We start from the raw sequence: 56,297 nt of genomic DNA, 5'->3' as shown, positions 1-56,297 counted from the left end.
CGAGGGGCAGGATCTCGCCGCCCCCGCCTTCTACATGGAGGCCACCACCGGCGACGCCCGGACGCTGCCGCCCGCCGCCGTCCGCTCGCTGGCCTTCACCCGGCTCGAGGACGAGGCGGTGTGGACCCGGGACTGGGTCTGCGTCGGCGCCCATGAGGCGATCCCGAACGTGGGCGACCTGCTGCCCTTCACCGTCGGCACCCACGGCGTCCATGTGCAGCGGACCGCGACCGGGCTGGCGGCGCGCTTCAACAAGGCCCAGCACGGCGGCTGCCGCGCGGTGCCGCTGCAGTGCCAGACCGGCGCCAAGACCAAGTGCTCCTTCACCTCCTGCGGCTACAGCCGCGACCGGGCCGCGATCCCCGCGAGCGAGCTCGGCGACGGCACGCCGGAGATGCACCAGTACCTCGGCCTCAGGCCCGAGCGCCTGCTCACCGCCCAGGCCCGAAGCTGGGGCCCGCTGATCTTCGTCAATCTCGACATCGCCCCCAACTGGACCGAGGCGGGCCTGCAGCGGCTGAACCGCGAGAGCGGCGCCTTCGGCAACCACAAGCCCAACCGCTCCGACGAGATCTGGCTCGAATTCAAGGCGAACTGGAAGCTGACCGCCGCGGCGCTCGCCGCTGGCCGCCTCGCCGCCTCCGACCCGGAGGGCGGCTGGACCGTCTCCGACGCCGAGACCCGCGACGGACGCCCCCTGCGCGCCGCCGTTCTGTTCCCCAATCTCGTGCTGCTGTCGGACGAGCGGGACACCGCCGTCGTCATCCTGCAGCCGACCGCGATCGGCCGGACGCTCTGCCGCGTGTCGGTCTACGGCGCCGAGCCCGCCGCGACGCTGGAGCGCTGGCGCGCCGAGATCGAAGCCCGCGCCGCGGAGGCCGAAGCCGAGCATCTCGCGCTGTCCCGCTTCGGCACCACCCACCGCCCCGAGACCATCGGCCAGCCGCTGCCGCGCCAGACCTCCGACGTCGCCGCGTGGCTGCAGGCCGTTCTGGCCGCGCGCGTCGCCCGGGCGCCGCTCGGCCCGGTCGAGCAACCCCTCTACCAGAACCCGAAAGGCTGACCCCATGCTCTCCGCCAAGGTTGACGCCGAGCGCGGCTCGCCGCTCGAACAGGCCATCGCCGCCTACAACCGCGAGGACTTCGAGCTCGCGTTCGAGCTGTTTCAGAGCCTCGCAAACGCCGGCCACGCCGAGGCCAAGACCTGGCTCGGCGTGATGTACGCCCACGGCGAAGGCTGCGCGGCCTCGCCCCAGATGGCCTTCGCGCTCTATCTCGCGGCGGCCGAGGCCGGGAACGCGCTGGCCCAGACCAACGTGGGCGCGATGCTCGCCATGGGCCAGGGCGTGGAGCGCGACGAGCGGCAGGCGGTGGTCTGGCTCACCCGCGCGGCCGAGCAGGGCGACCTCTACGCCCAGTACAATCTGGCCACACTGCTGTCCAAGCCCACGGCGCAGGACAACTCCGCGACCGCCGCCGCCGGCTGGTACCGCAAGGCTGCCGAGGGCGGCCACTACCCGTCCCAGGCCCGGCTCGGCTTCCTCTACGCCAACGGCGTCGGCGTCGAGAAGGACCGCGTGGAGGCTTACGTGTGGCTGTCGCTCGCGGCCCAGCACGGCGTGGGCACGGCCCTGAGCGCGCTGGAGGGCGTGGTGGGCCAGATGTCCGCGGACGAGAAGCGCGCGGGCGCCGCGGGCGTGGCGCGCTGGCGCGCGGCGACCCCGGACGTGTCGATCCACGCCCGTCTCACCCCCGTGCCGGGGTGAGCGCCATGGTGTTCAGCCCGCAACAGGTGAAGTTTGAGTTCCTGAGCTACATCAAGGAGTTCGGGACCGAGCCCTCCGGCTGGCGCATCGGCTCCGGCGTGAACGCCGAGACGGCGCTGTTCGAGGAGAACGGCGTCGACCGGGAGCGGGACATCTGGCTGTGGAAGCCGCTGCTCTCGCCCGCCGCCGCCGCCATCGTGCTGCGCTACATGACCGAGCAGCTGAAGATCCCGCTGGCCGAGACCTCGGTCAAAGGTCCGATGCTGTACCTCTTCCGGCGCAACCCAGACGAAGCGCCCGTCGGCGCGCCGTAACCGGAGATGTTCGGCGGCTCACGGCCCCCACATGCTGTGGGCTGCGCCTCATAAGGGCGCCGTCGTCGAACTTCTATCCAAGATTATTGCGTTGCAGCATAAATGTCACAGGCGCTCTGCTTCGATCTAAACGACAAAAATTAAGCTAGATGATATTGCTAGAGTCAGAAAGTATCAGTCGTCTAGTTGTTTTGACGGGGTTGATCGAAATGTCCTACCTGAAACACGCATGCGGCGCGCTGATGATTGCGGCCGCCGGCTTCGCCGCAGCGCCCGCCGCAGCGGCCGACCTCGCCACGCCCATGACCGCCGAGCCGATCCTGCCGATCGACATCGCCTTCGGCGTCAAGCTCGCGAGCGAATACAACCTGCGCAGCGTCAGCCAGACCAAGGGCGACCCGGCGATCCAGGGCTACGCCGAGCTTTCGGCGTTCGACTGGGTCTATGCGGGCGTCTGGGCGTCGAACGTCGACTTCGACGGCACCAATCCGAGCGCCGAAATCGACATCTACGGCGGCGTCCGCCACACCTTCGACCGGCTGTCGCTGGACGTGGGCTATGTCTGGATCGATTACTCCGGCGAAGACAGCGGCGTCCGCGAGCTCGACTTCTACAAGGTGTACGGCATCGCCAAATACGCCCTCACCGACGAGTTCACCATCGGCGCCAACCTGTTCTGGACCGGCAAGTTCATCGGCGTGAAGGATGTCGACGGCACCCACGCCTCGCTGTTCGGCAAATACGCCCTGGCCTCGCTGCCGCAGTTCCCGGTCCTCGGCGCCTATGTGTCGGGCGAAATCGGCAAGCAGTGGATCTCGGACAACTTCGCGCCCGAGTACACGTTCTGGAACGTGGGCGGCGGCCTCACCTACAAGGCGATGACGCTCGACCTGCGCTACACCGACAGCGGCCTGTCCAGGAGCGAATGCGCTCAGTTCATCGGACAGCGCAGCTCCTGCGGCGCGCGCTTCCTGGCCAGCCTGTCGTTCGACACCTCGCTCAGCAAGCTGAAGTAACACCCCGGCGCCCCCCGCCGGGTTGCAGGCCGCGTCTCTTCTCGTTCCCCGGGAGAGGCGCGGCCTTTTTCATGGCGGGTCGCCCGGCCGAGGCTTCCCGCCATCCGAGCGAACCGTCCTGCGCCAATCGGACCAGCAGACCGCGCAGCGGCGCCCTGCGGCGCGCAAGCGCGATCGCCGTCGGCCTTGCCGCCTATTCCGCCGGCAGAGACAGCCCGAGTTCGGTCGCCTTGGCGCGCACGTCCTGCTGCGAGCGGCGCAGGCGCAGCGCGATCACGCTCGCCGGCACCTTCTCGCGGGCGAGATTCTGCAAGTCCTGAACGTTCTCGACGCTCCAGGCGCGCGTCTGTTCGATGGTGTCGTTCATATCGGCCTCCCTTGACGTGACGTCCCGCAGGAGCATCACGTGGGCCGGCCGCGACCCGCCGTCGACCGGCGGGCACGCACAAAAATGCGGCAGACGCCGGGCTGTCAGAACTGCCGTTCGACCATCATGCCCTTGATGGCGGCGATGGCCTTGGCCGGATTGAGGCCCTTGGGGCAGGCCTTGGCGCAGTTCATGATGGTGTGGCAGCGGTAGAGCTTGAACGGGTCCTCCAGCCCGTCCAGCCGCTCGCCCGTGCGCTCGTCGCGGCTGTCGATCAGCCAGCGGTAGGCCTGCAGCAGCGCGGCGGGGCCGAGATAGCGGTCGCCGTTCCACCAGTAGCTCGGGCAGGAGGTGGAGCAGCAGGCGCAGAGGATGCACTCGTAGAGCCCGTCCAGCTTCTCGCGGTCCTCGCGGCTCTGGCGCCATTCCGTGCCCGGCGCGCGGGTGTCGGTCTTGAGCCACGGCTCCACCGAGGCGTGCTGGGCGTAGAAGCGGGTGAGGTCCGGCACCAGATCCTTCACCACCGGCATGTGCGGCAGCGGGTAGATCTTCACCGTGCCGCCGGAGGCGCACTCGTCCATGCCTCTGGTGCAGGCGAGCGTGTTGGTGCCGTCGATGTTCATGGCGCAGGAGCCGCAGATGCCTTCGCGGCAGGAGCGGCGGAAGGTCAGCGTCGAGTCGATCTTGGACTTGATGTAGATCAGCCCGTCCAGGACCATCGGCCCGCAGTCGTCGCGGTCGACGTAATAGGTGTCGATGTGCGGGTTCAGCCCGTCGTCGCCGTTCCAGCGGTAGACCCGGAACTCGGTGAGCGTCTTCGCCCCCGCCGGCTTCGGCCAGGTGCGCCCTTCCGTGACGCGCGAATTCTTGGGAAGGCTCAGCTCGACCATTGTGGCTGTTCTCCGCCGGACGAAACAGGTTCGGGAACCGCGCGCGCCGGGGCGGGCGCGAGCGGGCTGCGCCGCAGGCCGAGGCTGCGGTCGTGATGGGCGCGCATGCGCGCCAGAATGTCGTCGCGGCCGGCGAGCGCCGCCTGCGCCAGCGCGCCGTCGATCGCGGCGAGATCGTCCGCATGGCGCTCGAGCGCCGCGTCCTCCACGAAGGAGCGCACCTTGGTGCGGTTGGCGACCGGCAGCAGCGTCGCCTCCGCCAGCACGCCGAGGATCACGCCGTGCAGCCGGTTGGTGACCACCAGCCGGCTGGCCTTGAACTCCGCCACCGTCTCCTGCCAGGTCAGCGGCGCGCGGCCGACGACGCCCAGCCGGTCGCTGAGGGCCGCGAGCGTGGCGGCGTCCTCCTCGGCGCAGGTGGTCAGCGCCTCCACGCGCAGACCGTCCGACATGAGCCGCTCGGCCGCCCCGAGAACGTGGTCCGCGTCGCCGGTCGCGGCGATGAGGACGCGCTCCGGATCGCGGTCGCGCGCGAGGGGTATGGCCGCGGCCTCCGCCGACAGCCCGAAGACGCTGTCGGCGCCCTTCTCCGCCGGCACGCCCGCGCCGCGCAGCAGATCGGCCGAGGCCTCGTCGCGGGTGACGAGCGGGCGCGACAACGCGGCGAACAGGCGCTTCAGCCCGGACGGCGAATGCAGCCGCAGCAGGCTGGGCTTGACCGAGAATGGAAACGCGGCCGCCACGGCCCCCTGCCGGCGGACCGCGCCCAGCGTCGCGAACATCGCGCCGCCGAGATCCCGGCCGCCCCACTGCTCGCCGCCGGCGAACAGCACGGCCTCGTATGATCCGAAACCGGCGAAGCGGCCGGTCCAGGACGCGGCGCGTTTGCGGATCGCCCCTCCGAGACTGACGGGCGTGAGCCGGAGTTTCAGCGCCAGCGTGCGGAAGCGGCCAAGCGGCGCGCTGTGCGTCGGGCCGCGATAGTCGAACGCCGGCGCTTGCGCGCGGAACGCCGTCATGCGGGCGTCGTCGACACCGTGCAGCGGATGCGAGTAGACATGGAGCGCCCGCCCCGGAAACGCCCGCCCCGCCTCCGCCAGCATGGCATGAAGGATCGCGAAATCCCCCAGATTGCCCTTCAGATTGGCGAACACGATCGCCACCGCGCCCCGCGGGCGAGGAAGGGAGAGCGCTCCGCTCATCGCGCGCCCTCCGCAGGAGCGATCTCATGAGCGCGCATGACGAGAGCCGCGCGCTGCGCATATGGGCGATCGATGCGCGGCTCCCGGGCGTCACCAACCAGTGCTTCGGCGTGGCCACGGCCATCTCCGCGCGGACGCCCGCGACCGTCGAGACCGCGCCGCTCCGGCTGCGCCGCAGCCTCGCCCGGCCGCTCGCCGCCCAGGCGCTGCGTCGCGGCCGGCTCGATCCCGGCGCCCTCGGCGCCGACGCGCTCGCCCGCGCGCTGTTCGCCGGAACCACGGAGGACATGAGCCCGGACGTGGCCGTCACCGCGCTCGGCCGCTCCGAATTCGCCGGCGCGCTGCTGCGCCGTCAGGGCGCCTTCGCGATCCACATCGGCGCGCCGATCCATCTGCCGGCGCGCATGTTCGACCTGCTGATCCTGTCCGAGGACGAGGCGGCGCCGGACGGCGCGCCGCATGTGCGCCTGCCCATCGCCCCGACGCCGGTCCTGCGCGCCGGCATGGGCGCGGCGGTCGACGAAGGGCTGTGGTGCGCGCTGATCGGCGGCGACACGGAAGGTTACGGCTATACGGACGACGACTGGGGCCGCATCGCCCACGGCCTCGACCGGCTCGCGGCGCGGTCCGGCGCCCGCCTGCTGCTCAGCACCTCGCGGCGCACCGGCGCACGCGGCGAGGCGCGGCTGAAGGCCGCGCTCGCAGGCTCCCCGACGCTGGCGGAGGCCGTGTGGCACGCGGAGGCGCCGCGTCCGGTGGTCGGCGACTGGCTCGGGCGGGCGGGCGTGGCGTTTTGCACCGCGGACAGCCGCTCCATGATCGCCGACGCCATCGCCGCGGGACGCCCGGTCTACGCGCTCGGGCCCGGGCGCGCCGCTCCGGAGCCCCGCCACGCCGCCTATCTCGCGCGCCAGGAGGCGGCGCGCCGGCTCAGGCGCGTCGCTCCGGGCGAACTCCACGGGGTCGATGTGGCGCGGGATGTTCAAGAGTGGTTTCGTCCTCTCACCGCCTGCTGGTCCGAACCGCTGCTCGACGCCCTGTTCGCGAACGGGGCGTTTCGGGCCCGGCTGGCGCAGGCGGACTGAAGCCCGCCGGCGCCCGCGTTCAGTACACGCGCGCCTTGGGCTCGATGTACTGGATGTCATTGGTCAGCGTGTAGGTGTGCACCGGCCGGTAATCGATCGCGACCGTGCGCGCCTCCGCATCCGCCCAGGACAGGGTGTGCTTCATCCACGTCTTGTCGTCGCGGTCGGGGAAGTCCTCGCGGGCGTGGGCGCCGCGGCTCTCCTGCCGGTTGACGGCGCTGTCCATGGTGACCACCGCCTGGGCGATCAGGTTCTCAAACTCCAGCGTCTCGATCAGGTCGGAGTTCCACACCAGCGACCGGTCGGTGACGCGCACGTCGTCGGCGCCGGCCCAGACCTGATGGATCAGGCCCTTGCCCTCCTCCAGCACCTCGCCGGTGCGGAACACGGCGCAGTTGGACTGCATCACCTTCTGCATCGAGAGCCGCAGCTCGGCGGTGGGCGTGCCGCCGGAGGCGTTGCGGGCCCGGTCGAGCCGGGCGACCGCCAGATCGGACGCGCCCTTGGGCAGCTCCCGATGGGGCGCGTTCGGCTCCATGGTCTCGGCGCAGCGCACCGCCGCGGCGCGGCCGAACACCACCAGATCGATCAGAGAGTTCGAGCCGAGCCGGTTGGCGCCGTGGACCGACACGCAGGCCGCCTCGCCCAGCGCCATCAGCCCGCGCACCACCGTGTCCGGATCGCCGTCCTTCTTGGTCAGCACCTCGCCGTGGAAGTTCGTGGGGATGCCGCCCATGTTGTAGTGCACGGTCGGCAGCACCGGGATCGGCTCCCGGGTCACGTCCACGCCCGCGAACACCTTGGCGCTTTCCGAGATGCCCGGCAGGCGCTCGTGCAGGATCTTCGGGTCCAGATGGTCGAGGTGCAGGAAGATGTGGTCCTTGTTGCGGCCCACGCCCCGCCCCTCGCGGATCTCCACCGTCATGGAGCGGGACACCACGTCGCGGGAGGCGAGGTCCTTGGCGGAAGGCGCGTAGCGCTCCATGAAGCGCTCGCCCTCGGAATTGGTGAGGTAGCCGCCTTCGCCGCGGGCGCCCTCCGTGATCAGGCAGCCGGCGCCGTAGATGCCGGTGGGGTGGAACTGCACGAACTCCATGTCCTGCAGCGGCAGGCCGGCGCGGAGCACCATGGCGTTGCCGTCGCCGGTGCAGGTGTGGGCGCTGGTCGCGGAGAAATAGGCGCGGCCATAGCCGCCGGTGGCGAGGATGGTCTTGTGGGCGCGGAAACGGTGCAGGGTGCCGTCGTCCATCTTCAGCGCCACGACGCCGACGCAGGCCCCCTCCTCGTCCATCATCAGGTCGATGGCGAAGTACTCGATGAAGAACTCGGCCTTGGCCTTCAGCGCCGCGCCATAGAGCGTGTGCAGGATGGCGTGGCCGGTGCGGTCGGCGGCGGCGCAGGTGCGCTGGGCGGTGCCCTTGCCGTAGTGGGTGGTCATGCCGCCGAAGGGCCGCTGGTAGATCTTGCCCTCCTCCGTGCGGGAGAACGGCACGCCCCAGTGCTCCAGCTCGTAGACGGCGGCCGGGGCGTTGCGCACCAGATACTCGATCGCGTCCTGGTCGCCGAGCCAGTCGGAGCCCTTGACGGTGTCGTACATGTGGAAGCGCCAGTCGTCCTCGCCCATGTTGCCGAGCGACGCCGAAATGCCGCCCTGCGCCGCCACGGTGTGGCTGCGGGTGGGAAACACCTTGGTGATGCAGGCGGTCTTGAGGCCAGCCTCGGAGCAGCCGACCACGGCGCGCAGCCCCGCGCCGCCCGCACCCACCACCACAACGTCGAAGGTGTGGTCGGTGAAGGGATAGGCGCGACCGTTCACGCCCGGCGCGGCTCCGTTGGACTTGGCGCCCTCGGCCATGGCGTTCAGACTCCGAAACTGATCTTGAGAAGCGCGAACGTCGCCGACAGGCCGATCACGATCGTGAAGAAGGTGTTCAGCATCAGCGCGGCGATCTTGAGCGCTTCGTGGTGGACGTAGTCCTCGATGATGACCTGCATGCCGAGACGCATGTGGACGGTCGCCGACAGCACGAACAGCAGCATCACGATCGTCACCAGCGGATGGGCGAGCGTCGCGGTGACGGAGGCGTGGCTCTCGCCGGCGAGCGAGATCAGCAGGCCGACGAAGAAGATCGACAGCACGAGGTTGGCCACCGCCGTCATGCGCTGCAGCCAGAAATGGCCGGTGCCGGAGCGGGCGGCGCCGAGGCCGCGCACCTGTCCGAGGGGAGTTCGCATCGCCGTCTCCCTCAGCCGCCGGCGCCGAGCGTGGCGTAGGCCACGAGCCAGACCAGCACGGTGAGCGCGATCGAGCCGACCAGCCCGGCCTTGATCAGCTTCTCACGGCTGTCATGGTCGAAGCCGTAGCCCAGATCCCAGATGAAGTGGCGCACGCCGCCGAGCGCGTGGTGGATCAGCGCCCACGTGTAGCCGAACAGCACGAGCTGGCCGAGGATCGAGCCGTAGACCGCTTGTGCGGTTGCGAAGGCGGACGGCCCCGACGCGGCGGCGATCAGCCAGATCACGAGCAGGACCGTGCCGAAATAAAGCGCGCCGCCGGTGATGCGATGCACGATCGACATCATCATCGACAGCATCGGCCTGTAGATCTGCAGATGCGGAGAGAGCGGCCTGGCGGGACCCGCGTTCGGTGGCGCCATCGGTTTTCTGGACCTCTTCGAATGTCGCCACGCTGGGTTAGCGGACGCTGCGCTGCAGCGCAACGTCGCACCGGGCGTCGCCGTCCTGACTTTCGTCATAGCGCCCCCGCTCCTCATTTCGAGCGGAACGGACCCGCGCCTGCGGCAGGGCGTCGCGGGCGAGCATGGCGCAAATCCTGCTTTCGCTCAATACGCAGCGGCTTCCCTGCTCGCCAAGACGTGAACCGCACGTCATCGCACCCCACGCGACCGTTATCCGGGCGCCGCGATCACCCGCCTCATGCGTCATATCGTCGCTACGGATTTTCCCGGTCTGTCCCGCGGCGGGAATAAAAGCGCATTGTTATCGCAGGCTCATTGCGCGGCTCCTCCGCGTGACACGTGAAAGCGATCGGTTCATGACCGTCACACATCTCGCCTCGGTCGCCCGCAAGCGCGCCCCGCGCCTCGCCGGCGACGCACGCCGCGCCCAGATCGTGACCGCGGCCTGCTCCTTCTTCGCGGACAACGGTTTCAGCGGCCCGACGCGGGACCTCGCCGCCTCGATCGGCGTCACCCAGGCGTTGCTCTACCGCTATTTCGACAGCAAGACCGACCTGATCGAGGCCGTGTTCGCCGAAGCGTTCCGGACCCACTGGAGCGAAGGCGCGCTCGAGGCCTTCGCCGCCTCCGCCGGCCAGCCCATGGTCGACAGGGTCGCCGACGTCTACGCCGGAATGATCGGCCGCATGACCGCCACCACCACCCGGCTGCTGTTCCGCGCCGGGCTTGATTCCTACGCCGAGCCCGTGGCGCGCAACCTCGCCCGCAGCTGGCCGGTGTGGATGGCGCTGCTCGACCAGTGGCGGGCGGAGGAAGGCGTGCCGTCGCTGGCGGAGCGTCCGCTCCTGGAGGGCGAACGCACGCTCATGCACGCCTTCCACAACGCCATGATGACCATCCGGGTGCGCGCCTTCGTGTTCGGCTTCGCGCCCACCCTCGACGACGCCGAGGAGATCCGCCAGGTCGCAGAGACCCACGACGCCGGCGTGCGCTCCGTGCTGCGCCTCCTGCATTCCGGCGCGGTGACCACGCCCCGCGCCCTGCCGGCGAGCGCAGGCGCGCTGGTGGCGGCCTGAGCGCCGCCGCCGGTCAGCCCTCCCGTTCGGGAACGCGCGTCTCCGCGCCCGGCGCAAGCGCGGCCGGGGCGGCGGACAGCGCATCGGCGGACATCCGCGGACGCAGCATGCGCGCGGCCTTCGGACGAATCTCGTAGACGATCGGCGTCGGCTCGCGGCTGAGTTCGCCGTCGGTCGCCACCCACACCCGCGGCCGGCGGGACTTGCGCACCTCCACGCGGCGCGCCCGGAACACCTCGATCAGCGGATTGGCGCGCCAGCCGCCCGCCACCACGTCCACGCCGAGCCTGAGGCGCTCGCGCATCGAGCCCGAATGGGCGACGATCACCTCAAGCTCGCCCGTGTCGAGCCGCGGCCGCCGCCAGGCGCCGTCGCCGAAGGGGTTGTTGGTCACGAGCACCGCCGTGGCCTCCACCACCAGCGGCGCGCCGTCGATCTCGAGCTGGTAGCGGGAGCGGCCGGAGCGGAAGAACGCCCGGAGCGCCGCCACCGTGAAGCCGGCGTAGCGGCCAAGCCCCTTCAGCCCCCGCGCCGCCTCCCGCGCCCGCGCCATCTGGGCGAAGAAGCCGAGGCCGGAGATGGAGTGGAACGGCCGGCCGTTGATGGAGCCGAGGTCCACCTCCGCCGGCTCCGAGCGGGCGAGCGCCGCGATCGCCTCGTCGATCTCCTGCGGCACGCCGAGGTCCCGCGCCAGCAGGTTCATGGTGCCGAAGGGCAGCACGCCGAAGGTCTTGCCGGAAGCGAGCAGCTTGTCGAGCGAGCGGGACAGCGAGCCGTCGCCGCCGCCGACGATGATCTCGTCATGGTCGTCGCTCCGGGCGAGTTCGTCCAGCACCGAGCGGAGATCGCGCGGCGGCGCCATGCGCACGTCCACGTCCTTGCCGGCCGCGGCGAAGGCCTGCCGCACCTTCTCCGCAGGCTCCCCGCCGCTTGCGGCGGCGAGGTCCTTCAGGGTTCCGGCGCGGGGGTTGAGCAGCACGAGGCAGCGGGCCATGGGCGTCCGTCCGTGAGGCTGTTCCGGCGCGGGCGCGCCGTCAGGCGGGGGCATATAGGGCGGCTTCATCCTCGTCCACGCGCCAGCCCATCGCCGCGAAGGTCTCGGCCATGTGCGGCGGCGGCGGCGCGGTCACCTGCACCGGCGGCTGGTTCTCCCGCATCGGCACGCGGATGGACCGGGCGTGAAGATGCAGCCGCGCCCCGCCCGCCGGCTCCGCGCCGTAGATGGGATCGCCCAGCAGCGGCATGCCGAGATGGGCGGCGTGGACGCGGATCTGGTGCGTGCGGCCGGTCAGCGGCGTGAACTCCACGAAGGCGAGGCCCGCGCCCCGCGCCAGCACCCGCCATTCGGTGGCGGAGGGCGCGCCCGCGGGATCGACCGCCATCCACCAGCCCCGATCGGGGCTGCGCTTGGCGAGGGGGGCGTCGATGCGGCCCTGGTCCGCGTCGGGCGCGCCCCGCGTCACCGCCCAGTAGGTCTTGCCCACCCGCCCGTTGGCGAAAAGCTTGCCGAGCCGGGCGAGCGCCTTGCGGTGTCGCCCCAGCACCAGGCAGCCGCTGGTGTCCTTGTCGAGCCGGTGCGCCAGCGCCGGATCGCGCGGCAGGCCGAAGCGCAGCGCGTGGAACATGCTCTCCAGATTGAGCCCGCCCTTGGGACCGGCGTGGACCGGCACGCCGGCGGGCTTGTCCACCACCAGCATCAGGCCGTCCCGGTGCAGCACGCGGGCGGTCAGGTCGTCGGGCGCGAAGGCGGGCGCGGTCATCTCGGCTCAAGGACCCTTTTGTGTGTTGGCGGGCGTCGCGCCCGCACTATGTCGCGCTCATGAAGCTTGTCGCCACCGTCTTCGAGGTCGAGCCCCAGAACATCGCCGCCTTCCGGGCGGCGGCGTTCGCGAGCGCGCGGGAGATGGAGCGCAGCGATCCCGAATGCCGGGGCGTCGCCATCGCCGAGGACCCCGAGGCGCCGGGCTTCTTCCTCACCTCGACGCTCTACGCCAGCGACGCCGCGGCGGAGGCCGACGACGCGCCCGCGCGCCTCGCCTTTGAGGAGGCTGTCCGGCCGTTCGTCAAGGTGCGACGTGTGCGGCTGTTCGATCTCGGTTGACCGGCGCCGTCGAATGCCGCCCTGTGACCCGCGTCTCCCGCCCCGCCTGATCCCGTGAGTCTTCAGCCTTGACCCTCCTCGTCGGCGACATCGGCGGCACGAACGGCCGCTTCGGTCTGGTGGACGGGGACGCCGTGCGTCCCCGCGCCGTGCGAACGCTCGCCAACGACGGCTTCGCCACGTTCGAGGACGAGGTCGCCGCCTATCTGGACGCCGCGCCCGAGCGGCCGGACCGCGCCGTGCTCGCGGTCGCCGGGCCGGTGTTCGGCGACGCCATGCGCCTCACCAACCGGGACTGGCTGATCGACGGCCACGCGCTGGAGCGCCGCTTCGGCCTGACGCGCGTGGCGCTGGTGAACGACTTCGTGGCCCAGGCCGCCGCCCTGCCCCATTACAGCGCCGACGAACTGACCCCCATCGGCGAGGCGACCCCGATCCATGCGCCCAAGGCGGCGCTCGGCCCCGGCACCGGGCTCGGCGTCGCCGGGTTGCGGCCGGCGGGCGGCGGCTGGATTCCGGCGCCGAGCGAGGGCGGCCACATCGAACTCGCCGCGATCGACTCTGAGGAGTTTGCGATCCTGCAGGCGCTCCGGCGCGACTTCGGGCGGGTGTCGGCGGAATGGGCTCTGTCCGGGCCCGGCCTCGCCCGGCTGCACGCGGCGGCCGGCGCGGTCGCAGGCCGGGGGGACGCGGCGATCGACACGGCCGAGGTGCGCACGCGGGCGGAGGCCGGCGACGTCCACGCCCTCGCCTCGGTCGCGCTCTATCTCCGGTTGCTGGCGCGCTTCGCCGGCGACATGGCGCTGACGCTGGGCGCCCAGGGCGGCGTCTACCTCTGCGGCGGCGTGGTTCCGCGCCTCAGCGCGCTGATCGACCCGGCGGCGTTCCGCGCCGCCTTCGAGGCCAAGCGCCCCCATGACGATCTGATGCGCCGCACCGCCACCGTGATCGTGACGTCGGACGTGGCGGGCCTGATCGGCTGCGCCGCGCTTGCGGGACCTGCCCCAGAACGGGACGGCGCCTCACGCTGAGGCATGATCCGTCTCATAATGGACATCAATACTTGGACTTCCGAGCACATCTCTTAGGCTGTTAACCCTGTTTTCAGTTCAGACAGGGGTTCCACGCGATTTAAATCCAATTTTACTCGCTTTTTCCGGATTTCCTCGCCATTCTGAGGTCGCAGCGTCGATCTTCGGGGCGCCCTCCGCGCCTCGCCGACGTCGGTCCGGCCACGCCATTCCCGGCCGGAGCGAAGCGGGGAGGCGGCTTCGGCCGCCTCCCCGCAAGCGCCGCGACTCTTGGGACTCCCGCTCGGGGAACGGCATGTTAAGCTTGTCGTAGCAGGAGTTTGTTCCGAGTGGCGGGCGTGATCCGTCGAAGGTCGCGAACGAGGCGGAGAACGGCAGGACGATGACCCAGCAGCCAGCCGCCGCCCCGGAGCCGCAGACGTTCACGCGAGATTCGGCGCAGACTTCGGCGCAGACCTGGCCGCAGGCGTTCGACGCGTTCCTCTCGCACCTGCGGCGGGCCGTGTGGCTGGTGCTGGCGCTCGCCGTGGTCGGCGCCGTGCTCGGCCTCGCGGTCAAGGCAACTCTGCCGTCGAAGCATGTGGCGACCGCCCAGCTGCTGATCGATCCGCGCGCGCTGCAGGTGTTCCCGAACGAGATGGTCAACAGCCAGCTCGACGCCAACGCCGCCATCAATTTCGTCGAAAGCCAGATGCAGCTCATCACCTCCGAGCGCGTGCTGGCCCGGGCGATCCGGACCGAGAATCTGGCCGACGACCCCGCCTTCCGCAAAAGCCTGCGCGACGCGGCGGCCGCCGCGGAAAAAACCGGCGAGGACGATCTGCGGGGCAGCCTCGGGGCCGAGGAGCGGGCCGACCCCGGCATGGTCAACGCGCTCCGGCGCGCGCTCGTCATCAAGCGCGGCGAGCGGAGCTATCTGGTCGACGTGGCCGCCACCGCCGCCACGTCGGACCTCGCGGCGCGAATCGCCAACGGGGTGGTGCGCGCCTTCATCGCCGAGGACGCCGACACCCGCGCCGAATCCGGCCGCAAGCTGACGCAGGAGCTCACCGGACGGCTGGAGACGCTGCGCAACCGTCTGGCGGAGTCCGAGGCCAAGGCCGAGCGCTTCCGCCGCGAGCACGGCCTCGTCAAGGCCGGCGACCGGCTGGTGGTGGAGCAGAGGCTGGAGGAGGCCGTCACCGAGGCCACAGCGGCGCAGGGGCGCGCCGCCAAGGCCGCCGCCCGCGTGCGCCAGTTCGACGAGGCGCAGCGCAATCTGGGCTCGCTCGGCGCGCTGACCGCCACCGAGGACATGCGCACCGTGTCCTATCTGATCGAGCGGCTGAGCGCGGCGCGGGAGAATCTGGCCGAGGCCAGCCTCAACCTCGGCCCGCGCCATCCCGCGCTCACCAACGCGCGCTCGCGCGTCACCGAGATCGAGCAGGGCATCCGCTTCGAGCTGAACCGCATCCGCGACGCCGCCCGCGTCGATCTCGGCCGCGCGGAGAACGAGCAGCAGGAGCTGAACCGCCGCGTCTCCGACCTGACGGCGGAGGTCGGCCGCGCCCGCCAGAACCAGATCGAACTGAACGCGCTGGAGCAGGAGGCCGCCGCCAATCGCGGGCTCCTGACCTCGTTCGAGAACCGCTCCCGCGAGGCGGATGAGTTCGGCCGCATCTCCGCCGTCAACCTGCGGATCGCCTCCACCGCCGTGCCGGCGAGCGCAGGCTCCGGTCTGGTCGCGAGCGCCGCCTGGGCGATCGTCGGCGCGACGCTCGGCGTGATGCTGGCGCTGGGCGCCGTCGCGCTCTGGGCCATGGCGTCGTTCGGCCGCGCCCAGCGCCGCGGCGCCATCTACAGGTCCACCGGCCCCATCGGCCGCCGCCGGCCGGCGGCGGACCTCGCGCCGAAGCCGGACCTCGCGGCCCAGCCGGACGTCACGGTCCGGCCGGAGGTCGCGCCCGCCCCCTCCCCGACGCCGGCCTCGCCGGTCGCGCCCGTCGCCGCCGAGGACGCCTCGTCGCGCCTGTCGGAGGCCCTGCGCCGGGCCGCGGCCGCGGCGGGCCCCCGGCCTGCGGATGACCGGCGCCTGATCCGCTGACCGCGGGGCGGCGTAAGTCTCCCATGCCCGAAAGCGCGCGCCCACGCGGGACGAAGGTGATCGGCTGGATCGGCTGGGCCGGCGCGGACGCCATCGGCCGCATCCTTCTGCTCACCCTCAGCACCGCCGTGCTGTCGCGCCTGCTGGAGCCGCGCGACTTCGGCGTCACGGCGCTGGCGCTGACCGTGGTCGCCGTGCTCTCCGTGTTCGTGGGCGCGCCGTTCGAGGAAGCGCTGGCCCAGCGCAAGCGGCTGCGGCGCTCGCATCTGGAGGCGGCGCTCGCCGCCTCGTGGCTCGCGGGGCTTGCGCTGCTGCTGCTCACCATTCCCGGCGGCATGGCGCTCGGCGCCTTCTACGACGCGCCGGAGCTCGGGCTGCTGCTGCCGGTGGCGTCACTCGCCATGTTCTTCAGCGGCCACACCGACATCGCCACCGCGCTCGCCCGCCGCCGCCGCCGCTTCAACGACGTGGCCTACGCCAGCCTCATGGGCCATGTGATCGGCGTCTCGTTGAGCCTCGCCCTCGCCGTCGCCGGCGCGGGCGTCTGGGCGCTGATCGGGGTGCGGCTGTTCGTGATGATCGCCCGCGCCGTCCTGCTGCAGGCGCGGCTCGGCGCGCTCATCCGGCCGCGCTGGTCCACCGCGCGGCTGAAGGAGCTCAGCCGCTTCGCCGGCTTCTCGTTTCTGGAACGGCTCGCGGACAACCTGACCTACCTCGCCTTCAACACCGTGGTGGGCGCGGCCTACGGCGTCACCACGCTCGGCTACGTCAACATGGCCATGCGGCTGATCGAGCCGATCCGCGGCGCGATCGTGGCCACCGCCCACAACCTGTCGTTCTCGTTCTTCGCCCGGCCCGGCGCCACGCCGGGGCTGGTGGCGGGGCGGACCGCCTATCTGATCGCGCCGGTGTTCGTGGGGCTTGCGGCGGTGACGCCGGCGCTGCTGCCGCTGGTGGCGGGGCCGGGCTGGGAGTCGGCCGGCGAGATCGCCGTCTGCCTCGCGCTCGGCGGGGCGCTCGCCGTGCCCGCGCGGCTGGTGTTCACCGCGCTGTCGGCGGCGGGGCGGCCGGAGTTCGGGCTCGCCTCCAGCCTGCTCGGCTTCGCCGCCACCCTTGCGGTGCTGGTGCTCGCCATCCCGCTCGGGCCGCCGGCCGTCGGCTTCGCGCGCCTGATCGGCGACGGGGCGCAGGCCGCCATGGCGCTGCTGCTGCCGGCCGCCGTGCTCGGCTGGCCCCCCAGGCGGCGCGTGGTGGCGCTCGCGCCCGCCTGGGCGCTGTCGGCGGCCATGGGGCTCGCCGCGGCCGCGCTGGTCGCCGCGCTGCGGCCTTACGGGGATCTCGCGGCCGTGCTCGGCGCCGCGGCGGCAGGCGCCGCGCTCTATGTGGCGCTGCTCGCCGTCTTCGCCCGTCACACCCTGCGCGCCATGGCGCTGGAGCTGCGGCCCCGACGCGGCCGCCCGGCGGAGACCACCTCATGACGCCCCTCGCGCTCGTCACCGGCGCCGGCGGCTTCATCGGCGCCCGCGTCGCGGCCCGGCTGGCGGACGAGGGCTTCGCGGTGCGCGCGGGCCTGCGCCGGGCGCCGCTTGCGCATGATCTCGCCCCCGCGATCACGCCCACGCCCTGCGACCTCGACCGGCCGGAGCAGATCGCGGCGGCGACGAGCGGCGTGGACGTGGTGATCCACGCCGCCTATGGCGCCGACGCGGACATGGCGCCCCAGACCCGGCGGCTGCTGGAGGCCATGGCGGCGAACGGCGTCCCGAGCCTGATCCTGATGTCCTCGATCGCGGTTTATGGCGAGCGCGACGGCCCGATCCGGGAGGAGGACGAGGGCCTCGGCCCGCTCGGGCCTTACGGCGAGGCCAAGGTCGCCTGCGAAAGGGCCGCGCGCGACTGGGCGGCGCAGAACCCCGCGCGCCGGGCGCTGCTGCTGCGCCCCGGCGTTGTCTACGGGCCGGGCAGCCGGTTCTGGATCGACAAGCTGCGCCGGCGCCTCGCGACCGGGGCGGTGGGCGACATGGGCGCGGCCGGCGACGGAATCGCGCCGCTGATCCATGTGGAGGACGTGGCGGCCTTGACCGCCGCCGCCGCCCGGCGGCTCGCTGGGCCTGAGCGGCTGGAGTTGCCCCCCGCGGCGGCGCTTCATCTGGTCGGCCCGGACACCCCGAGCTGGAACGCCTATTTCGGCGCGCTCGCGGGGGCCTTCGGCGACGCTCCGCCCCGCCGCCTCTCGCCCGCCGCTCTCACGTGGAACGCGAGGCTCGCCACGCCCGCCAAACTCTGGCGCCGGCTCGGGCTGCCCGGTCTCGAAGGCGAGGCCTTGGCGCCCTCAGCCGGCGAACGCGCGCTGTTCGCGCGGAAGGCGATCTTCGACACGGAAGCCGCCGAGCGCCTGCTGGGCGCCCGCGCCGGAATCCGGCTGGACGAGGGTCTGACGCGCAGCCGGTAGCGCGTCTTACTCGACCACCGTCCCGATCCGGTCGGAGTCGCGGCTCCAGTAGATCAGGCCGACGCGCCGGGGGACGTTGGCCTCCGGCACAAAGCCGACCGCGCCCGGCGCCCGGCTGTCCAAGGAGTTGTCCCGGTTGTCGCCCATCAGGAACACGTGGCCGGCCGGAACCTCGACTTCATCGGCGTTGTCGAGGAAACCGTTCTCGTTCAGATCGAGCGTCAGGTAGGAACGGCCCTCGGCGTTGGTCTCGCGGAACGCCGGCAGCTCGCGGGCCGGCATCCCCTCGCCCGCCGGCGAGACGAACGGCGGCGCGGCCTCCCGCTTCAGTTCGACGCCGTTGAGGACCACCGCGCCGTTCCGCATCGCGATGCGGTCGCCGCCCAGCGCCATCACCCGGCCAACGCGGGCGTCGTTCGCCACGCGGTAAAGCACGAGATCGCCGCGCCGCAGCGGATCGCTCAGGCGCGTCGCGATGAAGGCCTCGCCGGTCCGCAGGGTCGGCAGCGAGGATGAGCTTGGGGCCCGGTAGCTGCGGACGGTCTTCAGATCGGCCTGTTTCAGCGCGTCGTCCGCAAAGCCGTATCCAAACCATCCCGCCACGACCGCCGCGTAGACCCACCAGCGCTGATACGGCAGGCCGCGCCGAGCCCGTCCCATGAGCAGGAGACGGACGGAGTCCGCCAAGAAAGCCAGAAGCGCGATGACGCCGAGCGCCACGTAAGCCGCGAGCCCGGCCGCGCTCTGGAACAGCGCCGCCGGCCCGAACGCGGGAAGCGCAATCAGCCCGAGCAGGACGGCCAGTTGCGCGAGGCCGCGACGGGCGTGACCAATGTAGAGGTAGCCGGCCGGCGGCAGCAGGAGCGACAGCAGAAAGGTCAGCGCGGCGGCCCCGAAGCCGGGCTTGCGGATCACCGCGTCAGCCATCGACATGCTCCCGGAAGTTGCATCCGGGCCGCCATAGCCTGAACGTGATCGGTTGCGCAAGCGGCGTCGCGGGACCTTACGCCGCGTCGTCGTCGCGGTCTTCGGTCGCGAGCAGGATCTCGCGCTTGCCGGCGTGGTTGGCGGGGCCGACCACGCCTTCCTTCTCCATGCGCTCCACCAGCGAGGCGGCGCGGTTGTAGCCGATCTGCAGCCGGCGCTGGATGTAGGAGGTGGAGCACTTCTTGTCGCGCAGCACCACCTGCACCGCCTGATCGTAAACGTCGCCGCCCTCGTCGCCGAAGGACCCCTTGTCGAGCACGGCGCCGTCCTCGCCCGTCTCGCCGTCCTCGTCCGCCAGCACCGCGTCGAGATAGTCGGGACGGCCCTGACGCTTCAGATGCGCCACGATGTCCTCCACCTCCTGATCCGAGCAGTATGGCCCGTGGACGCGGCTGATGCGGCCGCCGCCGGCCATGTGCAGCATGTCGCCCTGACCGAGAAGCTGCTCGGCGCCCATCTCGCCGAGGATGGTGCGGCTGTCGATCTTGGACGTCACCTGGAACGAGATGCGGGTCGGGAAGTTGGCCTTGATGGTGCCGGTGATCACGTCCACCGAGGGCCGCTGGGTCGCCATCACGATGTGGATGCCGGCGGCGCGCGCCATCTGGGCGAGACGCTGGATCGCGCCCTCGATCTCCTTGCCCGCCACCAGCATGAGATCGGCCATCTCGTCCACGATGACGACGATGTAGGGCAGCTTGCCGATCTCCATCACCTCCTGCTCGTAGACCGCCTCGCCGGTGTCCTTGTCGAAGCCGGTCTGCACCGTGCGGGTGATGGCCTCGCCCTTGGCGAGCGCCTGCTCGGCCCGGGCGTTGAAGCCGTCGATGTTGCGCACGCCGAGCTTGGACATCTTGCGGTAGCGGTCCTCCATCTCGCGCACCGCCCATTTCAGCGCCGTCACCGCCTTCTTCGGGTCGGTGACCACCGGCGTCAGCAGATGGGGGATGCCCTCGTAGATGGAGAGTTCGAGCATCTTGGGGTCGATCATGATCAGCCGGCACTCCTCCGGCTTCAGCCGGTAGAGCAGCGACATGATCATGGTGTTGATGGCGACCGACTTGCCCGAGCCGGTGGTGCCGGCGATCAGCAGGTGCGGCATGCGGGCGAGCTCCGCGATCACCGGCTCGCCGCCGATGGTCTTGCCGAGGCACAAGGGCAGCCGCATCTTGGCCTTCTCGAAGTCGGCCGAGGCCAGCAGCTCGCGCAGGTAGACGGTCTCGCGCCTTGCGTTGGGCAGCTCGATGCCGATGACGTTGCGGCCCGGGATCACCGCCACGCGCGCCGCCACCGCGCTCATGGAGCGGGCGATGTCGTCGGCGAGGCCGATCACGCGGCTCGACTTGATGCCGGGCGCGGGCTCCAGCTCGTAGAGCGTGACCACGGGACCGGGCTTCACGTTGATGATGGCGCCGCGGACGCCGTAGTCCTGCAGCACCTCCTCCAGCATGCGGGCGTTCTGCTCCAGCGACTCCGCGCTCGCCTGCGGGGCGACGCTCTTCTTCGGCTCGGCGAGCAGCGTCAGCGGCGGCAGCTCGTAGCCGTCGCGGTCGAGCAGGTCGGGCTGGGCCTCGCGCGCCATGCGGCGGCCCGGACGGGGCGCGGCGGGAACCGGCGCCACCCGGCCGGCCGGACGCTCGGCGCCCGCGAGCTGCTGCGGCGCGCCGCCGAGAACCGACGGCGCCAGCACCGGCTCGCGCCGGCCGCGCTCGTCCGGCGCGTCGCGGCGGTCGAAGCCGGGCTCCCGGCGCAGCGCCACGGGGCCTTCGGCGTCGCGGTCCTCGGCGGCGGCGGCGCGTTCCAGAATGCGCGACAGCGCGCGCTCGTCGTCGCTCGAGGCGGGCCCGCGGCGCGACACGGCCCGGCCGAGCGCCGCCCTGGCGGACAGGCCCCAATGCACCAGCAGGCCGAGCGAGACCAGACGGCGGTCGTCGTCCTCCCCGTCGTCGTAGTCGTCCTGCGCCTGCGGGGCGACCTGCGGCGCGGGACGGCGGGGGGCATGGGTCAGGACCGGCTCGGTCCGCCCGTCCCGGCGCGGCGCGGGCGCCAGGTCCTCCGCCGCGTCGTCCGGGCCGATGAGGCCGATCGCGACCGCGAAGGCGCCAAGGCCCGCCAGCCCCAGCATGGCGGCGGCGCCGATGCGCGCGACGCCGGAGGTGAAGCCGATTGCGTCCGCGGCCATGGTGAACAGGTCGCCCAGCACGCCGCCGAGCCCGGTGGGCAGCGGCCAGCCGGGCGAGGCCGGAAAGAAGCCGACGAACCCCGCCAGCAGCGCCGCGGAGATCGGCCAGGCCGCGAGCTTGAGCTTCTCGCGCTCGATGGCGCGGTGGGTGAGCAGACGCCAGCCCCAGATCGCCACCGGCAGCACGAAGAAGGCGGCGGCGAGCCCGAACAGCTGGGTGAGCAGGTCGGCCACCACCGCGCCGGCGGGGCCGACCATGTTGTGGATCGGCGCGTCGGTGGCGTGGCTGAGGCTCGGATCCTGCACCGACCAGGTGGCGAGCGCCACGGCGGCGAGCGCGCCAAGGCCGACCAGCGTCAGCCCGCCGAGCTCGACGGCGCGGCGCGCCAACGCCTCGCGCAGCGAGTCCGGCAGCATCGCGACGGGCTGGAAACCGCGGGAGCGCGTGGTCCTCAGCGTGCGCATGGTCACGCTCCCATCCGCGCGGGGGTCCGCGCGCCGCCGCAGCGACGGCCGCGTTTCGCCGCGGCCCTGTCCTCACACCACACCCGCATCAACGACGCCAACCTCATGAACGCTTGATCGACACTTCGGCCGGTTCTTCCCCGAAAGGTAAAGCGGGAGGGTTAAGAGGCGCTTACTTCTCGCCGCCGGAGCGGCCGCAGGCGTGGAATTCCCCAAGAGCGCCAAGGGGCGGCCGGCCCGCAAAAAGAAAGGCCCCGGAAACCGGGGCCTTTCGCGTCGCGTGAAGGAGCGGATCCGCTCAGCTGTGGTAGGCGCGCTCGCCGTGGGAGATGAGGTCGAGGCCCTCGCGCTCCTCCTCCACCGAGACGCGGAGGCCGACCAGCACGTCCACGATCTTGTAGAGAATGAAGCTGCCCACGCCGGTCCACACGATGGTGACGGCGACGGCCTTGATCTGGGTCACGACCTGGCTCGCCATGGCGTAGCCGTCGACGCCGACACCGCCCAGCGCCGGGCTGACGACGATGCCGGTGCCGATGGCGCCGACGATGCCGCCCACGCCGTGGATGCCGAACACGTCCAGGCTGTCGTCATAGCCGAGTGCGTTCTTCACCGTGGTGCAGAAGATGAAGCAGACCACCGCGGCGACCGCGCCGAGGACCAGAGCGCCCATCGGGCCGGAGACGCCGGCGGCCGGGGTGATGGCCACGAGGCCGGCCACGATGCCGGAGGCGAGGCCCAGCATGCTGGGCTTACCCTTGGCGGCCCATTCCACGAACATCCAGGCGAGGCCCGCGCCGGCGGTGGCGACGAAGGTGTTCAGCACCGCGAGCGTGGTGCCCGCGTTCGACTCGAGGTTGGAGCCGGCGTTGAAGCCGAACCAGCCGACCCACAGCATGCCGGCGCCGATCAGGGTCAGCGGCAGCGAGTGCGGAGCGATGATGTCCTTGCCGTAGCCCACGCGCTTGCCGATGACGAGCGCGCCCACGAGCGCCGCGACGCCCGAGTTGATGTGCACCACCGTGCCGCCGGCGAAGTCCAGCGCGCCCCAGTTGAAGATCATGCCGTTCGACGCCCACACCATGTGCGCGATCGGGTAGTAGCAGAAGGTGACCCAGAGCACCGAGAACAGCAGCACCGCCGAGAACTTGATGCGCTCGGCGAAGGCGCCGATGATCAGGGCCGGGGTGATGGCCGCGAAGGTCATCTGGAAGGCGATGAAGATGTATTCGGGGATCTTCACGCCGTCGGTGAACGTGTCGGCCAGCGACTCGGACGTCACGCCGGAGAGGAAGATCTTGCCGAAGTCGCCGATGAAGGCGTTGCCGCCGCTGAAGGCGAGGCTGTAGCCGTAAACGATCCAGACCACCATCATCAGGCAGGCGATGGCCGAGACCTGCATGAGCACCGACAGCATGTTCTTGGCGCGGACGAGGCCGCCGTAGAACAGCGCGAGGCCGGGGATGGTCATGAACAGGACGAGGACGCACGACACGATCATCCAGGCGACGTCGCCTTTGTCGACCGTGGGCGCGGCGGCGGCCGGCGCGGCGGCGTCCTGCGCGAAAGCCGCGGCGGACATCATCAATCCGGCGGCCAGCGCCGGGGCTCCCCAGCGGAGCACGGAACCGAGTTTCATCGAGCTAGACTCCCGAAGTCGTCGAAATATGTTGAGGAGGGCGCGGTTGAGGCGCTCAGAGCGCGTCGCCGTCGGTTTCGCCGGTACGGATGCGCACCGCCTGTTCGATCGAGTAGACGAAGATCTTGCCGTCGCCGATCTGGCCGGTCTTGGCGGCCGCCGCGATGGCCTCCACCACCTTGTCGACCGAGCCGGCCGCGACCGCGACCTCGATCTTCAGCTTCGGAAGGAAGCTCACCGCATATTCCGCGCCGCGGTAGATTTCGGTGTGCCCCTTCTGGCGTCCGTAGCCCTTCACCTCGGTGACGGTGAGGCCGTGGACGCCGATGCCGGTGAGGGCGTCGCGCACCTCGTCCAGCTTGAACGGCTTGATGATGGCCATCACGAGTTTCATGCGTCGCTTCCCCGTTGGCCCATCGACCTGTCCCGCCCCTGAGGCGGCCATGGGCCGATCGACTGTTGCGTGGTTCGAGACGCTCGACCGGCCGATCCTTCGGCCGCCGAGCCTCGCCGACGCCCTTAATTCAAGGGTCGTGCCAACTGCCCACGCGCGACGGGAAAGCTTGATTCCGAACACGCTTCGCGAGTCCCCGGCGCCGAAATCCGCCGGAACGATCCGAATATGCTCACGAAATGCACCATATGCTTATTTCGCGTGCAGCAAATTAAGGCGCCGATTGGGCTGCGCTCACGAAATAAGCATGACGCTGCCGCTCGGGGAATCAGCCGCGCCGGCGTCGCCGGATCAGCCCCTCCTGCGCCACGGAGGCCACCAGTTCGCCGCCTTCCGTGTAGATGCGTCCTCGGGTCAGACCGCGGGCGCCGCCGGCGAAGGGGCTGTCCTGGGTGTAGAGCAGCCATTCGTCGGCCCGGAACGGCCGGTGGAACCACAGCGCGTGGTCGAGGCTCGCGGCCATGATGTCGCCGGAGAACACCGTGTCGCCGTGGGCGACCAGCGCCGTGTCCAGCAGCGTCATGTCGGAGGCGTAGGCCAGCACGCACTGGTGGATGGCGGGATCGTCCGGCAGGGGCGCGGTGGCGCGGATCCAGACGCTCTGGAACGGCGGCCGGGGCTTGCCGTCGAGGAAGCGCATGGGGTCGGCGTGGCGCAGCTCGATCGGGCGTTCGCGCTCGAAATACAACCGGATCGCCTCCGGCATGGTGGGCATCAGCTGCTCCTTCAGCGCCTGTTCGCTGGGAAGCTGATCCGGCTTCGGCGTGTCGGGCATGTCCATCTGGTGGGAATAGCCCTCCTCGTCCCGGTGGTAGGAGGCGGCCATGGAGAAGATCGCCTGCCCGTGCTGGATCGCGTTCACCCGCCGCGTGACGAAGCTTCGGCCGTCGTGGATGCGGTCGACCTCGTAAATGATCGGGGCCTTGGGATCGCCGGGGAGCATGAAATAGCCGTGGAGCGAATGGGGCGGGCGGCCGTCCACGGTGCGGGTCGCGGCCACCAGCGCCTGCCCCACCACCTGGCCGCCGAACACGCGCTGCCAGTTGGTCTGGGGGCTCAGGCCCCGGAACAGGTTGCGCTCCAGCGGCTCCAGATCGAGGATCCTGAGCAGATCGGCGACGGCGGACATGGCGGCTCCTTCACGGTTCAGGTCTGGAGTGATGGCCGGCGCCGGGCGCGCGTCAACCCGAACCCGCGTCGAACCGTCGTCCCGAAGCGCGGCCGCCATGCTATGACAGGACCCATGACCGCGCCCGCCCGCTCCGCCGCCGCTCCCGTCCATGACATCGCCATCGCCGGCGCCGGCGCGGCGGGACTCGCCCTCGCCGTGGCGCTGAAGACGGAGCTGGGCGCGGGCGTCCGGGTCGCGGCGTTCGATCCGACGCTTGGCGCGGCGCGCGACGACGGCCGCGCCACCATGATCGCCGCGGACGGCCGCCGCCTGCTGGAGCGCGCCGGCGCCTGGCCGGCGGACGCCCATCCGGTGGCCGGCCTCAGGATCACCGACAGCCGGCTCGACGACGCCCTGCGCCCGACCTTTCTGGAGCTCGGGCGGGACCTGCCGGCGGACGAGCCTTTCGCCCACATGGTCTTCGACACGGACCTGCGCGCCGCGCTCGCCGCCCGGGCCGAAGCGTTGGGCGTGACCTTCGTCTCCCGCGCCATCCGGTCCCACGCCGCCTCCACGGGCGTCGTCACGCTCCGCCTCGACGGCGGGGACGAAACCCGCGCGCGCCTGCTGGTCGCGGCCGACGGCGCCCGCTCCGGCGTGCGCGCCCGGGAGAAGATCGCGGTCAGCGCCTTCCCCTACGACCAGACCGCGCTGGTGGCGACGCTCGCCCATGAGGCGCCCCATGGCGACGTGGCGGTGCAGCACTTCCTGCCGGGCGGCCCCTTCGCCATGCTGCCGCTCGCCGGAAACCGCTCGTCGCTGGTGTGGAGCGAGCGCCGCGCCACGGCCGCGGACATGGCCGCGCTCGACGACGACGCCTTTCTGGCCGAGGCCGCGAAGCGGGCCGGACCGGACTTCGGCCGGCTCGCCCTCGCCGGCCCCCGCGGGGCGTTTCCGCTGCGCTTCCTGCTGGCCCGCAGCTTCGTGGGGCGGCGGGTGGCGCTGATCGGCGACGCCGCCCATGTGGTGCATCCGCTGGCGGGCCAGGGCCTCAATCTCGGCCTGCGCGACGTGGCGGCGCTGACCCGCGTCCTGAGCGCCGCCGCCCGCGCGGGCGAGGATCTGGGCGCCCCCGCGACGCTCGGCGCCTATGAGAGCGCCCGCCGCTTCGAGGTGGCGGGCTTCGCCACCGCCATGGACGGGCTCTACCGCCTGTTCGCGACCAACCTCGCCCGGCCGCTGCGTGACGTGGGCATGGGGCTTGTGGACCGCGCGCCCGCCCTCAAGCGCCGCATCGTGGCGGCCGCCTCCGGACTGTGACCGCTCGGCCGAACCTGAAATCGCCACGAAGCTCCGTTCACGTCCCGGCTCGACCTCAGCGCCCGCGGCGCTAGCTTCCTGCGCCGCGCCTTCATGCGCGTCCCTGTCTCACGAGGCCGCCGTCACGATGTCCCGTCTCCGCCTGTCCGCCGCTGTCCTGTTCGGCCTCGCCGCCGCCTCCCCCGCGCTGGCGCAGCAGACCAACATGACGGACGTGCCGCCGCCGCCCGCGAGCCTGATCCAGCCCGCGGCCGCCAACCGCGGCGTGCCGGTGGCGAAGCTCAACGCCGCCCAGCGCGCCACGCTCGGCCGCATCAGCGACTATGTGAACTCGATCCAGACCATGGTGGCGAACTTCACCCAGGTCGGCCCGGACGGGCGGCGCACCAATGGGACGCTCTATCTCGACAAGCCGGGCAAGATACGGTTCCAGTACGCGGCCCCGAGCCAGCTCGAAATCATCTCGGACGGCGACTCGGTCGCGGTGCGCAACCGCAAGCTCAACACCCAGGACCTCTATCCGCTCAGCCAGACGCCGCTGCGCTTCCTGCTGCAGAAGCGCATCGACCTTCTGCAGGACGCCAACGTGATCGGGGTGTTTCAGGACCCGGAGATCGTGTCCGTGATCCTGGAGGAGAAGCGCGCCATCGGCGGCAAGTCCCAGCTCCAGCTCATGTTCGGCGGAGCCGACTACAAGCTGCAGTCCTGGACCGTCACCGACGCCCGCGGCGGCGAGACCACCGTGGCCCTCGACAGCATCGACACCGCCCGCAAGCCAGACCCGCGGGTGTTCCGCATCAACCGGCAGGGCGTGGTGCGCGGCGGCCCCCGGTGAGGCCGAATTTTTCTCAGGGTCACGCCGTCGTGTCCTTGACGAAAGGCGGGGCCATGACCATCTCGCTGGTCGAGCGAGGCTGAACCGACGCTCTCCGCGTTTCCCCCGTCGCGGGGTGCGTAAGAGGCTTCGTGGCGCCGGCCATCACGCGCCGGCACAAAGCGCGTCAAGCGCGGGCGTCCGACCTTTCCCCCGGGGTCGGACGCCTTTTTTGTTTGGCCCCGGGCTGAACCTGCATCCCCCCCGCCCTCTGCCTGCGCGATCTCCCGCGAACCGTCGACGCGGGCCGTCTCGGGCGACGGCGCGACGCCGCGCACGAAAATGGCCCGCTCCATCGGGACCGGGCCATCGTGTTCAGGCGCGGCCCGAAGGCCGAGCGGCGGATCGGGCCCGCGGGCCTCAGCGCGGCAGCGCGCTGGAGCCCATCAGATAGGCGTCGATGGCGTGGGCGGCCTGACGGCCCTCGCGGATGGCCCACACCACCAGCGACTGGCCGCGGCGCATGTCGCCGGCCGCGAACACCTTCGGGTTGGAGGTGACGTAGCTCTGCTCGTCGGCCAGTACGTTGCCGCGCTTGTCCAGCGCCACGCCCGACTGCTCCACCAGCCCCTCATGCACCGGGCTGACGAAGCCGAGCGCGATGAACACCAGATCCGCCTTGATCACGAACTCGGTGCCGGGGATCGGCTGGCGCTTGGCGTCGGCGCGGGCGCAGCGGACGCCGGTCACCCTGCCGTTCTTGCCCTCGATGCCGAGCGTGACCGCGGCGAACTCGCGCTCCGCGCCCTCCGCTTGGGAGGAGGAGGTGCGGAACTTGGTCGGCCAGTAAGGCCAGGTCAGCAGCTTGTCCTCGACCTTCGGCGGCACGGGCCGGATGTCGAGCTGCGTCACCGCGATGGCGCCCTGGCGGAAGGCGGTGCCCACGCAGTCGGACGCGGTGTCGCCGCCGCCGATGACCACCACATGCCTGGCGGAGGCCTCGACGGTCTCTTCCGGGATGTGGTTCTCGAAGCCGTTGCGGCGGTTCTGCTGCACCAGATAGGGCATGGCGTTGTGCACGCCCTTCAGCTCCTGACCGGGAAGCTGCGGGTCGCGCGGCTTCTCGGCGCCGCCGGCGAACAGCACCGCGTCGTGCTTCTGGTTCAGCTCGGAGACCGGCAGGTCGCGGCCCACGTTCACGCCGTAGTGGAACGTGACGCCCTCGGCCTCCATCTGCGCCACCCGGCGGTCGATGTGGCTCTTCTCCATCTTGAAGTCCGGGATGCCGTAGCGCAGCAGGCCGCCGGCCTTGGGCTCGCGCTCATAGACATGGACGTCGTGGCCGGCGCGGGCGAGCTGCTGAGCGGCGGCGAGCCCGGCGGGACCCGAGCCCACGACCGCGACCGACTTGCCGGTCTTCACGTCCGCCGGCTCGGGCCTGATCCAGCCGCTGGCCCAGGCCTTGTCCGCGATCGCCTGCTCCACGGTCTTGATGGCGACCGGGATGTCCTCGAGGTTCAGCGTGCACGCCTCTTCGCAGGGGGCGGGGCAGATGCGACCGGTGAACTCGGGGAAGTTGTTGGTGGAGTGCAGGTTGCGCGCCGCCTCCTCCCAGTCGTCGTGGTAGACGAGGTCGTTCCAGTCCGGGATCTGGTTGTTCACCGGGCAGCCCTGCGGGCCGTGGCAGAACGGGATGCCGCAATCCATGCAGCGCGCGGCCTGCTTCTCCACCTCGCCGTCGGTCAGCGGCAGCGTGAACTCGCGGTAATGGCGGATGCGGTCCGACGCCGGCTGATAGCGCGGCTCCTGCCGGTCGATCTCAAGAAAACCTGTGACCTTGCCCATCGTCTGGTCTCCTCCCGCAGGAGGCCCTTGTCGCTAGCGCGCCCGCCGCGGCGTTCCGGACCGTGCGCCGCCTCGCGCGGGGCCGCCGGAACCATGCCTTGAACGGAGCTTAATCCTGATGACGGCCCCGGAGCGAGCCTTGCGGTCGTCCGGGGCCACGATGTCGCGTGACGCGGCGCGGATCACTCCGCCGCCTGCAGGGCCCGCGCTTTCTCCATCTCCCGGAGGGCGCGGCGGTACTCGACCGGCATCACCTTGACGAACTTGTCGCGGTAGGCGGCCCAGTCGTCCAGGATCGCCTTGGCGCGGGTCGAGCCGGTGTGGGTCATGTGCGCGGCGATGAGCTGCTTCAGCCGCTCCTCGTCGTGGCGCGTCATGTCCGGGTCCACCTGGATGCGGCCCTTGAACTCCAGATCGCCGCCGTGGTGGTGGATCTCGCGCATGAGATCCTCCTCCTCCGGCACCGGCTCCAGATCGACCATCGACAGGTTGCAGCGGGCGGCGAAGTCGCCGGCTTCGTCCAGCACATAGGCCACGCCGCCGGACATGCCGGCCGCGAAATTGCGGCCGGTCTTGCCCAGCACCACCACCACGCCGCCGGTCATGTACTCGCAGCCGTGATCGCCCGCGCCCTCGACCACGGCGACCGCGCCGGAGTTGCGGACCGCGAAGCGCTCGCCCGCGACGCCGCGGAAGTAGCACTCGCCCTCGATCGCGCCGTAGAGCACGGTGTTGCCGACGATGATGGACTCCTCCGCCACGATGCCGGCGTCCTCCGCCGGGCGGATGATGATCCGACCGCCCGACAGACCCTTGCCCACGTAGTCGTTGGCCTCGCCCGTGAGCTCGAAGGTGACGCCCGCGGCCAGGAACGCGCCGAAGCTCTGGCCGGCGGTGCCGGTCAGCTTCACCGTGATGGCGTCGTCCGGCAGGCCGCCCGCGCCGTAGGCCTTGGCCACCGCGCCCGAAAGCATGGCGCCCGCGGAGCGGTTGCGGCTGCGGATCTCCCGCTCGATCGTCACCGGCTCGCCGGACTCGAGCGCGGGCTTCGCCGCCTCGATCAGGTCGCGATCGAGCACGCTCTCCAGATGATGGTCCTGCGTCTCGGCGTGGCGGATGGCGACGTCCGGCCCGGCCTGCGGCTTGGCGAACAGCTTGCCGAAGTCGAGCCCGCGCGCCTTCCAGTGGCCGATGGCGTCACGCTTGTCGAGCAGGTCGGAGCGTCCGATCACCTCGTCGAGAGAGGCGAAGCCCATCTCGGCGAGCAGGCGACGCGCCTCCTCGGCCACGAAGAACAGGTAGTCCACCACGTTCTCGGGCGTGCCCTTGAAGCGCTTGCGCAGCACCGGGTCCTGGGTGGCGATGCCCACCGGGCAGGTGTTCAGGTGGCACTTGCGCATCATCAGGCAGCCGGCCGCGATCAGCGGCGCGGTGGAGAAGCCGAACTCGTCCGCGCCCAGCAGCGCGCCGACGATGACGTCGCGGCCCGTGCGCAGGCCGCCGTCCACCTGCAGCCGCACCCGGCCGCGCAGCTTGTTCATGACGAGCGTCTGCTGGGTCTCGGCGAGGCCGGTCTCCCACGGGCCGCCGGCGTGCTTCAGCGAGGTCAGCGGGCTCGCGCCGGTGCCGCCCTCGAAGCCGGAGATGGTGATGTGGTCGGCGCGCGCCTTGGCGACGCCGGCCGCCACCGTGCCCACGCCCACCTCGGACACGAGCTTCACCGACACGTCCGACGCCGGGTTGACGTTCTTCAGGTCGTAGATGAGCTGCGCCAGATCCTCGATCGAGTAGATGTCGTGGTGCGGCGGCGGCGAGATCAGGCCGACGCCCGGCGTGGAGCGGCGCACCTTGGCGATGGCCGCGTCCACCTTGTGGCCGGGAAGCTGGCCGCCTTCGCCGGGCTTCGCGCCCTGCGCCACCTTGATCTGGATGACGTCGGCGTTGACCAGATACTCGGTGGTCACGCCGAAGCGGCCGGACGCCACCTGCTTGATGGACGAGCGCTTCGAGTCGCCGTTGGCGAGCGGAACGAAGCGCTCCGGCTCCTCGCCGCCCTCGCCGGTGTTGGAGCGGCCGCCGATGCGGTTCATGGCGATCGCCAGCGTCTCATGGGCCTCGCGGCTGATGGAGCCGAAGGACATGGCGCCGGTGACGAAGCGCTTCACGATCTCGGAGGCCGCCTCCACCTGATGCAGCGCGATCGGCTCGCGGCCGCGCTCCTTGGCGGTGCGGATGCGGAACAGCCCGCGCAGCGTCAGCAGGCGCTCCGCCTGGTCGTTCATCTCCTTGGCGAAGTCCTCGTACTTGCCGTAGGACTTCGTGCGCACCGCGTGCTGCAGGTCGGCCACCGTCTCAGGCGTCCAGGCGTGCTCCTCGCCGCGGATGCGGAAGGCGTATTCGCCGCCCACATCCAGCGCCGAGCGCAGCACCGGCACGTCGGAGAAGGCGATCCTGTGCCGGCGCACGGTCTCCTCGGCCACCTCGGCCAGGCCGACGCCGCCGACCGGCGTCGCCGTGCCGGTGAAGTACTTCTCCACGAAGGCCGAGGACAGGCCGACCGCGTCGAAGATCTGCGCGCCGCAATAGGACTGGTAGGTGGAGATGCCCATCTTGGACATCACCTTCAGCAAGCCCTTGCCGATGGACTTGATGTAGCGCTGGCGCACCTCGCGGGCGTCCACCCGCTCGGGGAAGTCCAGCGCCGAATGCATCGTGTCCAGCGTCTCGAAGGCGAGATAGGGGTTGATGGCTTCCGCGCCGTAGCCCGCCAGCACCGCGAAGTGATGGATCTCGCGCGGCTCGCCGCTCTCCACCACCAGGCCGACCGAGGTGCGCAGGCCGCGGCGGATGAGGTGATGATGCACGGCGGCGGTGGCGAGCGCGGCCGGAATGGCGATGCGGCCCGGCCCGATCAGCCGGTCGGACAGCACGACGATGTTGAAGCCGCCGCTCACCGCCGCCACCGCGCGCTCGCACAGGCGCTCGATCGCGTCCTCCATGCCCTCCGCGCCCTTCTCGGCGGGATAGGTGGTGTCGAGCGTGCGGGTCTGGAAATGGCTCTCCGCCAGATCGTCGATGGCGCGGATCTTCTCCAGATCCTCGTTGGTGAGGATCGGCTGGCGCACCTCCAGCCGCTTCTTCTTCGACGAGCCGTCGAGGTCGAACAGGTTCGGCCGCGGCCCGATGAAGGACACGAGGCTCATGACCAGCTCCTCGCGGATCGGGTCGATCGGCGGGTTGGTGACCTGGGCGAAGTTCTGCTTGAAGTAGGTGTAGAGCAGCTTGGAGCGGGTGGAGAGCGCCGACAGCGGCGTGTCCGTGCCCATGGAGCCCACGGCCTCCTGCCCGGTGGTCGCCATGGGCGCCATCAGCAGCTTGAGGTCCTCCTGGGTGTAGCCGAAGGCCTGCTGGCGATCGAGCAGGCTCGCCTCCCGGCGCGGCCGCGGCGGCGGCGCGTCGGGCAGGTCCTCCAGCACGAGCTGGGTCCGGGCCAGCCACTCCTTGTAGGGCCGCGCCTGCGTCAGGCTCGCCTTGATCTCCTCGTCGGAGACGATGCGGCCCTCCGCCATGTCGATCAGCAACATGCGGCCGGGCTGCAGCCGCCACTTGCGGACGATCTTGTGCTCGGGGAACGGCAGCACGCCCATCTCCGACGCCATGACCACGAGGTCGTCGTCGGTGACGTACCAGCGCGCGGGGCGCAGGCCGTTGCGGTCGAGGGTGGCGCCGATCTGGCGACCGTCGGTGAAGGCGACGGCTGCGGGGCCGTCCCACGGCTCCATCACGGCGGCGTGGTACTCGTAGAAGGCGCGGCGCTGCTCGTCCATCAGCGGGTTGCCGGCCCAGGCCTCGGGCACCAGCACCATCATGGCGTGGACGAGGCTGTAGCCGCCCTGCACCAGGAACTCGAGCGCGTTGTCGAGGCAGGCGGTGTCGGACTGGCCCTCATAGGAAATGGGCCAGAGCTTGGAGATGTCGTTGCCGTAAAGCTCGCTGTCGACGGAGGCCTGCCGGGCCGCCATCCAGTTCACGTTGCCCCGCAGCGTGTTGATCTCGCCGTTGTGCGCGACCATGCGGTAGGGATGCGCCAGCGACCAGGCCGGGAAGGTGTTGGTGGAGAAGCGCTGATGCACCAGCGCCAGCGCGCTCTCGAACCGCTCGTCCTTCAGGTCGGGGTAGTAGGCCGAAAGCTGGTCGGCCAGGAACATGCCCTTGTAGACGATGGTCCGGCAGGACAGCGACACCGGGTAGTAGGACGAGGCGCGCGGGTCCTGGCCGTAGATCTCGTTGGAGACCACCTTGCGCAGGATAAACAGCTTGCGCTCGAAATCGTCCTCGCTCTCGATCGAGGGCGAGCGGCCGATGAAGACCTGAAGCTGCACCGGCTCGGTGGGCTTCACGCTCTCGCCGAGCGAGGAGTTGTCGGTCGGCACCTCGCGCCAGCCGAGGAAGGTCTGGCCCTCCTGCGCGATCACGCGCTCGAACACCGCCTTCAGGTTCTCGACCGCGGCCGGTTCGCGCGGGGCGAAGACGTGGCCGACGGCGTAGAAGCCGGGCTCCGGCAGCGTGAAGCCCAGCCGCTCGGCTTCGGCGGCGAAGAACCGGTGCGGAATCTGCACCAGCATGCCGGCGCCGTCGCCGGCGCGCGGGTCGGCGCCCACCGCGCCGCGATGCTCCAGGTTCTCGAGGATGCGGACGCCGTGCTCGATGATGGCGTGGCTCTTGCGGCCCTTCATGTCGGCCACGAAGCCGACGCCGCAGCTGTCCTTCTCATGCCGGGGGTCGTAGAGGCCCTGCGCCTTGGGCAGGCCATGGTCGACCACGATGGTTTTCGCCCCGCCGGCGCGAGCGGTCGCGTCGGCGACCTGCGGCGTGGACGGGCGAACCTCGTTCTCGATCGTTCTGGCCATGGCGAACCCCATGATGGCGCCGGTCGGCGAGGCCGAGCGCGGCGATGCGTTCCGTGATGGGCGACGACGTGTTCCGCAGACTGCGCGACCGGCTCCGATCCGCCGTCCCTTCCGGGATGCGCGGCTTGGAACCGTTCTTGAGTGAATAAGGAACGCCGCCGTCATGCAAATGGACAGGCATGCTGTCCTATTGCGCCCGCACCATGTCAGACTTGGAGCCCCGGCACAAGCGTCTAGAACGGCTCCAAAGCCGTTTTATGCAGCGCAGAGGCCCGTTTGCCGCAACATCTGGAATTGCTCTCGTTCGCGATGGAGCGGTTTGTTGCCCAAGCGAATGGCGCGAGAAGCGGCGTGGAACGGGAGCGAACGCCAAAAACAAGGGCGCCCCGGAGACCCGGGGCGCCCGCGCAGAGAGAGCGTCGCGGAATCCGCCGGTCAGGCGGCTTCCGCCGGCTCCGGCTCATGGGCCCTTGCGTCGATCGCGGCGGGCTTCGCGCCCGAACCGATGGCGATGACGCGCGGCTTCTTGGCTTCCGGCACCTCGCGCACGAGGTCGATATGGAGCAGGCCGTTCTCGAGGCTCGCGCCGGTCACCTGCACATGGTCGGCGAGCTGGAAGCGGCGCTCGAAGGCGCGGGCGGCGATGCCCTGATGCAGAAGCTCGCCGCGGCGCTCATCCTGTGTCTTCTCGCCGCGCACCGTGAGCGCGTTCTCCTTGACCTCGATGGAGAGGTCGGACTCCGCGAAGCCGGCGACGGCCACCGTCACCCGGTAGGCGTTCTCGCTGGTGCGCTCGATGTTGTAGGGCGGATAGCCGGGCGCGGACTCGGAGCCGCCGGCGACGCCGTCGAGCAGGGAGAACAGCCGGTCGAAGCCGACGGTGGAGCGGTAGAGGGGCGAAAGATCGAACTGGCGCATCGGGTCACATCCTTGAGAAAAGCGATATGGATCGAATGCGGCCCGCCGTCCTGGCCGGGCCGTTTTCGCAAGTCGCCGCAGCCGTTTGGCCTGCGACGACCCTGACGTAGGAAGCCGGTTTCGGCCCTTCAAGGGGCGCGGCGTGGCTCTTCATCGCGGGCTCTGCTAGAGCCTGTCCGAGCGATCCGGCTCAAGGAGACGCCAAGCCATCGCCATGCCGCCGCTCCGTCTTCGCCGCTCCGGGCCTGCGCCGCGCGCCGCCCGCGAGGATTTCGTGCTCGTCCCCGACGCGCCGTTCCCGGACGCCGGCGCCCCGCGGCTGTTCCGCGCCGCCGACGGCGTGGCCCTGCGCGCCGCGTTCTGGAAGCCGGCCGGCGCGCTGAAGGGCACGGTCTGCCTGTTCCAGGGCCGGGCGGAGTTCATCGAGAAGTACGGCGAGACGGTCGCCGACCTGATGGCGCGGGGCTTCGCGGTCGCCACCTTCGATTTCCGCGGCCAGGGCGGCAGCCAGCGCCTGCTGTCCAACCCGTTCAAGGGCCATGTGGCGGACTTCGGCGACTACCGGCTCGACGCCGAAGCCTTCATGCGCGAGATCGTGCTGCCGCACTGCCCGCCGCCCTATTACGCGCTCGGCCATTCCATGTCGGCGCCGGTGCTGGTGGCGCTGGCGCTGCGCCAGCCGCAATGGTTCGAGCGCATGGTGCTGGCGGGGCCGATGATCGGCCTGCCGCTGGCGCGCGCCGAGTTCTTCGCCCGCGGCCTCGCCACCGGGCTCGGGCGCATCGGCTTCTCCGGCTCCTACATCCCGAGCGGGGCCGACCGCGTGATGGCGCTGAAGCCGTTCGAGGGCAACCGCCTCACCTCCGACGCCGCGCGTTACGCCCGCTCGGTGGCGCTGATCACGAAGGAGCCCGCGCTGGCTCTGGGCTCGCCCACCATCGGCTGGGTCCACGCCGCGTTCCGCGCCATGACGGCGACGGCGCTTGCGGGCGTTCCCGAGCGGCTGCGCACGCCGACGCTGGCGATCTCCGCGGGCCGCGACCGCATCGTCGATCCGCTGGCGAGCGAGCGTTTCGCCGACCGCATACGCTGCGGCGGCAAGCTCCGCCTCGCCGGCGCCCGCCACGAGATCCTGATGGAGCGGGACGAGCTGCGCGACCTGTTCTGGGCGGCGTTCGACGCCTTCGTCCCCGGCCGGCGCGAGCTGGCGTGATCCGGGCCTAAGAGGGCTCAGGCGCTTACGAAGGCGGCCGGCAGCGCGTGCAGGTGGCGGATGGCGACGCCGTCCTCCGCGGCCTCGACCCGTTCGGCGATCATCTGGCGGTGGCAGTGTTCGGGCTCGCGCTCGAAGCAGAGCAGGCACAGCTTCCGGCCGGTGCGGACGATCTCCCGCAGCCCGGCGAGTTCCTCCTGCGCTTTCTCGGTGCGCAGATGAGCCTCGAAGATGGCGCGCATCTCGTCGTGGCGGCCGGCGCGGGCGGCGGCGCGCCCGTCCGCCGGGGTGCCGAGCGCCCGCAGGTGCAGATAGGCGAGGCCGCGCTCGTCGAGACCGGCGGCGAGCGCCCGCTTGGAGAAGCCCGGCCGGCGGGAGTTGGCCACCGCGCGCACGTCCACCAGCACCTCGACCCCCGCCGCCTCCAGCGCGTCGGCCAGCGTCCGGGGCGTCGCGCCCTCATATCCGATGGTGAACAGGTCGGTCATGCCGCGCCCTTGAGGTCTCCGCGCCCGCGATTAAGCGCTCCCCGCCACTGGTGCGGCGCCCTGCGCCAGCCCGCAAGGGCCCAAGGCGCAAACGACGGGGGCGGCGTCACGCGACGCCGCCCCCGCTCATCCGGAATGCGTTTCAGAAAACCGTCGGATCAGAACACCGCCAGATACTTCAGCAGCGAGATGATGCCGATGATGATCACGATGATACGAATGATCTGCTTGGCCCGGCCGTCCACGGGCAGCATGCCGACGAGATAGAGCACAAGGAAGATCACCAGAACGGTGATCAGAATGCCGATCAGGGGAGACATCGCAGGTCATCCTTCTTGAAGCGGAGGCGGGTCGAAACATCAGGACGGCCGCCCCGCGTTTTACGCGCCGTCGCGCTGTGTAAACGCGAACCTGCGGAATCCGTTCCTGCCGCGGGACACGACATTCGGCGACGCTGTGCGCCGGGCTCCAGCGCGCCATGTCTTCGCTGACCCGTTCCTTCCTGCGCCGACCGGAGACACCCGCTCATGGCCCTGCCGTCCCTCCCGAGCCGCCGCGAGGCGGAAACCATCACCACCGCGCTCGGCTGGGCGACGCTTGCGCTCGCCGCGGTGGAGCTGGCGGCGCCGGGCGCTCTGGCCCGCAGCGTCGGGCTCGAACGCAACCACCAGTTCCTGAAGGGCCTCGGCGTCCGGGAGGTCGGAACCCGCGCCGGCCTGTTCGGCTGGCGGCGCGCACGGCCCTTGATGATCTGGGCGCGGGTCGCGGGCGACGCCATGGATCTGGCGGCGCTTGCGCCGGCGCTCAGCCGCTCCAACCCGCGGCGCCGGGTCGCCTTCGCCGCTTTCGCGGCGGTCGCGGGCGTGACGCTTCTGGACGTGCTCTGCGCCCGGGCGCTCACCAGAGATCGACGCTAACATCGTACGTTGAGGCGACGTTCACCCTCGCCCGCGAAATCAGGGCAAGATCTTTCAAGTCCAATCCGCCGTTTACTCCACCCCTGTTTGCTCGCGACGTGGACGACCGGAAAGGCTCATGACGAACGCGACCGCGCAGTTCCTTAAAATGTTCGGGCGGAAGGCCGTGGCCCCGCTCATAGGGACGCTGATCGCGGCCTTCGTCCTGTCCTATGCGACACTGGACGGCATCGCGCATCGCGCGGACCAGGACGCGGAGGCGCGCTCGCTTGTGCTGGCGCGCGCGGCGTGGAACGGGCGCTGGGACGCGCAGGAGCGACTGCTCGCAGACTACGCCGGCTGGGGCGACGCCTACGAAAACCTGCACCTGCGTCCGAACCGGGTCTGGGCCTACGACGAGGGCAATCTCGGCGCGACGCTGTTCTCGCGCTTCGATTTCGGCCTCGTCTTCGCCGTCGCGCCCGACGGCCGCGTGGTTCACGGCATGGTGGACGGCGCGGCGTCGGATATGCCGGCCGAACAGGCGTTCGGTCCCGGCCTGAAGCAGTTGATCGAACGGGCGCGCGCCGCGCCGCCGAACACCACCACGGTCGAGCGCGCCGTGCTCACCGACGGTCGCAACCCCGTGATGGCCACCGCCGCCGCGATCTCCACCGGCGGCGACCGCTTCGTTCAGCCGGCGCCCGGCCCGTCCACCGTGCTCATCTTCGGCGAACGCCTGACCCCCGCGACGCTGGAGGCCCTCGGCGAAAGCCTGTTCGTGACCCAGCTGCGCGTCGCCTGGGACGCGGCCGACGCGGCGGCCAAACCGTCGCTCGTGGCGGGCGAAGCGCCCGGCTCCGTGATCACCCTGCGCTGGACGCCGGACCAGCCCGGCGCGCGCATGATGCGGGAGCTGACGCCCTGGCTCATCATCGCGGCGCTGGCGCTGATCCTGCTGATTCTGGTCACCCTGCGCTACGCCGCCCGCGCTGCGGTGGAGGCCCAGACCAGCGCCGACATGCTGGTGGAGGCCTATCAGGACGCGGAGCGCAAGGCGTTCCACGACGCCGTCACCGGCCTGCCGAACCGGGCCATGCTGACCCGCCGCCTGACCAGCGACCTTGCCGGCGGCCGCCCTCTCGCGGTGCTCTATCTCGACCTCGACCGGTTCAAGCCCGTCAACGACGCGCTCGGCCATCCGGTCGGAGACCGGGTGCTGAGGGAGACCGCCGAGCGGCTGACGCGCGCGTTGCGCGAAGGCGACCTGGTCGCGCGCATCGGCGGCGACGAGTTCGCCGTGGTCGTGCCGCGCATCGACGCCGACGACGTGGAGGCGCTGTGCCGGAGGCTGCAGGACGCGGTGACGGCGCCCATCGAGATCGAGGACACGATCCTCTACGTGGGCCTGTCGATCGGCATCGCCCTGTCTCCCGAGGACGCGGCCACGCCTGAGGAGCTGCTGCGCCTGTCCGACATCGCGCTCTACCAGGCCAAGGCCGCGGGCCGCGGGACCTTCAAGTTCTTCTCCCACGACATGGACGAGCGCATCCTCACGCGCCGCGCGCTGGACGCGGACATGCGCCGGGGCCTGGATCGCGACGAGTTCTTCCTGCTGTTCCAGCCGCGCTACGACGCCAACTCCATGCGACTGCGGGGCGTCGAGGCGCTGGTGCGCTGGCGTCACCCCACGCGCGGGCTGGTCAATCCCGGCGAGTTCATCCCGCTGGCGGAGGAGACCGGCCTGATCGCGCCGCTCGGCGCGCGCGTGCTGCGCATGGCCTGCGAGAAGGCCGTCACATGGCCGGACCTCAGCGTTTCGGTCAATGTTTCGCCGGCTCAGTTCCGCAGCGCCGACTTCGTGAAGATCGTGGCCGACACGCTGGCCGAAACCGGGCTGCCGGCGCACCGGCTGGAGCTGGAGCTCACCGAGGGCGTGCTGCTGGAGGACGTGGACCGCGCCGGACGCATCCTCGCCGATCTGAAGACGCTCGGCGTGATGCTGTCCATGGACGATTTCGGCACCGGCTACTCGTCGCTTGGCTACCTGAAGAGCTTCCCCTTCGACGCCATCAAGATCGACCAGAGCTTCATCGCCGACCTGCAGACCACCGGCGACTCCCGCGCCATCGTCCAGGCCATCCTCGGGCTCGGCAAGGCCCTGGGCCTCTCCGTCACCGCCGAAGGCGTCGAGACCGCGGAGCAGCTCGATCTGCTGCGTCTCGACCACTGCGAAGAGGTGCAGGGCTATCTCATGGCGCGCCCGCTCGCGGCCGAAGACATCGACGCCCTGCGCGGAAAGCCTGACGCCCGTCACTCGGCGGCCTGACCGCGGCGCTCAGATCGGCCGGCGCTCGACGTTCTCGAACGTGCAGTCCTCGAACGCCACGTCGCCGCGGGTGCGCAGCACGAGGTCGCGGAAGGCGCAGCGCGTGAAGGCGTGGCGACCGGGCGTGTCCTTCATGGTGGTGAAGAACAGGTTCTGCCCGCGCCCCTCGCCCACGCCCGCGAAGCTCACGCCGTCATAAACGGTCGGCACGCCGGTGCGGATCGCCCGCGACGGGGTGGTCGCGGCCGACGTCCACTCGAAGCGGCAGCCGGTCAGCGCCAGCCGGGACGGCCGGGCGGACGGCGCGCCATCGAACGCCACGTTCGTAAACCGGCAGTTCTCCACCGTCAGCGCGTCCACTCCGCCCAGGCGGAAGGCCGCGGGCGGCCGCTTGTCGCCGCTGCGGTCGCCCGCCAGCGAGAACTCGGTGTCGACGATGCGGATCGATCCGATGGGCGCGCCCGCCACCTGTCGCTCGTCGCTGCGGCCGCGCACGCTGACCACGCCCCAGCCGTTGGTGCGGCAGTTTGCGATCACCCCCTCGCCGATCGGCGCGTTCAGATCGCCCCATTCCCGGCTGACGTCCAGCAGCTTGCCGTTGGGGTAGTCGATGCGCACGGCGTGGTAGCGGAAGCGGTCGGCGATCACGTCCACCAGCGAGCCGGAACCGGGGTCCGCCACGTCGATTTCCGACACGTCCACCTCGCCGCAGCGGATGATCTTGGCGAGGCTCGCGAAATTGGATTCCGTCGAGCGGCTGGTCAGGCCTCGTATCTCCACCCGGCCGCAGTCCACCATGGTCCACTGCTCCCGGGCGCAGGCGTTGGGCGCCAGCGCGCAATCGGCGAGCCGCACGCTGCGGCAGTCACGGGCGCGGAAGAAGGCGTTGCCCAGAATGAGCCGCAGGCGCTGCGGCGCGTCGATCGCGGCGGCCCAGGGCTGGGCTTCCATGTTGAGAGCGGGGCCGGGATCGCCCTCGAGCGTCAGCCTCTCGGCGCTGAAGACGCCGCAGCGCTCCACGTTCAGCACCGGCCGCCGCTCGCCATGGTTTTCGAGGGTGAACACGCCGACGCCCCGTCCCCGCAGTCTCCCACCCGTGGTCACGATGCGGCCGCCGCTCCAGCGCACCTCGTCGCAGCCGTCGAAGCCGATGCTCCACGGCACGCGTTTGGCCTGCCCGCCGCCGGCGTCGTCGAACAGCCGCCCGGCGTTGACGAAACGGACGCCGTCCTCGCAGGCGATCTCCACCCTCCCGAGCCCGGAGGCCGAAAAGGCGTTGGAGCCGATGACGTAGTCCCCCGCCGGAATCTCGGCGCGCCGGCCCGCCTTGGCGGCGGCGGCGACCAGCCGGCCAAGCGCCGGGGCGTCGTCGGCCGCGCCGTCCATCGCGGCGCCGAACTCCGACGGCCGGAACGCGGCGAGGACCGCCTGAGGCCGCGCCAGAAACGGCGCGGCCAGCGCGCCGGCGATCAGGCTGCGGCGGGAGATGAGCATGGGCGGGCTCCGTTGCGCGTGGGGCGGCGCGGACCGCCATCATAGCGCGGCGACGGCGGCGGTCATCCCGGGCGATAACGGGCAAGCAGACATGAAGTCGTCGGGGGCAGCACTCAAGTCCATCGGCTGCCAACACCTTGATCGCAACGTTTTGTTAACGATCGAAGATTGTCATTGAACTGTCAGACGTCCCACACTGGACGTCCGGGGGCGCGACGGCGACCGCGCCTCCATCACTGCAGAGGAGCGCGACATGAGCGGATGCGACGTCTCTCCCAAACCTGCGCCGGCCGACGCCTCGGCCGAACGCCAGGAACTGACCCGACCGACCGACGACTTCCGCAAGCAGATCGACGGCTTCGGCCTGACCACGGCGGAAATCCTCTACCGCATGCCCGACCATCCGGCGCTGCTGCAGGCCTATGTCTGGCAGGAGTACGACCGCGCGCCGGACTATCCGGTGCTGCGCGGCTTCCTGGACTGGTGGCGCCGGGAGATCGAGGGCATCCTCCACTCGGTGCGGGTCGGGCACAAGCGGCTGATCGGACCGGCGGATTTCCAGCCGGTGCGGGCGGTCCTGCGCCTGAACTGAGGACGGCCGGCGCCGCCTGATTGCGGCGGGCGCCGCGCCGCGCTAGACGGGCTCTCATGTCCGAGACCCGCACGCCCGACACGCTCCGCATCGCGCTCGCCCAGGCGAACCCGACGGTGGGCGACGTCGCGGGCAATCTGGCGCGCGCCCGCCGCTTCCGGGACGAGGCCGCGGCGCAGGCCGCGGACGTGATCGTGTTCCCGGAGCTGTTCCTCGCCGGGTATCCGCCCGAGGATCTGGTGCTCAAGCCCGCCTTCCAGGCGGCGTGCCGGCGGGCGCTGGACGCGCTCGCCGCCGACACCGCCGACGGCGGCCCGGACGTGCTGATCGGCCTGCCCTTCGTCGAGGACGGCAGGCTCTACAATTCGGTCGCCCATCTCGCCGGCGGCGCGCTGCGCGCGGTGCGGCACAAGGTGGACCTGCCCAATTACGGCGTGTTCGACGAGAAGCGCGTGTTCGCGCCCGGCCCCCTGCCCGGCCCGATCCCGGTGCGCGGCGTGCGGGTCGGCGTTCCCATCTGCGAGGACATCTGGACCGAGGAGGTGGTGGACTGCCTGGCCGAGACCGGCGGCGAGCTGCTGATCTCGCCCAACGGCTCGCCCTACTGGCGCGGCAAGGCGGACGTGCGGCTGAACGTGGCGACCGCCCGGGTGGTGGAGAGCGGGCTGCCGCTGATCTACCTCAACCAGGTCGGCGGCCAGGACGAGCTGGTGTTCGACGGCGCCTCCTTCGGGCTGAACGCGGACCGCAGCCTCGCCTTCCAGTCGCCGGCCTTCGCGGAGGACCTGGCGGTGACGGACTGGCGGCGGGAGAACGGCGCATGGCGCTGCGCCGGCGGCCCGGTCGCCCCGCTCGACGAGGACGACGACCAGGCGGACTACCGCGCCTGCGTGCTGGGCCTGCGCGACTATGTGGCGAAGAGCGGCTTTCCCGGCGTGGTGCTCGGTCTCTCCGGCGGCGTGGACTCGGCGCTCTGCGCCGCCATGGCGGTGGATGCGCTGGGCGCCGACAAGGTGCGCTGCGTGATGCTGCCCTACCGCTTCACGTCGGAGGAGAGTCTGAGCGACGCCGCCGCCTGCGCCGAGGCGCTGGGCGTCCCTTACGACACGCTGCCGATCGCGCCCGCGGTCGAGGGGATCGAGGCGGCGCTGGCGCCGCTGTTCGGGACCCTGCCCCGCGACGTGACCGAGGAGAATCTGCAGAGCCGCGCCCGAGGGCTGCTGCTGATGGCGCTTTCCAACAAGTTCGGGCCGATGGTGGTGACCACCGGCAACAAGTCCGAGATGTCGGTGGGCTACGCCACGCTCTATGGCGACATGAACGGCGGCTTCAACCCGATCAAGGACCTCTACAAGACGCAGGTGTTCCGCCTCTGCCGCCTGCGCAACCGCTGGCGCCCGGCGGACGCGCTCGGACCCGACGGCCCGGTGATGCCCGGCAGCGTCATCGACAAGCCGCCGAGCGCGGAGCTGCGCGAGAACCAGAAGGACGAGGACAGCCTGCCGCCCTACGAGACGCTGGACGCCATCCTGCAGGGGCTGGTGGAGGACGAGACCGGCGTCGGCGACCTGATCGCCGCCGGCTTCGATCCGGAGGTCGTCTCCAAGGTGGAGCGGCTGCTGTATCTGGCCGAATACAAGCGCCGCCAGTCCGCGCCGGGCGTGAAGGTGACCGCGCGCAACTTCGGCCGCGACCGGCGCTACCCCATCATCAACCGCTTCCGCGATCCGGGAACCCGCGCGTGAGACCGCTCGGCGCCTGCGGCCTTGCGGCGCTCGCCTCCGGCCTCGGCGTGGCGCTCAGCCCGGCCGTGGCGAGCGCGCAGGCGCGCGCGGGGGCTTGCGCGCTCGGGACCGCGGTCTACCGCCCGGCGGAAGGCGGTGCGGCGAGCACGCTGCGCTTCGTGGCGTCGCGCGACGCCGGCTCCGGCTCACGGTTCGGCTTCGCGCTGACGCTCGGCCCCCGCGTGTCCTACCGCTTCAAGCTCACGCCCTCCTCCGGCGCCGCCGACAGCTACGCCGAGATGGCGGAAGGCGGAGGAACCGCGCCGGCGACGCCCTCCGGCCGTTTCGCCACCCCGTCCGGCCGCGATCCGGAGGACGGCGACGCGCCCGCCTCGCCGATCCACTTCTTCGACGAGCGCTTCCGCCGGGCGGAGCCGGAGACGCTGGACGACGCCGCGCCGGCCGCCGTGTTCCTGCCCGAGCTGCAGCGCGCCTTCGCCTACTGGAGCGCCAATCCCGACCCGGAGATCGCCCCCACCGGCGGCATGTGGGTGCGGGACTGCGGCCGCTGACGGGGACCGACGACCTGATGTCCGTGCTTCGCTTCGCGCCCTCGCCCACCGGCCGGCTCCATCTCGGCAACGCCCGCACGCTGCTGCTGAACGCGCTGCTGGCGCGCCGCGACGGCGGACGCTTCCTGCTGCGGCTGGACGACACCGACCGGGAGCGGGTGCGCGAGGAGTATGTGGACGCGATCCGCGCCGACCTCGCCTGGCTCGGCCTGACGCCGGACGGCGAGGCGCGGCAGTCGGAGCGGACGGCGCTCTATGAGGCCGCGTTCGAGCGCCTGAAGGCCGCAGGGCGGCTCTATCCGGCCTATGAATCGGAAGCCGAACTCGACCGCGCCCGCAAGCTCGCCCGCGCCTCCGGCCGCCCGCCGCTCTACGACCGGGCCGCGCTCAGGCTGACGCCCGAGCGCCGCGCGGCGCTGGAGGCCGAAGGGCGCCGGCCCCACTGGCGCTTCCGGCTGACGGGCGGGCGCGTGGCGTGGGAGGACGACGTGCGCGGCGCCCAGGAGATCGACCTCGGCAGCCTGTCCGACCCGGTGGTGCGCCGCGACGACGGCTCGTTCCTCTATGTCTTCACCAGCGTGGTGGACGACGCCGACATGGGCGTGACCGCGGTGGTGCGGGGCGAGGACCATGTGGCCAACACCGCCGTGCAGCTCGACCTGTTCGCAGCCTTGGGCGCAGCGCCGCCCGCCTTCGCCCATCACAACCTGCTGACCTCCGCGGAGGGCGACGGCCTGTCCAAGCGCACCGGCGCGCTGGCGCTCGCCACGCTGCGCGACGAGGGCGTGGAGGCGCTGGCGGTCGCAGCCTACGCCACGCTGATCGGCTCGGCGGAGGCGGTTCGGCCGGTGGCGAGCCTCGACGACCTCGCCGGCCTGCTGGACCTCAAGCGCCTGTCGCGCGCGCCGGCGCAGGTGGACATGGGGGAGTTGCGCGCCCTGTCGGAGAAGACGCTGCACGCGCTGCCGTTCGAGACGGTCGCGGCGCGGCTTGAGGCGGCGGGCGTGGGCGGCGGCGCGGCGTTCTGGAACACGGTGCGGGGCAATCTGGCCACGCTCGGCGACGCCGCGACCTGGTGGGCGATCGCTGCCGACGACGGTTTCCCAGCCCCGCCCGCAGAAGCCGAGCACGCCGCGACGCTTCAGAAGGCGCTGGAGTTGCTGCCGCCGGAGCCGTGGGACGAGACCACATGGAAGGCCTGGACCGGCGCGGTCTCCACCGCGACCGGGGCGAAGGGCCGGGCGCTGTTCCAGCCGCTGCGGCTCGCGCTCACCGGCGCGGCCCACGGCCCGGAGCTCGCCCGGCTGCTGCCGTTCATCGGCCGCGCGCGGGCCGCCGACCGTCTGACGCGCGCCATCGGCGGCTGAACCGTCAGCGGTTGCGGAACGCCGGCTTGCGCTTCTCCACGAAGGCGGCCATGCCCTCCTTCTGGTCTTCGGTCGCGAACAGGCCCTGGAACAGCCGGCGCTCGAAGCGCACGCCCTCGGCGAGCGAGGCTTCGGAGGCCACGTCCACCGCCTCCTTGGCGGCCAGCGTCGCGAGCCGCGAGAAGCCCGCGATCTTGGCCGCCGCCTCCAGCGCCTCGTCCAGCAGCCGCTCGGCCGGGACCACGCGGGCGACGAGGCCGCAGCGCTCGGCCTCGGCCGCGTCCATCATCCGGCCGGTGAGGATCAGGTCCATGGCCTTGGCCTTGCCGACCGCCTTCGCCAGCCGCTGGGTGCCGCCGAAGCCCGGAATGATGCCGAGCGTGATCTCCGGCTGGCCGAACTTCGCGCTGTCGGCGGCGAAGATCATGTCGCACATCATGGCGAGCTCGCAGCCGCCGCCGAGCGCGTAGCCCGACACCGCCGCGATCGACGGCTTGCGGCAGGCGACGAGCCGCCGCCAGACGGGCGTGAAGTCTTCGAGGAACGCCTCCGCATAGGTCTTGGCGGCCATCTCCTTGATGTCCGCGCCGGCGGCGAAGGCCTTTTCCGAGCCCGTCACCACCACCGCGCCGACCGCCTCGTCCGCCTCCATGGCCTCGAACGCGCGAGCCAGCTCTCCGATCACCTGCGCGTTGAGCGCGTTCAGCGCCTTGGGCCGGTTGAGCGTGATCAGGCCGACCGCGCCGCGGGTCTCCACCAGAAGCGTGTCGTAAGCGGGTTCGGTCATGGGGCGCCTCGTTTCCGAAGGATCAGCGGACAGCTCCCCCAAAGGCTTACGGCATCGGCCGCCCGCGCTCCACACCTGAAGGCCGCGCGCGAAAGCGTGAACGGCGCCGGCCGCGCCTCCCCTTGGCGTGCGGCGCAACAGGGGTACCGTAGTGCCTATGGCGCGCGATCCTCCCGCGCCCGCGAACCCCGGAGTGCGATGATGAAGACGCTGACCGCCGCCCTGCTCGCGCTGGGCCTCGCCGCGACTTTCGCGGCCCCGGCCTCGGCCGAGCCCTGCGCCCGCAAGAACACCACCGCCTCGACCCAGACCGACGCCGTCACCGGCACGTAAGCGCCGGGCGCGCCCGCGTCCCCATCCAGGAAGGCCCGGAGCCTCCCCCTCCGGGCCTTTTTCGCATGAGCGGACGACAACCTCCGCTCCGGGCGCGGCGCAGGCGCCCGCGCGCAGGCGTGGGCGGACGAGACGGCGCATGCTAGGCGGACCGGCGAAGGATCCGCCATGCCCCCCTCGACGCCGACCGCCACCCCCGCCGACCCCGAGATCGTCACCGACGCCCGTTCGCTGAAGCCCCGCATCCCGTGGGACGGTTACGCGCTCGCCGCCGCGGGCGCGATCCTGTTCTCGGCCAAGGGCATCCTGATCAAGCTCGCCTACGCCGAGAACGTGGACACCGAGACCCTGCTCGCGCTGCGCATGGGTCTGGCGCTCCCGGTCTATGTGGCGATCGGCGCGCTGGCGCTGGCGCGCTCCGGCCGCCCGGCCGCGCTCGACGCCCGCACCGCCGCCGCGGCGCTCGCCGTGGGCCTGCTGGGCTACTGGTTCGCGAGCTACACCGACTTCCTCGGCCTCGCCTACATCTCGGCCCCGTTCGAGCGGCTGATCCTGTTCACCTATCCGCTGTTCACGGTGCTGCTGGGGGCGGCGTTCTTCCGCCAGCCGTTTCGGCCGGGCGCGCTCGCGGCCTTCGGCCTGTCCTACGCCGGGCTCGCGCTGGTGTTCCTGAAGGACATGGAGGCGGAGGGCCTCGAGGCCACCCGCGCCGGCGCCCTGCTGGTGCTGGCCTCCGCGCTCGCCTTCGCGCTCTACCAGCTGTTCGCCAAGGGGCTGATCGCCCGGCTCGGGCCGAAGCTGTTCACCTGCCTCGCCATGCTGGCGGCGGCGGCCGGCGCGCTGGTCCAGTTCCTGATCGTGCGCGATCTGTCGGCGCTCGGAGGCCTGAGCCCGCGCGCCTGGGCGCTGGCGGCGGCGCTCGCCCTGTTCGCCACCGTGCTGCCGAGCTTTCTGCTGTCGGCCGCGCTGCACCGCATCTCCGCGCAGGCCAACGCCGCCATCGGCACGGTGAGCCCGATCGCGACGCTCGCGCTCGCCGTGCTGTTTCTCGGCGAGCGCGCCACCCCGATGGACCTCGCCGGCGCGGCGCTGGTGCTGGCCGGCGTCGGCTGGTTCACCCTGAGCGACCGGCGCCGCTGAGGGCGCGCCCGCTCACTGGCTCGCTGGCTGCCAGACCGGCGTGTCGGCGGTGACGATCGGCTTCGGGAACAGCCCCTCGGCGAAGAAGGCGTCCGCGATCTTCTGCTGCTCCGCGAGGCCGTCCCGCGTCACCGTCGCGACCTGATAGGAGCGGCGCGCGTTGCCCTGCTCGATGATGGCGGCGTCGATCTTCCAGATGGCGGCGAGCTGCGCGGCGGCCTCCTGCGGATGCGCCTTGACCCAGGCGCCCTTGGCCTTGAGCTGGGCCACGATCGTCTCGAGAACCGGCGCGTGGTCCTTCGCGAAGGCGTCGGTGGTCAGGTAATAGCGCTTGTAGCTGGACAGGCCGTCGCCGTTCTGGAGCACCCGGGCGCCGGACTGGGCCTGCGTGCTTGCGAGAAACGGATCCCACACCACCAGCGCGTCCACATTGCCGCCGACCAGCGCCGCGCGGCCGTCCGCGGGCGGCAGATAGGCGGGATTGACGTCCTTGATCGACAGGCCCGCCTTCGCCAGCGCGGCGAGCAGCAGGTAGTGACTGCCAGCGCCCTTGGTGACGGCGATCCGGCGGCCCTTGAGCTCCGCGACCGACGTGATCGGCGAGGCGGCGGGCACGAGGATCGCCTGGGCCGCCGGCGACGCCGCCTCCTCCGCCACATAGGTCAGCTTGGCGCCCGCGGCCTGCGCGAACACCGGCACCGTGTCCGCCACGTCGGCGCTGACGTCCACATTGCCCGTGTTCAGCGCCTCCAGCAGCGGCAGGCCGCTGGTGAACTCGTGCCAGGACACGGTCACGTTCCGCTTCGCCAGCGCCGCCTCGAGCTCCCCGCTGGACTTGAGCAGCGTGATCAGCGTGGAGGAGCGCTGGTAGCCGACGCGGAGCGTCTCGGCGGCCTGCGCTCCCGCCAGCGTCAGGCCTGAAAGCCCGAGGGAAAGGACCGCGAGAGCGGCGCGGCGGCTGAACGGCCGGAGGACGGAGGCAAGGTGGGTCATGACGTTCCAGGCGTGTGAGGATCACGCGCATGGAACGTCAGCCGCCAACCAATTTCAACTACATTCTATAAATTTAATGCACAAATCCGTTTCCGACCGGCGTGGCCGCCATCACATGTGGATGGCGCGGCCCTCCACGGCGAGGGCCGCCTCCTTCACCGCCTCGGCCAGCGTCGGATGGGCGTGGCAGGTGCGGGCGATGTCCTCGGACGAGGCGCCGAACTCCATGGCGATGGCGGCCTCCGCGATCAGGTCGCCCGCGCGGGGGCCGACGATGTGGACGCCCAGCACCTTGTCGGTCTTGGCGTCCGCCAGCACCTTCACGAAGCCTTCCGTGGTCCCGTTGGCCTTGGCGCGGCCGTTGGCGGTGAAGGGGAACTTGCCCGCCTTGTACTCCGTCTTGGCGGCCTTCAGCTCGTCCTCGGTCTTCCCCACGGAGGCCACCTCCGGATAGGTGTAGACCACGCTCGGGATGACGTCGTAGTTCACATGGCCGGACTTGCCGGCGAGGATTTCGGCGATGGCCACGCCCTCGTCCTCGGCCTTGTGCGCCAGCATCGGCCCGACGATGACGTCGCCGATGGCGTAGACGCCATCCACGCTGGTCTTGAAGTGGCCGTCGGTCTTGACCCGGCCGCGCTCGTCCAGCGCCACGCCGGCCTCCTCCAGCCCGAGGCCGGCGGTGTAGGGCGTGCGGCCGATGGCGACCAGCACCACGTCGGCGTCCAGCGTCTCGGCCTCGCCGCCCTTGGCGGGCTCCACCGTGACCTTGAGGCCCTCGCCCGCCTTCTCCGCGCCTGTGACCTTGGCGCCGAGCTTGAACGCCACGCCCTGCTTCTCCAGCAGCCGCTGGAACTGCTTGGCGACGTCCGTGTCCATGCCGGGCAGGATGCGGTCGAGGAACTCGACCACGGTCACCTCCGCGCCGAGGCGCCGCCACACCGAGCCGAGCTCCAGCCCGATCACGCCCGCGCCCACCACCAGCAGCTTGCCCGGAACCTTGGACAGCGTCAGCGCGCCGGTGGAGGAGACGATCGTCGTCTCGTCGATGTCGAGGCCCTTCAGCTTCGCCACGTCCGAGCCGGTGGCGATGACGACGCTCTTCGTCTCCAGCGTCTTCGGCTCGCCGCTCTCAGGCGTGACCTCCACCTTGCCGGGCCCGAGGATCTTCCCCGTCCCGTGGAAGGCGTCGATCTTGTTCTTCTTGAGCAGGAACTCGACGCCCTTGGTGTTGCCGCTGACGCCCTCGTCCTTGAACGCCATCATCTTGGCGAGGTCGAGCTTCGGCGCGCCCACCTCGATGCCCATGCCGGCGAACTTGTGGCCCGCCTCCTCGAACAGTTCGGAGACGTGCAGCAGCGCCTTGGACGGGATGCAGCCCACGTTGAGGCAGGTGCCGCCGTGGGTGGCGCGCTTCTCCACCACCGCGACCTTGAGCCCGAGCTGGGCCGCGCGGATGGCGCAGACATAGCCGCCGGGGCCGGTTCCGATGACGATCAGGTCGTAGGAGGCCATCAAACGAAATCCTTATGGGTTCAGACGCGCAGATTTGAGACCAGCTGATTGAGCTCGGCCTGACTCTCCGCCTTCATGCGCAGCGTGTCGGAGCCAAAATCGATCTCGGCGCCGTCAGCGTCCGTCCAGCCGACCGAGTGACCGAAGTCCTCGACGCTGAGTTTCCGGAAATTCTCCCGATCCTGGAGATAGGTGAAGATCCGGCCCCGCGAGATGACGGGCCGAAGATCCACGACCCCCTCATAGCCGTCGTTCCATACGATCTTCAGAACGCCGTGAATGACGGGTTCGGCGGAAACGATGCGAGGCGGAACGCTCACTCTATCCTCCCTGTCGACCGATCGGACATGCAAGCGCTCCAAGCCGCGCTGAGCGCCGGAATGCGGGACCGGGCCCATTCTTTCACAAGTCGAAGCTGGGTTCTCGGAAGGCTCCCGGCAATGACGTCGAGCGTGGCGATCTCGATCTGCGCTTCGAATTCCCCGTAGCTGGCGTGAAAATGCGGCGGCGCGTGATCGTCATGATAGAATTTGATCTTCACGCCATCCAGCAGAGCGACCGTCGGCATCTCAGCGCCGGGCGTCCGCCTGTCGGCGGAGGGTTCTGGTCTTCAGCGCAAGCGTCGCCCGGTTCGCCGCGCAGGCCAGGATCGCGAGACCCGCGATCCATGGCAGCAGATTGAGCAGGCTCGGCCACAGGCCGCCCTGCTCCCGGGAGCTGAAGGCGAGGATCAGGCCGACCGCCGCCACGCCCGCGAGCGTCATGACGAGTTGCCGGTCGAGCGCCGCCTTCAGGCGCCCGACCTCGGCCGAGGCGGCGTCCGCCCCGCTCACAGATCCATCACGAGGCGCGACGGGTCTTCGAGGCTCTCCTTCACCCGCACGAGGAAGGTGACCGCCTCCTTGCCGTCGACCACGCGGTGGTCATAGCTGAGCGCCAGATACATCATCGGGCGGATCTCGATCTTGCCCCCGACGACCATCGGCCGCTCCTGGATCTTGTGCATGCCGAGAATGCCCGACTGCGGCGCGTTCAGGATCGGGGTCGACATCAGCGAGCCGTAGATGCCGCCGTTGGTGATGGTGAAGGTGCCGCCCTGCATCTCCTCGATGCCGAGCTTGCCGTCACGGGCGCGCTTGCCGAAATCCGCGATGGTCTTCTCGACGCCGGCGAGGCCCTTCTCGTCCGCATCCCGCACCACCGGCACCACGAGGCCCTTGTCAGTGCCGACGGCGATGCCGATGTGGTAGTAGTTCTTGTAGACCAGCTCCTGACCGTCGATCTCGGCGTTCACCGCCGGGATGTCCTTCAGCGCCTGGATCACCGCCTTCACGAAGAAGCCCATGAAGCCGAGCTTCACGCCGTGCTTCTTCTCGAACACGTCCTTGTACTTCGCGCGCAGCGCCATGACCTCCGTCATGTCGACCTCGTTGAAGGTCGTCAGCATGGCGGCGGTGTTCTGCGCGTCCTTCAGGCGGCGGGCGATCGTCTGGCGCAGCTTGGTCATCTTCACGCGCTCTTCGCGCGCAGCGTCGTCCGGGGCGGAGGGCACGCGCGCCTGAACCGGCGCCTGGGGCGCGGCGGGCTTCGCCCCGGTCTCGATCGCCGCCAGCATGTCGCCCTTGGTCACCCGGCCGTCCTTGCCGGAGCCCGAGACGCCCGCGGGATCGACGCCGCTCTCGGCCGCGAGCCGGCGCACCGCGGGGCCGGAGTCCGCCGCCGCGCCGCCGTTCGGCTTCGCAGCCTCCGTGGGCGCGTCCTTCGGGGCCTCGCGGGGCCTGGTCTCGTTGGCGTCGTCCTTGATCGGGGCCGCCTTGGCGTCCTCTTTCCCGACCTTGGCCTCCGCCTTCGGCGCGGGCGCCGCGCCGTCGCCGGCCTCGATCGAGCCCAGCAGCGCGCCGACCCCGACCGTTTCGCCGTCGTTCGCCTCGATCGCGCCCAGCACGCCGGCCGCCGGCGCCGGGACCTCCAGCGTCACCTTGTCGGTTTCCAGCTCCACGATGGGCTCGTCGGCGGCCACCGCCTCGCCCGGCTTCTTGAACCACCGGCCGATCGTCGCCTCCGTGACGGATTCGCCCAGCGTCGGCACGCGTATCTCGGTCGCCATTTAGATCTCCCATGCGGCGGGCCATCCCCGCCCGCCCGTTCAGTCGTCTTGTGTCTCGGGTCGCCGGCGGGTCACTCGACCGTCAGCGCGTCGTTCAGGAACGCCTGCAACTGGGCGAGATGCTTGGACATGAGGCCGGTGGCGGTGGCGGCGGAAGCCGGTCGCCCGGCGTAGCGCGGACGCTTCACGGCGAGGCCCGCCGTGTTCATCGCCCACTCCACATAGGACTCCACGAAGTTCCAGGAGCCCATGTTGCGGGGCTCCTCCTGGCACCACACCACGTCGGCGTTCTTGAAGCGGCTGAGCTCGTTGGTCAGCGCCTTGGCCGGGAACGGATAGAGCTGCTCCACCCTGAGCAGGTAGACGTCGTCCACGCCGCGACGCTCGCGCTCCTCCAGCAGGTCGTAATAGACCTTGCCGGCGGACAGCACGACGCGGCGGATCTGGTCGTCCGGCTTCAGGGCGACGGTGGAGCCGGGATTGAGCTCCGCATCGTCCCACAGCAGGCGGTGGAACGAGGTCCCCGCGTCCATGTCGGTGAGCTTCGAGGTCGCCTTCTTGTGCCGCAGCAAAGACTTCGGCGTCATCAGGATCAGCGGCTTGCGGAAGTCGCGCACCAGCTGCCGGCGCAGGATGTGGAAGTAGTTCGCCGGCGTGGTCACGTTGGCGACCTGCATGTTGTCCTCGGCGCACATCTGCAGGTAGCGCTCCAGACGGGCGGAGGAGTGCTCCGGCCCCTGGCCTTCATAGCCGTGCGGCAGCAGGCACACGAGGCCGGACATGCGCAGCCACTTGCGCTCGCCCGACGACAGGAACTGGTCGAAGATCACCTGCGCGCCGTTGGCGAAGTCGCCGAACTGGGCCTCCCACAGCGTCAGCGCGTTCGGCTCGGCCAGCGAGTAGCCGTATTCGAAGCCGAGCACCGCCTCTTCCGACAGCATGGAGTTGATGACCTCGAACGCCGCCTGATCGTCGCTCAGGGTGTTGAGCGGGATGGCGCGCGCCTCGGTCTCCTGATCCACGATCACCGAATGGCGCTGGCTGAAGGTGCCGCGCTCCACGTCCTGTCCGGACAGACGCACCGGCTTGCCCTCGAGCAGCAGCGAGCCGAAGGCCAGCGCCTCGCCCATGGCCCAGTCGATGCCCTCGCCGCTCTCGGTCATCTTGCGACGGTTCTCCAGCAGGCGCTGGATGGTGCGATGGGCGTGGAAGTTGGCCGGCAGCTCGGTGAGCTTGCGGCCGAGCAGCTTCAGCGTGTCGATCTCCACGCCGGTCTTGCCGCGCCGGGCGTCGTCCACGTCCTTCGAGGCCTTGATGCCGGCCCAGCGGCCGTCGAGCCAGTCGGCCTTGTTGGGCTTGTAGGCCTGGCCGGCGTCGTATTCGGCGTCGAGCCGCGCCCGGAACGAGGCGCGCATCTCGTCCACCTCGCCGTCCCTGATCACGCCCTCGCCCTCGAGGCGTTTGGCGTAGGTCTCCAGCGCGGTCGGATGGCTGCGGATGCGCTTGTACATCAGCGGCTGGGTGAAGGCCGGCTCGTCGCCCTCGTTATGGCCGAAGCGCCGGTAGCAGAAGATGTCGATCACAACCGGCTTGTGGAACTTCTGCCGGAATTCGGTGGCGATCTTGGCGGCGAAGGTCACCGCCTCCGGGTCGTCGCCGTTCACGTGAAAGATCGGGGCCTCGATCATCTTGGCCACGTCCGACGGATAGGGCGACGAGCGGGCGTAGCGCGGGCTGGTGGTGAAGCCGATCTGGTTGTTGACGATGACGTGGATGGAGCCGCCGGTGCGGTGGCCCTTCAGGCCCGACAGGCCGAAGCACTCCGCCACCACGCCCTGGCCGGCGAAGGCCGCGTCGCCATGGATCAGCAGCGGCAGCACGCGGGTGCGGTCGGCGTCCTTCCACTGGTCCTGCTTGGCGCGCACCTTGCCGAGCACCACCGGATCGACGATCTCCAGATGGGACGGGTTGGCGGTGAGCGACAGATGCACGGTGTTGCCGTCGAACTCCCGGTCCGACGAGGCGCCGAGGTGGTACTTGACGTCACCCGAGCCTTCGACCTCGTCCGGGGTCCAGGAGCCGCCCTTGAACTCGTGGAAGATGGCCCGGTGAGGCTTGCCCAGCACCTGGGACAGGATGTTCAGGCGGCCGCGATGGGCCATGCCGAACACGATCTCGCGCACGCCGAGCGCGCCGCCGCGCTTGATGATCTGCTCCAGCGCCGGGACGATGGACTCGCCGCCGTCGAGGCCGAAGCGCTTGGTGCCGGTGTACTTGACGTCGAGGAACTTCTCGAAGCCCTCGGCCTCCACCAGCTTGTTGAGGATCGCCTTCTTGCCCTCGGGGGTGAAGGCCACGCCCTTGTCCGGCCCCTCGATGCGCTCCTGGATCCAGGCCTTCTCGCCGGGCTCGGAGATGTGCATGAACTCCACGCCGACCGTGGAGCAGTAGGTGCGCTTCAGGATGGCGAGCATCTCACGCACGGTGGCGTATTCGAGCCCGAGCACGTGGTCGATGAAGACGCGCCGGTCCAGGTCCTTCTCGCCAAAGCCGTAGGAGGCGGGGTCAAGCTCCTCCTGCGGCGGACGGGTCTCGATCCGCAGCGGATCGAGATCGGCCGCCAGATGGCCGCGGATGCGGTAGGCGCGGATCATCATCAGCGCGCGGATGCTGTCGCGGGTCGCGGCGCGGATCTGCTCCGGCGTCAGCGCCGACCCCTTGGCCTCCGCCTTGCCCTTGATCTTGTCGCCGAGCACGATCTCGGCCGCGCCCCAGTTTCCGTCGAGCGCCGAAACCAGTTCGCCGTTGGCGGGCACCGGCCAGTTCGGCCGCTCCCAGGACGGACCCTCGGCGGTCTTGGCCACGGCGTCGGGCTGGTCGCCCAGATCCTCGAAGAAGGCCCGCCACTGCGGGTCGACCGAGGACGGATCCTTCAGGTAGCGGGCCTGCAGGTCCTCGATGTAGGCGGCGTTGCCCCCCCACAGGAACGAGGTGAGGGAGAGTGCTTGGTTCGCCGCCTGGCGTGACATTGATCTAGACCTTGCGTTGTTTTCGGAGCCCGCATCCCATGAAGCCATATGGGAGCGGCGGTTCGGATGTGAACGACCGGAACGCGACTTCCGTTTAAGGGGCGCCGATTTCGCCTGCAATCAAGGCGAAATCGGCGCCACGGCTGAACTTTCAGCCCCTGATGAGTTCGACGAGGGTTTTTCCGAGTCGTGCGGGGGAGGGTGAGACGCGGACGCCGGCGTCCTCCATGGCGGCGATCTTGTCTTCGGCTCCGCCCTTGCCGCCGGAGATGATCGCGCCCGCGTGGCCCATGCGGCGGCCGGGGGGCGCCGTGCGGCCAGCGATGAAGCCCACCGTCGGCTTCTTCCGGCCCCGCTTCGCCTCGTCCTTCAGGAACTGCGCCGCGTCCTCCTCCGCCGAGCCGCCGATCTCGCCGATCATCACGATCTGCTCCGTGCGGTCGTCGGCCAGGAACATCTCAAGCACGTCGATGAACTCCGTGCCCTTCACCGGGTCGCCGCCGATCCCCACCGCCGTGGTCTGGCCGAGGCCCTCCTGCGTCGTCTGGAACACCGCCTCATAGGTCAGCGTTCCCGACCGCGACACCACGCCCACCGTCCCGCGGGTGAAGATGTTGCCCGGCATGATGCCGATCTTCGATTCCCCCGCCGTCACCACGCCCGGGCAGTTCGGCCCGATCAGACGGGTCTTCGACCCCTCAAGCGCCCGCTTCACCCGCACCATGTCCAGCACCGGCACGCCCTCGGTGATGCACACCACAAGCGGGATCTCCGCCGCGATCGCCTCGAGGATCGCGTCCGCAGCCCCCGCCGGCGGCACGTAGACCACCGACGCGTCCGCGCCCGTCGCCTCACGCGCCTCGGCCACCGTGTCGAACACCGGCAGGTCCAGATGCGTCTGCCCGCCCTTGCCCGGCGCAACCCCGCCCACGACCTTGGTGCCGTAGGCCAGCGCCTGCGTCGAATGGAACGTGCCGTTCTTCCCCGTGAA

50 protein-coding genes (1 of these 50 running past the window's edge) are annotated in these 56,297 nt (G+C 70.9%); 22 read left to right on the top strand and 28 right to left on the bottom strand.

Translation table 11 applies throughout. The features are described from left to right. The 4 genes from PKE85_RS01380 to PKE85_RS01365 form a co-directional block, all read left to right on the top strand. Window positions 1-1,063, top strand: partial view of a Rieske (2Fe-2S) protein gene (locus tag PKE85_RS01380; protein WP_271203003.1) — the 3' portion only. The gene continues 32 nt to the left of window position 1, outside the view; 1,063 of the gene's 1,095 nt are visible here — the last part of the coding sequence; the start codon falls outside the window, past its left edge; its stop codon occupies window positions 1,061-1,063. A gap of 4 nt (window positions 1,064-1,067) precedes the next feature. Next, window positions 1,068-1,766 carry a tetratricopeptide repeat protein gene (locus tag PKE85_RS01375; protein ID WP_271203002.1) on the top strand — a complete coding sequence of 233 codons (699 nt, stop codon included), beginning with the start codon at window positions 1,068-1,070 and terminating at the stop codon, window positions 1,764-1,766. 5 nt (window positions 1,767-1,771) lie between these two features. Continuing rightward, the gene (locus PKE85_RS01370) at window positions 1,772-2,080 is read left to right on the top strand and encodes a hypothetical protein (protein WP_271203001.1); all 309 of its coding nucleotides are present in this window, start codon (window positions 1,772-1,774) and stop codon (window positions 2,078-2,080) included. A gap of 209 nt (window positions 2,081-2,289) precedes the next feature. Continuing rightward, entirely contained in the window at window positions 2,290-3,096 is an 807-nt protein-coding gene (locus tag PKE85_RS01365) for a TorF family putative porin (RefSeq protein WP_271203000.1), read from the top strand. Window positions 3,097-3,289: 193 nt separating this feature from the next. On the opposite strand, the gene PKE85_RS01360 is transcribed toward PKE85_RS01365, so the two are convergent. The 3 genes from PKE85_RS01360 to PKE85_RS01350 form a co-directional block, all read right to left on the bottom strand. Next, on the bottom strand, window positions 3,290-3,463 hold the full coding sequence (locus tag PKE85_RS01360; protein WP_271202999.1) for a hypothetical protein: 174 nt from the start codon (window positions 3,461-3,463) through the stop codon (window positions 3,290-3,292). Between the two features lie 104 nt (window positions 3,464-3,567). After that, window positions 3,568-4,353, bottom strand: a complete 786-nt coding sequence (locus PKE85_RS01355; protein ID WP_271202998.1) for a succinate dehydrogenase iron-sulfur subunit — start codon at window positions 4,351-4,353, stop codon at window positions 3,568-3,570. Continuing rightward, window positions 4,341-5,555, bottom strand: a complete 1,215-nt coding sequence (locus PKE85_RS01350; protein ID WP_271202997.1) for a polysaccharide pyruvyl transferase family protein — start codon at window positions 5,553-5,555, stop codon at window positions 4,341-4,343. The genes PKE85_RS01355 and PKE85_RS01350 overlap by 13 nt, the downstream gene beginning before the upstream one ends. 26 nt (window positions 5,556-5,581) lie before the next feature. Between PKE85_RS01350 and PKE85_RS01345 the strand changes: the two genes are divergently transcribed. Next, window positions 5,582-6,640, top strand: a complete 1,059-nt coding sequence (locus PKE85_RS01345; protein ID WP_271202996.1) for an ELM1/GtrOC1 family putative glycosyltransferase — start codon at window positions 5,582-5,584, stop codon at window positions 6,638-6,640. Between the two features lie 19 nt (window positions 6,641-6,659). Here PKE85_RS01345 and sdhA read toward each other — a convergent pair whose 3' ends face one another. From sdhA to sdhC, 3 genes are read right to left on the bottom strand one after another with little or no spacing between them, the layout of a single operon-like run. Beyond that, complete coding sequence (gene sdhA, locus PKE85_RS01340; protein ID WP_271202995.1) at window positions 6,660-8,495, bottom strand: succinate dehydrogenase flavoprotein subunit; 1,836 nt, start codon at window positions 8,493-8,495, stop codon at window positions 6,660-6,662. 5 nt (window positions 8,496-8,500) lie between these two features. After that, the gene (gene sdhD, locus PKE85_RS01335) at window positions 8,501-8,875 is read right to left on the bottom strand and encodes a succinate dehydrogenase, hydrophobic membrane anchor protein (protein ID WP_271202994.1); all 375 of its coding nucleotides are present in this window, start codon (window positions 8,873-8,875) and stop codon (window positions 8,501-8,503) included. Between the two features lie 11 nt (window positions 8,876-8,886). Further along, the gene (sdhC, locus tag PKE85_RS01330; protein ID WP_271202993.1) at window positions 8,887-9,297 is read right to left on the bottom strand and encodes a succinate dehydrogenase, cytochrome b556 subunit; all 411 of its coding nucleotides are present in this window, start codon (window positions 9,295-9,297) and stop codon (window positions 8,887-8,889) included. Between the two features lie 398 nt (window positions 9,298-9,695). Here sdhC and PKE85_RS01325 point away from each other — a divergent pair, with 398 nt between their 5' ends. Beyond that, window positions 9,696-10,415, top strand: a complete 720-nt coding sequence (locus tag PKE85_RS01325; protein ID WP_271202992.1) for a TetR/AcrR family transcriptional regulator — start codon at window positions 9,696-9,698, stop codon at window positions 10,413-10,415. Window positions 10,416-10,428: 13 nt separating this feature from the next. On the opposite strand, the gene PKE85_RS01320 is transcribed toward PKE85_RS01325, so the two are convergent. Beyond that, window positions 10,429-11,409: a diacylglycerol/lipid kinase family protein gene (locus PKE85_RS01320; protein WP_271202991.1), complete on the bottom strand. Its 981-nt coding sequence runs from the start codon at window positions 11,407-11,409 to the stop codon at window positions 10,429-10,431. A gap of 40 nt (window positions 11,410-11,449) precedes the next feature. Next, window positions 11,450-12,175, bottom strand: coding sequence for an RluA family pseudouridine synthase (locus PKE85_RS01315; protein ID WP_271202990.1), 726 nt, complete (start codon window positions 12,173-12,175; stop codon window positions 11,450-11,452). A 59-nt stretch (window positions 12,176-12,234) separates the two neighbouring features. Between PKE85_RS01315 and PKE85_RS01310 the strand changes: the two genes are divergently transcribed. From PKE85_RS01310 to PKE85_RS01290, 5 genes are all read left to right on the top strand, one after another. After that, the gene (locus PKE85_RS01310; protein WP_271202989.1) at window positions 12,235-12,516 is read left to right on the top strand and encodes an antibiotic biosynthesis monooxygenase; all 282 of its coding nucleotides are present in this window, start codon (window positions 12,235-12,237) and stop codon (window positions 12,514-12,516) included. Window positions 12,517-12,584: 68 nt separating this feature from the next. After that, a complete protein-coding gene (locus PKE85_RS01305) occupies window positions 12,585-13,547 on the top strand; it encodes a glucokinase (protein ID WP_271202988.1) in 963 nt (320 codons plus the stop codon). A 382-nt stretch (window positions 13,548-13,929) separates the two neighbouring features. Beyond that, window positions 13,930-15,630: a GumC family protein gene (locus tag PKE85_RS01300; RefSeq protein ID WP_271202987.1), complete on the top strand. Its 1,701-nt coding sequence runs from the start codon at window positions 13,930-13,932 to the stop codon at window positions 15,628-15,630. 23 nt (window positions 15,631-15,653) lie between these two features. Continuing rightward, window positions 15,654-17,108 (top strand): oligosaccharide flippase family protein, encoded by a 1,455-nt coding sequence (locus PKE85_RS01295; protein ID WP_271202986.1) that lies wholly within the window; start codon window positions 15,654-15,656, stop codon window positions 17,106-17,108. Beyond that, window positions 17,105-18,082, top strand: a complete 978-nt coding sequence (locus PKE85_RS01290) for an NAD-dependent epimerase/dehydratase family protein (protein ID WP_271202985.1) — start codon at window positions 17,105-17,107, stop codon at window positions 18,080-18,082. The genes PKE85_RS01295 and PKE85_RS01290 overlap by 4 nt, the downstream gene beginning before the upstream one ends. Before the next feature lie 6 nt (window positions 18,083-18,088). On the opposite strand, the gene lepB is transcribed toward PKE85_RS01290, so the two are convergent. From lepB to tesB, 5 genes are all read right to left on the bottom strand, one after another. Then, complete coding sequence (lepB, locus tag PKE85_RS01285) at window positions 18,089-19,009, bottom strand: signal peptidase I (RefSeq protein WP_271202984.1); 921 nt, start codon at window positions 19,007-19,009, stop codon at window positions 18,089-18,091. A gap of 76 nt (window positions 19,010-19,085) precedes the next feature. After that, window positions 19,086-21,716, bottom strand: coding sequence for a DNA translocase FtsK (locus PKE85_RS01280; protein WP_271202983.1), 2,631 nt, complete (start codon window positions 21,714-21,716; stop codon window positions 19,086-19,088). Window positions 21,717-22,014: 298 nt separating this feature from the next. Beyond that, window positions 22,015-23,355, bottom strand: a complete 1,341-nt coding sequence (locus PKE85_RS01275; protein WP_428981300.1) for an ammonium transporter — start codon at window positions 23,353-23,355, stop codon at window positions 22,015-22,017. Window positions 23,356-23,410: 55 nt separating this feature from the next. Further along, entirely contained in the window at window positions 23,411-23,749 is a 339-nt protein-coding gene (locus PKE85_RS01270; RefSeq protein ID WP_271202982.1) for a P-II family nitrogen regulator, read from the bottom strand. 328 nt (window positions 23,750-24,077) lie between these two features. Continuing rightward, window positions 24,078-24,938, bottom strand: a complete 861-nt coding sequence (gene tesB / locus PKE85_RS01265; protein WP_271202981.1) for an acyl-CoA thioesterase II — start codon at window positions 24,936-24,938, stop codon at window positions 24,078-24,080. 114 nt (window positions 24,939-25,052) lie between these two features. Here tesB and PKE85_RS01260 point away from each other — a divergent pair, with 114 nt between their 5' ends. After that, a complete protein-coding gene (locus PKE85_RS01260; protein WP_271202980.1) occupies window positions 25,053-26,240 on the top strand; it encodes an FAD-dependent monooxygenase in 1,188 nt (395 codons plus the stop codon). Window positions 26,241-26,367: 127 nt separating this feature from the next. Beyond that, window positions 26,368-27,075, top strand: a complete 708-nt coding sequence (locus tag PKE85_RS01255) for an outer-membrane lipoprotein carrier protein LolA (RefSeq protein ID WP_271202979.1) — start codon at window positions 26,368-26,370, stop codon at window positions 27,073-27,075. Window positions 27,076-27,474: 399 nt separating this feature from the next. Here PKE85_RS01255 and PKE85_RS01250 read toward each other — a convergent pair whose 3' ends face one another. From PKE85_RS01250 to PKE85_RS01240, 3 genes are all read right to left on the bottom strand, one after another. After that, window positions 27,475-28,899 (bottom strand): glutamate synthase subunit beta, encoded by a 1,425-nt coding sequence (locus PKE85_RS01250; protein WP_271202978.1) that lies wholly within the window; start codon window positions 28,897-28,899, stop codon window positions 27,475-27,477. Between the two features lie 182 nt (window positions 28,900-29,081). Further along, window positions 29,082-33,821, bottom strand: coding sequence for a glutamate synthase large subunit (gltB, locus tag PKE85_RS01245; protein ID WP_271202977.1), 4,740 nt, complete (start codon window positions 33,819-33,821; stop codon window positions 29,082-29,084). 423 nt (window positions 33,822-34,244) lie between these two features. Next, a complete protein-coding gene (locus PKE85_RS01240) occupies window positions 34,245-34,727 on the bottom strand; it encodes an Hsp20 family protein (protein WP_271202976.1) in 483 nt (160 codons plus the stop codon). Window positions 34,728-34,941: 214 nt separating this feature from the next. Between PKE85_RS01240 and PKE85_RS01235 the strand changes: the two genes are divergently transcribed. Next, window positions 34,942-35,940, top strand: coding sequence for an alpha/beta fold hydrolase (locus PKE85_RS01235; protein WP_271202975.1), 999 nt, complete (start codon window positions 34,942-34,944; stop codon window positions 35,938-35,940). Between the two features lie 17 nt (window positions 35,941-35,957). On the opposite strand, the gene PKE85_RS01230 is transcribed toward PKE85_RS01235, so the two are convergent. After that, entirely contained in the window at window positions 35,958-36,428 is a 471-nt protein-coding gene (locus PKE85_RS01230) for a DUF488 domain-containing protein (protein ID WP_271202974.1), read from the bottom strand. A 158-nt stretch (window positions 36,429-36,586) separates the two neighbouring features. Next, window positions 36,587-36,748 carry a Thivi_2564 family membrane protein gene (locus PKE85_RS01225; RefSeq protein WP_271202973.1) on the bottom strand — a complete coding sequence of 54 codons (162 nt, stop codon included), beginning with the start codon at window positions 36,746-36,748 and terminating at the stop codon, window positions 36,587-36,589. Between the two features lie 207 nt (window positions 36,749-36,955). On the opposite strand from PKE85_RS01225, the gene PKE85_RS01220 reads away from it, so the two are divergent. Both PKE85_RS01220 and PKE85_RS01215 read left to right on the top strand, forming a co-directional pair. Continuing rightward, window positions 36,956-37,345: a hypothetical protein gene (locus tag PKE85_RS01220; RefSeq protein WP_271202972.1), complete on the top strand. Its 390-nt coding sequence runs from the start codon at window positions 36,956-36,958 to the stop codon at window positions 37,343-37,345. 118 nt (window positions 37,346-37,463) lie between these two features. Next, entirely contained in the window at window positions 37,464-39,653 is a 2,190-nt protein-coding gene (locus tag PKE85_RS01215) for a putative bifunctional diguanylate cyclase/phosphodiesterase (protein WP_271202971.1), read from the top strand. Between the two features lie 9 nt (window positions 39,654-39,662). On the opposite strand, the gene PKE85_RS01210 is transcribed toward PKE85_RS01215, so the two are convergent. Continuing rightward, window positions 39,663-41,147, bottom strand: a complete 1,485-nt coding sequence (locus tag PKE85_RS01210) for a hypothetical protein (RefSeq protein WP_271202970.1) — start codon at window positions 41,145-41,147, stop codon at window positions 39,663-39,665. A gap of 253 nt (window positions 41,148-41,400) precedes the next feature. Between PKE85_RS01210 and PKE85_RS01205 the strand changes: the two genes are divergently transcribed. Genes PKE85_RS01205 through PKE85_RS01190 form a run of 4 tightly spaced genes read left to right on the top strand, consistent with a single transcriptional unit; the run spans window position 41,401 to window position 45,402 of the window. Further along, window positions 41,401-41,739, top strand: coding sequence for an usg protein (locus PKE85_RS01205; protein ID WP_271202969.1), 339 nt, complete (start codon window positions 41,401-41,403; stop codon window positions 41,737-41,739). 56 nt (window positions 41,740-41,795) lie between these two features. After that, a complete protein-coding gene (locus tag PKE85_RS01200) occupies window positions 41,796-43,484 on the top strand; it encodes an NAD+ synthase (protein ID WP_271202968.1) in 1,689 nt (562 codons plus the stop codon). Then, entirely contained in the window at window positions 43,481-44,035 is a 555-nt protein-coding gene (locus tag PKE85_RS01195) for a hypothetical protein (protein WP_271202967.1), read from the top strand. The genes PKE85_RS01200 and PKE85_RS01195 overlap by 4 nt, the downstream gene beginning before the upstream one ends. Window positions 44,036-44,052: 17 nt before the next feature. Then, window positions 44,053-45,402, top strand: a complete 1,350-nt coding sequence (locus PKE85_RS01190) for a glutamate--tRNA ligase (RefSeq protein ID WP_271202966.1) — start codon at window positions 44,053-44,055, stop codon at window positions 45,400-45,402. A gap of 4 nt (window positions 45,403-45,406) precedes the next feature. On the opposite strand, the gene PKE85_RS01185 is transcribed toward PKE85_RS01190, so the two are convergent. After that, a complete protein-coding gene (locus tag PKE85_RS01185) occupies window positions 45,407-46,189 on the bottom strand; it encodes an enoyl-CoA hydratase (protein WP_271202965.1) in 783 nt (260 codons plus the stop codon). A 201-nt stretch (window positions 46,190-46,390) separates the two neighbouring features. On the opposite strand from PKE85_RS01185, the gene PKE85_RS01180 reads away from it, so the two are divergent. Both PKE85_RS01180 and PKE85_RS01175 read left to right on the top strand, forming a co-directional pair. Next, entirely contained in the window at window positions 46,391-46,522 is a 132-nt protein-coding gene (locus PKE85_RS01180) for a hypothetical protein (protein WP_271202964.1), read from the top strand. A gap of 168 nt (window positions 46,523-46,690) precedes the next feature. Further along, on the top strand, window positions 46,691-47,662 hold the full coding sequence (locus PKE85_RS01175; RefSeq protein WP_271202963.1) for a DMT family transporter: 972 nt from the start codon (window positions 46,691-46,693) through the stop codon (window positions 47,660-47,662). A gap of 12 nt (window positions 47,663-47,674) precedes the next feature. On the opposite strand, the gene PKE85_RS01170 is transcribed toward PKE85_RS01175, so the two are convergent. From PKE85_RS01170 to sucD, 8 genes are all read right to left on the bottom strand, one after another. Continuing rightward, window positions 47,675-48,655 (bottom strand): aliphatic sulfonate ABC transporter substrate-binding protein, encoded by a 981-nt coding sequence (locus PKE85_RS01170; RefSeq protein ID WP_271202962.1) that lies wholly within the window; start codon window positions 48,653-48,655, stop codon window positions 47,675-47,677. Between the two features lie 111 nt (window positions 48,656-48,766). Beyond that, window positions 48,767-50,170, bottom strand: a complete 1,404-nt coding sequence (lpdA, locus tag PKE85_RS01165; RefSeq protein ID WP_271202961.1) for a dihydrolipoyl dehydrogenase — start codon at window positions 50,168-50,170, stop codon at window positions 48,767-48,769. Window positions 50,171-50,190: 20 nt separating this feature from the next. After that, on the bottom strand, window positions 50,191-50,490 hold the full coding sequence (locus PKE85_RS01160) for a DUF2442 domain-containing protein (RefSeq protein ID WP_271202960.1): 300 nt from the start codon (window positions 50,488-50,490) through the stop codon (window positions 50,191-50,193). Next, window positions 50,487-50,738, bottom strand: coding sequence for a DUF4160 domain-containing protein (locus PKE85_RS01155; protein WP_271202959.1), 252 nt, complete (start codon window positions 50,736-50,738; stop codon window positions 50,487-50,489). Before PKE85_RS01155 ends, PKE85_RS01160 begins: the two co-directional genes overlap by 4 nt. 1 nt (window position 50,739) lies before the next feature. Beyond that, the gene (locus PKE85_RS01150) at window positions 50,740-51,003 is read right to left on the bottom strand and encodes a hypothetical protein (RefSeq protein ID WP_271202958.1); all 264 of its coding nucleotides are present in this window, start codon (window positions 51,001-51,003) and stop codon (window positions 50,740-50,742) included. Continuing rightward, window positions 51,000-52,277: a 2-oxoglutarate dehydrogenase complex dihydrolipoyllysine-residue succinyltransferase gene (gene odhB / locus PKE85_RS01145; protein ID WP_271202957.1), complete on the bottom strand. Its 1,278-nt coding sequence runs from the start codon at window positions 52,275-52,277 to the stop codon at window positions 51,000-51,002. The genes PKE85_RS01150 and odhB overlap by 4 nt, the downstream gene beginning before the upstream one ends. Window positions 52,278-52,348: 71 nt before the next feature. Continuing rightward, window positions 52,349-55,306: a 2-oxoglutarate dehydrogenase E1 component gene (locus PKE85_RS01140; RefSeq protein WP_271202956.1), complete on the bottom strand. Its 2,958-nt coding sequence runs from the start codon at window positions 55,304-55,306 to the stop codon at window positions 52,349-52,351. A 151-nt stretch (window positions 55,307-55,457) separates the two neighbouring features. Beyond that, window positions 55,458-56,297, bottom strand: an 840-nt coding sequence (sucD, locus tag PKE85_RS01135; RefSeq protein WP_271202955.1) for a succinate--CoA ligase subunit alpha, incomplete at its 5' end; no start/stop codon positions are given.

Origin of the sequence: Methylopila jiangsuensis, assembly GCF_027922305.1 — a bacterium.
Lineage (GTDB): Bacteria > Pseudomonadota > Alphaproteobacteria > Rhizobiales > Methylopilaceae > Methylopila > Methylopila jiangsuensis.
The sequence above is the reverse complement of the archived record's forward strand: the minus strand, read 5'-3'. Positions and strand labels throughout refer to the sequence as shown.

Bases quoted from the DNA above. Each gene is read 5' to 3' on its own strand.
- PKE85_RS01375 (WP_271203002.1), top strand. From the start codon at position 1,068: ATGCTCTCCGCCAAGGTTGACGCCGAGCGCGGCTCGCCGCTCGAACAG.
- PKE85_RS01370 (WP_271203001.1), top strand. From the start codon at position 1,772: ATGGTGTTCAGCCCGCAACAGGTGAAGTTTGAGTTCCTGAGCTACATC.
- PKE85_RS01365 (WP_271203000.1), top strand. From the start codon at position 2,290: ATGTCCTACCTGAAACACGCATGCGGCGCGCTGATGATTGCGGCCGCC.
- PKE85_RS01360 (WP_271202999.1), bottom strand. From the start codon at position 3,463: ATGAACGACACCATCGAACAGACGCGCGCCTGGAGCGTCGAGAACGTT.
- PKE85_RS01355 (WP_271202998.1), bottom strand. From the start codon at position 4,353: ATGGTCGAGCTGAGCCTTCCCAAGAATTCGCGCGTCACGGAAGGGCGC.
- PKE85_RS01350 (WP_271202997.1), bottom strand. From the start codon at position 5,555: ATGAGCGGAGCGCTCTCCCTTCCTCGCCCGCGGGGCGCGGTGGCGATC.
- PKE85_RS01345 (WP_271202996.1), top strand. From the start codon at position 5,582: ATGAGCGCGCATGACGAGAGCCGCGCGCTGCGCATATGGGCGATCGAT.
- sdhA (WP_271202995.1), bottom strand. From the start codon at position 8,495: ATGGCCGAGGGCGCCAAGTCCAACGGAGCCGCGCCGGGCGTGAACGGT.
- sdhD (WP_271202994.1), bottom strand. From the start codon at position 8,875: ATGCGAACTCCCCTCGGACAGGTGCGCGGCCTCGGCGCCGCCCGCTCC.
- sdhC (WP_271202993.1), bottom strand. From the start codon at position 9,297: ATGGCGCCACCGAACGCGGGTCCCGCCAGGCCGCTCTCTCCGCATCTG.
- PKE85_RS01325 (WP_271202992.1), top strand. From the start codon at position 9,696: ATGACCGTCACACATCTCGCCTCGGTCGCCCGCAAGCGCGCCCCGCGC.
- PKE85_RS01320 (WP_271202991.1), bottom strand. From the start codon at position 11,409: ATGGCCCGCTGCCTCGTGCTGCTCAACCCCCGCGCCGGAACCCTGAAG.
- PKE85_RS01315 (WP_271202990.1), bottom strand. From the start codon at position 12,175: ATGACCGCGCCCGCCTTCGCGCCCGACGACCTGACCGCCCGCGTGCTG.
- PKE85_RS01310 (WP_271202989.1), top strand. From the start codon at position 12,235: ATGAAGCTTGTCGCCACCGTCTTCGAGGTCGAGCCCCAGAACATCGCC.
- PKE85_RS01300 (WP_271202987.1), top strand. From the start codon at position 13,930: ATGACCCAGCAGCCAGCCGCCGCCCCGGAGCCGCAGACGTTCACGCGA.
- PKE85_RS01295 (WP_271202986.1), top strand. From the start codon at position 15,654: ATGCCCGAAAGCGCGCGCCCACGCGGGACGAAGGTGATCGGCTGGATC.
- PKE85_RS01290 (WP_271202985.1), top strand. From the start codon at position 17,105: ATGACGCCCCTCGCGCTCGTCACCGGCGCCGGCGGCTTCATCGGCGCC.
- lepB (WP_271202984.1), bottom strand. From the start codon at position 19,009: ATGGCTGACGCGGTGATCCGCAAGCCCGGCTTCGGGGCCGCCGCGCTG.
- PKE85_RS01280 (WP_271202983.1), bottom strand. From the start codon at position 21,716: ATGCGCACGCTGAGGACCACGCGCTCCCGCGGTTTCCAGCCCGTCGCG.
- PKE85_RS01275 (WP_428981300.1), bottom strand. From the start codon at position 23,355: ATGAAACTCGGTTCCGTGCTCCGCTGGGGAGCCCCGGCGCTGGCCGCC.
- PKE85_RS01270 (WP_271202982.1), bottom strand. From the start codon at position 23,749: ATGAAACTCGTGATGGCCATCATCAAGCCGTTCAAGCTGGACGAGGTG.
- tesB (WP_271202981.1), bottom strand. From the start codon at position 24,938: ATGTCCGCCGTCGCCGATCTGCTCAGGATCCTCGATCTGGAGCCGCTG.
- PKE85_RS01260 (WP_271202980.1), top strand. From the start codon at position 25,053: ATGACCGCGCCCGCCCGCTCCGCCGCCGCTCCCGTCCATGACATCGCC.
- PKE85_RS01255 (WP_271202979.1), top strand. From the start codon at position 26,368: ATGTCCCGTCTCCGCCTGTCCGCCGCTGTCCTGTTCGGCCTCGCCGCC.
- PKE85_RS01250 (WP_271202978.1), bottom strand. From the start codon at position 28,899: ATGGGCAAGGTCACAGGTTTTCTTGAGATCGACCGGCAGGAGCCGCGC.
- gltB (WP_271202977.1), bottom strand. From the start codon at position 33,821: ATGGGGTTCGCCATGGCCAGAACGATCGAGAACGAGGTTCGCCCGTCC.
- PKE85_RS01240 (WP_271202976.1), bottom strand. From the start codon at position 34,727: ATGCGCCAGTTCGATCTTTCGCCCCTCTACCGCTCCACCGTCGGCTTC.
- PKE85_RS01235 (WP_271202975.1), top strand. From the start codon at position 34,942: ATGCCGCCGCTCCGTCTTCGCCGCTCCGGGCCTGCGCCGCGCGCCGCC.
- PKE85_RS01230 (WP_271202974.1), bottom strand. From the start codon at position 36,428: ATGACCGACCTGTTCACCATCGGATATGAGGGCGCGACGCCCCGGACG.
- PKE85_RS01225 (WP_271202973.1), bottom strand. From the start codon at position 36,748: ATGTCTCCCCTGATCGGCATTCTGATCACCGTTCTGGTGATCTTCCTT.
- PKE85_RS01220 (WP_271202972.1), top strand. From the start codon at position 36,956: ATGGCCCTGCCGTCCCTCCCGAGCCGCCGCGAGGCGGAAACCATCACC.
- PKE85_RS01215 (WP_271202971.1), top strand. From the start codon at position 37,464: ATGACGAACGCGACCGCGCAGTTCCTTAAAATGTTCGGGCGGAAGGCC.
- PKE85_RS01210 (WP_271202970.1), bottom strand. From the start codon at position 41,147: ATGCTCATCTCCCGCCGCAGCCTGATCGCCGGCGCGCTGGCCGCGCCG.
- PKE85_RS01205 (WP_271202969.1), top strand. From the start codon at position 41,401: ATGAGCGGATGCGACGTCTCTCCCAAACCTGCGCCGGCCGACGCCTCG.
- PKE85_RS01200 (WP_271202968.1), top strand. From the start codon at position 41,796: ATGTCCGAGACCCGCACGCCCGACACGCTCCGCATCGCGCTCGCCCAG.
- PKE85_RS01190 (WP_271202966.1), top strand. From the start codon at position 44,053: ATGTCCGTGCTTCGCTTCGCGCCCTCGCCCACCGGCCGGCTCCATCTC.
- PKE85_RS01185 (WP_271202965.1), bottom strand. From the start codon at position 46,189: ATGACCGAACCCGCTTACGACACGCTTCTGGTGGAGACCCGCGGCGCG.
- PKE85_RS01180 (WP_271202964.1), top strand. From the start codon at position 46,391: ATGAAGACGCTGACCGCCGCCCTGCTCGCGCTGGGCCTCGCCGCGACT.
- PKE85_RS01175 (WP_271202963.1), top strand. From the start codon at position 46,691: ATGCCCCCCTCGACGCCGACCGCCACCCCCGCCGACCCCGAGATCGTC.
- PKE85_RS01170 (WP_271202962.1), bottom strand. From the start codon at position 48,655: ATGACCCACCTTGCCTCCGTCCTCCGGCCGTTCAGCCGCCGCGCCGCT.
- lpdA (WP_271202961.1), bottom strand. From the start codon at position 50,170: ATGGCCTCCTACGACCTGATCGTCATCGGAACCGGCCCCGGCGGCTAT.
- PKE85_RS01155 (WP_271202959.1), bottom strand. From the start codon at position 50,738: ATGCCGACGGTCGCTCTGCTGGATGGCGTGAAGATCAAATTCTATCAT.
- odhB (WP_271202957.1), bottom strand. From the start codon at position 52,277: ATGGCGACCGAGATACGCGTGCCGACGCTGGGCGAATCCGTCACGGAG.
- PKE85_RS01140 (WP_271202956.1), bottom strand. From the start codon at position 55,306: ATGTCACGCCAGGCGGCGAACCAAGCACTCTCCCTCACCTCGTTCCTG.